Annotated in this window: 41 protein-coding genes, 1 pseudogene and 1 riboswitch; of the genes and pseudogenes, 29 read left to right on the top strand and 13 right to left on the bottom strand. The window is 49.6% G+C overall.

Annotated features, from left to right (window positions below; translation table 11 throughout):
* The 4 genes from AC6R0S_RS05340 to AC6R0S_RS05325 form a co-directional block, all read left to right on the top strand.
* Nucleotides 1-186 (top strand): IclR family transcriptional regulator domain-containing protein (locus tag AC6R0S_RS05340; protein ID WP_500637392.1); only part of this gene is annotated, 186 nt, incomplete at its 5' end.
* 5 nt (nt 187-191) lie between these two features.
* Entirely contained in the window at nt 192-1,025 is an 834-nt protein-coding gene (locus AC6R0S_RS05335) for an arginase (RefSeq protein WP_500637391.1), read from the top strand.
* Nucleotides 1,026-1,499: 474 nt separating this feature from the next.
* Nucleotides 1,500-3,377: a PhoX family protein gene (locus tag AC6R0S_RS05330; RefSeq protein WP_500637390.1), complete on the top strand. Its 1,878-nt coding sequence runs from the start codon at nt 1,500-1,502 to the stop codon at nt 3,375-3,377.
* A 394-nt stretch (nt 3,378-3,771) separates the two neighbouring features.
* A complete protein-coding gene (locus tag AC6R0S_RS05325) occupies nt 3,772-3,924 on the top strand; it encodes a hypothetical protein (protein ID WP_334553060.1) in 153 nt (50 codons plus the stop codon).
* 109 nt (nt 3,925-4,033) lie between these two features.
* Here the strand turns inward: AC6R0S_RS05325 and AC6R0S_RS05320 are convergent, their stop codons facing one another.
* The gene (locus AC6R0S_RS05320; RefSeq protein ID WP_500627323.1) at nt 4,034-4,921 is read right to left on the bottom strand and encodes a LysR family transcriptional regulator; all 888 of its coding nucleotides are present in this window, start codon (nt 4,919-4,921) and stop codon (nt 4,034-4,036) included.
* Nucleotides 4,922-5,077: 156 nt separating this feature from the next.
* A riboswitch (TPP riboswitch) is annotated at nt 5,078-5,235 on the top strand.
* Nucleotides 5,236-5,326: 91 nt separating this feature from the next.
* Here AC6R0S_RS05320 and thiD point away from each other — a divergent pair.
* A complete protein-coding gene (thiD, locus tag AC6R0S_RS05315; protein WP_500637389.1) occupies nt 5,327-6,163 on the top strand; it encodes a bifunctional hydroxymethylpyrimidine kinase/phosphomethylpyrimidine kinase in 837 nt (278 codons plus the stop codon).
* A gap of 31 nt (nt 6,164-6,194) precedes the next feature.
* Here thiD and AC6R0S_RS05310 read toward each other — a convergent pair whose 3' ends face one another.
* Entirely contained in the window at nt 6,195-7,145 is a 951-nt protein-coding gene (locus tag AC6R0S_RS05310; RefSeq protein ID WP_500630987.1) for a PstS family phosphate ABC transporter substrate-binding protein, read from the bottom strand.
* A gap of 169 nt (nt 7,146-7,314) precedes the next feature.
* Between AC6R0S_RS05310 and AC6R0S_RS05305 the strand changes: the two genes are divergently transcribed.
* The 3 genes from AC6R0S_RS05305 (at nt 7,315) to AC6R0S_RS05295 (ending at nt 11,425) form a co-directional block, all read left to right on the top strand.
* On the top strand, nt 7,315-9,372 hold the full coding sequence (locus tag AC6R0S_RS05305; protein WP_500637388.1) for a putative bifunctional diguanylate cyclase/phosphodiesterase: 2,058 nt from the start codon (nt 7,315-7,317) through the stop codon (nt 9,370-9,372).
* 140 nt (nt 9,373-9,512) lie between these two features.
* Nucleotides 9,513-10,355 carry a phosphatase PAP2 family protein gene (locus AC6R0S_RS05300; protein ID WP_500633146.1) on the top strand — a complete coding sequence of 281 codons (843 nt, stop codon included), beginning with the start codon at nt 9,513-9,515 and terminating at the stop codon, nt 10,353-10,355.
* A 107-nt stretch (nt 10,356-10,462) separates the two neighbouring features.
* A complete protein-coding gene (locus AC6R0S_RS05295) occupies nt 10,463-11,425 on the top strand; it encodes a GGDEF domain-containing protein (RefSeq protein ID WP_500637387.1) in 963 nt (320 codons plus the stop codon).
* A 64-nt stretch (nt 11,426-11,489) separates the two neighbouring features.
* Here AC6R0S_RS05295 and AC6R0S_RS05290 read toward each other — a convergent pair whose 3' ends face one another.
* Nucleotides 11,490-13,349, bottom strand: a complete 1,860-nt coding sequence (locus AC6R0S_RS05290) for an ABC transporter ATP-binding protein (protein WP_500633144.1) — start codon at nt 13,347-13,349, stop codon at nt 11,490-11,492.
* A gap of 278 nt (nt 13,350-13,627) precedes the next feature.
* Here AC6R0S_RS05290 and AC6R0S_RS05285 point away from each other — a divergent pair, with 278 nt between their 5' ends.
* Nucleotides 13,628-14,617 (top strand): arginine deiminase-related protein, encoded by a 990-nt coding sequence (locus tag AC6R0S_RS05285; RefSeq protein ID WP_500637386.1) that lies wholly within the window; start codon nt 13,628-13,630, stop codon nt 14,615-14,617.
* A gap of 105 nt (nt 14,618-14,722) precedes the next feature.
* On the top strand, nt 14,723-15,040 hold the full coding sequence (locus AC6R0S_RS05280; protein ID WP_487902487.1) for an ArsR/SmtB family transcription factor: 318 nt from the start codon (nt 14,723-14,725) through the stop codon (nt 15,038-15,040).
* Between the two features lie 35 nt (nt 15,041-15,075).
* On the opposite strand, the gene kdgR is transcribed toward AC6R0S_RS05280, so the two are convergent.
* A complete protein-coding gene (gene kdgR, locus AC6R0S_RS05275) occupies nt 15,076-15,861 on the bottom strand; it encodes a DNA-binding transcriptional regulator KdgR (RefSeq protein ID WP_500627912.1) in 786 nt (261 codons plus the stop codon).
* Nucleotides 15,862-16,116: 255 nt separating this feature from the next.
* Here kdgR and kduD point away from each other — a divergent pair, with 255 nt between their 5' ends.
* The 10 genes and pseudogenes from kduD to AC6R0S_RS05225 all read left to right on the top strand — a co-directional run bounded on the left by kduD (nt 16,117) and on the right by AC6R0S_RS05225 (nt 28,292).
* Entirely contained in the window at nt 16,117-16,878 is a 762-nt protein-coding gene (gene kduD / locus AC6R0S_RS05270) for a 2-dehydro-3-deoxy-D-gluconate 5-dehydrogenase KduD (protein ID WP_500627913.1), read from the top strand.
* A gap of 52 nt (nt 16,879-16,930) precedes the next feature.
* Entirely contained in the window at nt 16,931-17,491 is a 561-nt protein-coding gene (locus tag AC6R0S_RS05265; RefSeq protein ID WP_500637385.1) for a YgjV family protein, read from the top strand.
* A complete protein-coding gene (locus AC6R0S_RS05260) occupies nt 17,461-17,781 on the top strand; it encodes a cupin domain-containing protein (RefSeq protein ID WP_487902490.1) in 321 nt (106 codons plus the stop codon). Before AC6R0S_RS05265 ends, AC6R0S_RS05260 begins: the two co-directional genes overlap by 31 nt.
* A 40-nt stretch (nt 17,782-17,821) precedes the next feature.
* On the top strand, nt 17,822-18,457 hold the full coding sequence (locus AC6R0S_RS05255) for an RpiB/LacA/LacB family sugar-phosphate isomerase (protein ID WP_334553081.1): 636 nt from the start codon (nt 17,822-17,824) through the stop codon (nt 18,455-18,457).
* A gap of 253 nt (nt 18,458-18,710) precedes the next feature.
* A pseudogene (locus tag AC6R0S_RS05250) lies at nt 18,711-20,928 on the top strand (right-handed parallel beta-helix repeat-containing protein).
* 244 nt (nt 20,929-21,172) lie between these two features.
* Nucleotides 21,173-22,939: a sodium:solute symporter family transporter gene (locus AC6R0S_RS05245; protein ID WP_500627916.1), complete on the top strand. Its 1,767-nt coding sequence runs from the start codon at nt 21,173-21,175 to the stop codon at nt 22,937-22,939.
* Between the two features lie 71 nt (nt 22,940-23,010).
* A complete protein-coding gene (locus AC6R0S_RS05240; RefSeq protein WP_500630995.1) occupies nt 23,011-24,177 on the top strand; it encodes an oligogalacturonate lyase family protein in 1,167 nt (388 codons plus the stop codon).
* Between the two features lie 121 nt (nt 24,178-24,298).
* Nucleotides 24,299-25,732, top strand: coding sequence for a glucuronate isomerase (gene uxaC, locus AC6R0S_RS05235; RefSeq protein WP_500633142.1), 1,434 nt, complete (start codon nt 24,299-24,301; stop codon nt 25,730-25,732).
* On the top strand, nt 25,729-27,723 hold the full coding sequence (locus tag AC6R0S_RS05230) for a heparinase II/III domain-containing protein (RefSeq protein ID WP_500633141.1): 1,995 nt from the start codon (nt 25,729-25,731) through the stop codon (nt 27,721-27,723). Before uxaC ends, AC6R0S_RS05230 begins: the two co-directional genes overlap by 4 nt.
* Before the next feature lie 179 nt (nt 27,724-27,902).
* The gene (locus AC6R0S_RS05225) at nt 27,903-28,292 is read left to right on the top strand and encodes an MAPEG family protein (RefSeq protein ID WP_500630998.1); all 390 of its coding nucleotides are present in this window, start codon (nt 27,903-27,905) and stop codon (nt 28,290-28,292) included.
* Nucleotides 28,293-28,328: 36 nt separating this feature from the next.
* Here AC6R0S_RS05225 and AC6R0S_RS05220 read toward each other — a convergent pair whose 3' ends face one another.
* From AC6R0S_RS05220 to AC6R0S_RS05205, 4 genes are all read right to left on the bottom strand, one after another.
* Nucleotides 28,329-29,351, bottom strand: coding sequence for an acyltransferase (locus AC6R0S_RS05220; RefSeq protein ID WP_500637384.1), 1,023 nt, complete (start codon nt 29,349-29,351; stop codon nt 28,329-28,331).
* A 314-nt stretch (nt 29,352-29,665) separates the two neighbouring features.
* Nucleotides 29,666-30,718, bottom strand: a complete 1,053-nt coding sequence (locus AC6R0S_RS05215) for an alcohol dehydrogenase family protein (RefSeq protein WP_500637383.1) — start codon at nt 30,716-30,718, stop codon at nt 29,666-29,668.
* Nucleotides 30,715-31,236 (bottom strand): TetR/AcrR family transcriptional regulator, encoded by a 522-nt coding sequence (locus AC6R0S_RS05210; protein WP_500637382.1) that lies wholly within the window; start codon nt 31,234-31,236, stop codon nt 30,715-30,717. The genes AC6R0S_RS05215 and AC6R0S_RS05210 overlap by 4 nt, the downstream gene beginning before the upstream one ends.
* 282 nt (nt 31,237-31,518) lie before the next feature.
* Nucleotides 31,519-32,922 carry an HD-GYP domain-containing protein gene (locus AC6R0S_RS05205; protein ID WP_500637393.1) on the bottom strand — a complete coding sequence of 468 codons (1,404 nt, stop codon included), beginning with the start codon at nt 32,920-32,922 and terminating at the stop codon, nt 31,519-31,521.
* Between the two features lie 197 nt (nt 32,923-33,119).
* Here AC6R0S_RS05205 and AC6R0S_RS05200 point away from each other — a divergent pair, with 197 nt between their 5' ends.
* From AC6R0S_RS05200 to AC6R0S_RS05190, 3 genes are all read left to right on the top strand, one after another.
* Entirely contained in the window at nt 33,120-33,716 is a 597-nt protein-coding gene (locus AC6R0S_RS05200; protein WP_500637381.1) for a TetR/AcrR family transcriptional regulator, read from the top strand.
* 96 nt (nt 33,717-33,812) lie between these two features.
* Nucleotides 33,813-34,661, top strand: coding sequence for an alpha/beta fold hydrolase (locus AC6R0S_RS05195; protein WP_500637380.1), 849 nt, complete (start codon nt 33,813-33,815; stop codon nt 34,659-34,661).
* 149 nt (nt 34,662-34,810) lie between these two features.
* Complete coding sequence (locus tag AC6R0S_RS05190; protein ID WP_500637379.1) at nt 34,811-36,199, top strand: SLC13 family permease; 1,389 nt, start codon at nt 34,811-34,813, stop codon at nt 36,197-36,199.
* A 14-nt stretch (nt 36,200-36,213) separates the two neighbouring features.
* On the opposite strand, the gene AC6R0S_RS05185 is transcribed toward AC6R0S_RS05190, so the two are convergent.
* Nucleotides 36,214-36,585, bottom strand: coding sequence for a hypothetical protein (locus AC6R0S_RS05185; protein WP_500637378.1), 372 nt, complete (start codon nt 36,583-36,585; stop codon nt 36,214-36,216).
* Between the two features lie 131 nt (nt 36,586-36,716).
* Between AC6R0S_RS05185 and AC6R0S_RS05180 the strand changes: the two genes are divergently transcribed.
* Genes AC6R0S_RS05180 through AC6R0S_RS05170 form a run of 3 tightly spaced genes read left to right on the top strand, consistent with a single transcriptional unit; the run spans nt 36,717 to nt 38,441 of the window.
* Nucleotides 36,717-37,085, top strand: coding sequence for an MmcQ/YjbR family DNA-binding protein (locus tag AC6R0S_RS05180; RefSeq protein WP_500627295.1), 369 nt, complete (start codon nt 36,717-36,719; stop codon nt 37,083-37,085).
* 60 nt (nt 37,086-37,145) lie between these two features.
* Nucleotides 37,146-38,096, top strand: coding sequence for an endonuclease/exonuclease/phosphatase family protein (locus AC6R0S_RS05175; RefSeq protein ID WP_500637377.1), 951 nt, complete (start codon nt 37,146-37,148; stop codon nt 38,094-38,096).
* Between the two features lie 27 nt (nt 38,097-38,123).
* Nucleotides 38,124-38,441: a DUF4144 family protein gene (locus tag AC6R0S_RS05170; RefSeq protein ID WP_500637376.1), complete on the top strand. Its 318-nt coding sequence runs from the start codon at nt 38,124-38,126 to the stop codon at nt 38,439-38,441.
* 68 nt (nt 38,442-38,509) lie between these two features.
* Here AC6R0S_RS05170 and speB read toward each other — a convergent pair whose 3' ends face one another.
* The gene (gene speB, locus AC6R0S_RS05165; RefSeq protein ID WP_487902982.1) at nt 38,510-39,436 is read right to left on the bottom strand and encodes an agmatinase; all 927 of its coding nucleotides are present in this window, start codon (nt 39,434-39,436) and stop codon (nt 38,510-38,512) included.
* Complete coding sequence (gene speA, locus AC6R0S_RS05160; RefSeq protein WP_500627291.1) at nt 39,437-41,359, bottom strand: biosynthetic arginine decarboxylase; 1,923 nt, start codon at nt 41,357-41,359, stop codon at nt 39,437-39,439.
* 258 nt (nt 41,360-41,617) lie between these two features.
* Here speA and AC6R0S_RS05155 point away from each other — a divergent pair, with 258 nt between their 5' ends.
* Both AC6R0S_RS05155 and AC6R0S_RS05150 read left to right on the top strand, forming a co-directional pair.
* Nucleotides 41,618-42,313, top strand: a complete 696-nt coding sequence (locus AC6R0S_RS05155; protein WP_500630936.1) for a pirin family protein — start codon at nt 41,618-41,620, stop codon at nt 42,311-42,313.
* 107 nt (nt 42,314-42,420) lie between these two features.
* Entirely contained in the window at nt 42,421-42,672 is a 252-nt protein-coding gene (locus tag AC6R0S_RS05150) for a DUF3081 domain-containing protein (protein ID WP_487902985.1), read from the top strand.
* 73 nt (nt 42,673-42,745) lie between these two features.
* On the opposite strand, the gene AC6R0S_RS05145 is transcribed toward AC6R0S_RS05150, so the two are convergent.
* Nucleotides 42,746-43,105 (bottom strand): MaoP family protein, encoded by a 360-nt coding sequence (locus AC6R0S_RS05145; RefSeq protein ID WP_334553142.1) that lies wholly within the window; start codon nt 43,103-43,105, stop codon nt 42,746-42,748.
* Between the two features lie 207 nt (nt 43,106-43,312).
* Here AC6R0S_RS05145 and AC6R0S_RS05140 point away from each other — a divergent pair, with 207 nt between their 5' ends.
* Complete coding sequence (locus AC6R0S_RS05140; RefSeq protein ID WP_500637375.1) at nt 43,313-44,206, top strand: LysR family transcriptional regulator; 894 nt, start codon at nt 43,313-43,315, stop codon at nt 44,204-44,206.
* Between the two features lie 131 nt (nt 44,207-44,337).
* Here the strand turns inward: AC6R0S_RS05140 and AC6R0S_RS05135 are convergent, their stop codons facing one another.
* The gene (locus AC6R0S_RS05135) at nt 44,338-44,919 is read right to left on the bottom strand and encodes an FMN-dependent NADH-azoreductase (protein WP_334553146.1); all 582 of its coding nucleotides are present in this window, start codon (nt 44,917-44,919) and stop codon (nt 44,338-44,340) included.
* Nucleotides 44,920-44,992 lie beyond the last annotated feature (73 nt).

The raw sequence follows: 44,992 nt of genomic DNA, 5'->3' as shown, positions 1-44,992 counted from the left end.
GGGTATGCGGTCAGTACCTCTGAAATTGATCCCGGTGTGTCTGGTATTAGCGCGCCGGTGTTAAAGGGCAGCAAACTTGTTGGCGCTGTGTCGGTGATGGCACCGGCTCATCGCGTTGAGATGAACGAGCAAAAAATTGTACTTCATGTATTGCAGGCAGCGAGAGCTCTGCCTCCTGAAAGGTAAAGGATATGTTTAGGCTATTTCAACGGCGCAAGCTACACAGTATTACTGGGCTCTGTTGCGACAAACTCACCTTGCTCAGTGTCAGTGAACAGATCAAACCGATGAGCCAAGTGGAGTTTGATATGGCCAACCAGAGCTTGGAAGAGCTCTACGATTGGCTGGCAGATAAAGTCTCGACCAATATTGGCTATGGCGGTCATTTCAATCTCCAACAAGGGGCCAAACATCGCTTGCTTGATAACGTTGCCGCGTTGATGGAATCGGCCAGTTTACCTGTGCTCTTTGCCAATGACGGTGAAAGCTTACTGCATGCGCTGCCGATGGTGGCGAGTCAAGGCAGAGAGCTGGGGTTTATCCATATCAGCCGCAGCTTGGATATCAAACCGACTCTAGAGCCTGAGAAAGGCTCGCTGTTTCATTTTGTCTTGCAGCGCAGTCAGCAAAGCCGCTTGTTCTGCCTTGGTGTGGACTCGGACAATCAAGATCCGAAGCTGCTTGATTATGCAGAAGATCTTGGCTGTGATTGGTTGTCCGTCAACGAGTGCCACTTTCGCTCTCGTTTTACTGTGAAGCAGCAGTTGAGCCACTACTTGTCACATTGTGATGACGTGGTGATCAATATTGATCTCGCCAGCTTACAGCCCGTGACGCGGTTGGAATCCGATACGTTGATCGAAGTGCAGATGGTCAATCGAGTGTTACGCCAAGTTCTGCTTTCAGGCAAGGTGCGCTTAGTGCAATTTGTCGGTTACAAAGACAAGCACATTTATTCGAAAGAGACATTGGGCGTGGTGAATGGCTTGGCGTCACTGTTTCCCAGTCATCATAGAGCAGCGTAATGCTCAAGTGGGTGAAAAACGGGGGCCTATAAAACTACTAAAGCTGGCGGTTAAGCCAGCTTTGTTGGGGTTGCACAGTTATTGAGGTTTGCTGTTCGTGTTTTTGTTCGAATCTTTCCAGTATTGAATACGAACACGATGCAATTGTGCTTTTCTCATTTTCTTCATGATAATCCCTCACGTCAAATACCATGCTCTTCATTGAGCAGATGTGAATCTAGTTCCTCATGAACAATTTCAATTTAGCGGCGAAATGCGCGAAACACCAGTGTTTTGATCACAAATTTTTCGCGAAATTGGCGTAATTTCTAATTTACATGTGACTGAGATCGCCATTTATTGATCTTGTCATGCAATCGAAGTAAAAACATCATCTTTACTTTGTATTTGTTAAACAAAACCTTAACTGATGTGTAACCTTGCTCGCCTACCATTTGCTCGCTTATATAATGATAACTCAGCAAGGAGTCAGCAATGTGGGATCGTGATGAACAGGATTCACAATTTAGCCAGATGATCGAAGCGCGACTATCTCGTCGTCGTTTCTTAGCCGGAACCGCTGCCGTCAGTGCAGGGGCGTTTCTTTCCCTCAACCCGATAGCGAAAGCGATAGCGGCATCGAGTGATAGTCGTTTACTCAACTTCGAAGCAGTGCCAGCCTCGACAAAAGATGCGATCATCGTACCCAAAGGTTATAAAGCCACGCCGCTTCTCTCTTGGGGTGATCCTATTTTTGCTGATGCGCCAGAGTTTGATCAAAGCGGTAAGCAAGATTCAGCCGCGCAAGCGCGTCAGTTTGGTGACAACACCGACGGGATGAGCCTATTCCCTATCAGTGACGATCGCGCTGTCATTGCGGTGAACAACGAATACACCAACTACGAATACTTGTTCGAACATGGCGGTAAAGCGATGACGGCGGACGACGTATTAAAAGCGCAAGCGGCACACGGTGTGACGGTGTTCGAAATCGTCAAATCCGGCGGAGAGTGGAAAGTGGATAAAGCGGGGGAACGCAACCGCCGTATTACCGCTAACACAGAAATGCGCCTGACAGGCCCAGCGGCGGGTCATGAGTTGATGAAAACCGAATTGGATCCTTCAGGCTTAGCGCCACTCGGCACTTTTAACAACTGCGCCAACGGTCAAACGCCTTGGGGCACATACTTAACCTGTGAAGAGAACTTCCACGGCTATTTTGGCACCAGTACGACGGCAGAGTTGAGCGACGATCATAAGCGTTACGGAATCAAAGCAGCGAAGAGCAGCTACCAGTGGCATGATACCGATGAGCGTTTCGATGTCGCTAAGCATCCGAATGAACCACACCGTTTTGGTTGGGTTGTGGAGATCGATCCAAACGATCCGACGTCGACGCCGCTTAAGCGCACTGCACTCGGGCGATTTAAGCACGAGAATGCGGCACTGTTGATCAACGATGATGGTCATGTCGTGGTGTACCTAGGTGATGATGAGCGCGGGGAGCACATTTACAAATTTGTCTCTCGCGATCGCTACCAACCGGGCAATGATGCTGCCAATCGCAACTTGCTTGAAGAGGGCACCTTGTATGTCGCCAAGTTCGAGATGGACGACAACGAGTTGAAAGGCAAGGGGCAGTGGATTGAACTGACTTATGGCAAAAATGGCCTGACTAAAGAGAACGGTTTTAACGATCAAGCCGAGGTGATGATTTTTGCACGTCGCGCTGCGACTCAAGTTGGCGCGACCACGATGGATCGCCCAGAGTGGGTGGCGGTGCACCCAGACAACCAACACGTCTTCTGTACCCTCACCAACAACAAAAACCGCGGCGTAAAAGAGGGCCAACCTGTCGGTGGTCCGAACCCTCGCGCTGAGAACCACTACGGACAAATTGTTCGCTGGGTACCGACCTCGGGCGATCACACCCAAGCAGAGTTTGATTGGGATTTGTACCTGATTGCTGGCAACCCAACGGTGCACAAAGATTCGCTCTACGCGGGCAGTGACAACATCAACGCCGACAACATGTTTAATAGCCCGGATGGTATCGGCTTTGATAAAGCCGGTCGTTTGTGGATTCAAACGGACGGAAACTACTCAAATCAGGGCGATTTTGCAGGTCAAGGGAACAACCAAATGTTGTGCGGCGATCCTAATACTGGTGAAGTGCGACGTTTCTTGACGGGGCCAATTGCTTGTGAAATCACGGGGCTGACCTTCTCCGCCGACTACAAAACCATGTTTGTGGGTGTTCAGCATCCGGGCGAGAAAGGTGCGCCATCTCACTACCCTGGTGGTGGTGACAGCAAGCCTCGCTCCACCATCGTTGCCATTACCCGTGAAGATGGCGGCGTTATTGGCGCTTAAGCTGTCTCACTGTTTGCATCAACAATCATTCGTATCAAGATGGGCGCCACGAGCGCCCATTTTTTATTGCCGATTTCCACATTGGCATATTTATGCGATCGCTCGCATAAAAAACGTCAAGGTTTCGTGTGTTCACCACAAAGAGTGTTGCGCTTCACAATCGCAATCCCTATATTGAAAGAGTACTCAGCATAACCTTAAGGTGTTCTAATCCGAATAAACTCCAGATAACAATACGACATTGAGCGATTGACCCGGCGAATCTAACCCATTTCTATTGGCGCAGACGCCCCAACGTAAAAAGAATAAAGTCTATCTGAGCGCCTTCTGATGAGAGAAGTGGCACCTTTAGGTTATTAAGTACGGTGATGATAACTGAGGAGGAGGTTAGGCTATGGTATCACTACTTTGGGTAGCATTAGGTTGTGTGGTCTTCTTATGTTGTTGGAGTGCTCAGCATGGTCTCCCTATGCTGGGGCTTAAACTGGATGAGTCCGATCTACTGATTATTTCTGAACTCGCTGGCGAAGACGTCTTAGAGGCATGACCTCAAATAACGACGATAATGAGCGTTGAAGCAGCAGCAAAAATGGAGCCTTGGGCTCCATTTTGCGTTTCAAGCCTATCGAAAATTTTGGCTATGGCAGTGCGTTGGGTTATAGCGAGATCACGTCCGTCAACTTATCCACCACCGTATGAAAACGGGCTGGCCACGCTCTTTGTTTTTTGCTCACCAAATACAGGGTCTCGACGACGGCTTTCTTTGGCTGATGCACAGCAAGTTGATCGCGCAAAGTGAAAGAGCTGAATGCGCTGTGTGGCAGCACCGTAAAACCGAGCCCTTTGGCAACTGGCAGAAGAATTTGGCTGAGTTGGTTGATGTAGCCCGAGGTGCGCAGGGCGCGAATATCAATCCCCGCCAGCGCTTTGTCGCCACACTGCGAAAAGTAGAGCGAGAGATAGTGCTCCGCGTCGGGGTGGCGAATTAAACCGATCTCAAGGAGAAGTTCAGGGGTAATAGGCTCGTCGACGTTTGCCGGCACAATCAAACACATGGTTTCTTGACCTATCTCTTGCGCTTCGATTCTCGGGTCGAGCGGGATGTGAGTGACAAGGCCCAAATCGGCGCGCCCCTCAGCCAAATCGTCGATGATCTTACGGTTGGGGGCGACTTCCAGCTTGACGACCAGTTGTGCAAATTCACACTGTAAATCGAGCAGATGCGGGTAGATAAGCTGCGCCAACGCGCCAGAGCAAGAGACCGACACCTCACCGCGATGCGCGTCGTCCTGAGATAACGAAGCAATCAGGTCTGTTTCTTGTTTGGCGCGCTGCTTTGCGTACTGATAGACCTGTCTGCCTTGTTCCGTTACTTCAAAGCTCTTGTTGTGACGCGCAATCAGTGGGTAGCCGCAAGCCTGTTCGAGCTTTTTGATGTGCTGGCTGACACCGGGCTGAGTCATGAACAGCTTTTCTGCGGTATGAGTAAAGTGGCCGGTCTCGACCAAGGTTTGAAACGTTTTGAGCCAGAGTGGATTGAGCATAACCGTCAAATCAATAACGAAAATTTATAAAATTAAGAGTAAACGATAATGTTCTGTGTGCCAAACGTCGCGTTCGTATCGCCCACTCCTCGATTCACTCGGGTTATTTAAGTGATCTGAATAGGTTGCATCTGCGCTATCACAGGGTTAAGGTTGGCGACATAGTCGGGGAGCGTTCCTTCTGCTCGAATCATAACGATAGCTTGATTAACGAGCCTGTCGTAGAAGCATAGAAGGAAGGCTGAGATCGCATCGCGAGACCCGTTGAACCTGATTCAGTTAGCACTGACGTAGGGAACTATTCATAACGCGGTGTCGTGGGGTCGCCACAATCTCGCCCGTTATGTGTTGTGCTTGGCCAACGCGCTCTGCACACAGTTCCTGACGCGTGCGTGAGGAACACCGATGAACCAAACCGCATTTTATGACCCTCAAACTCCGATTGTCCTAACCATCGCTGGCTCCGACAGTGGCGGCGGCGCGGGCATCCAAGCCGACATCAAAGCGATCAGTGCAACAGGCAGTTACGCCTGCTCCGTTATTACGGCCATTACCGCGCAAAATACCTGTGGTGTTCACGCCATTCATCCTATCCCTATCGACCATGTTCAAGCGCAGCTCGATGCGGTATTGAGCGATCTCAATGTCGTGGCGGTGAAGGTTGGCATGCTGGCTGACGCTGAAATCATCCGTGTCGTGGCACAAAGTTTGGCGGCGTATCAGCCCAAGTTTCTCGTGGTGGACCCGGTGATGGTGGCCACCAGTGGTGACAGCTTACTGCACGCCAGTGCGGTGGGGGCGCTCAAGAAAGAACTGCTACCGCTTGCCGATATGATCACACCAAACTTACCCGAGGCGGCGGCGCTGACTGGGCGAGCAACGCCGACATCGGAAGAGGAGATGGGAGCGATGATTGACGCCCTGCGCGCCTTGGGCGCCAAAACAGTGCTTCTTAAAGGGGGGCATCTAGAGGGCGAAAGCAGTAACGATCTGCTGATTGAAAGGAGTGGCAGTGAATTGATTCGCGCTAAGCGAGTCGCCACTCATAATACTCATGGTACGGGCTGTACGTTGTCATCGGCCATTGCGTCCTATCTTGCCCAAGGGTATCGGCTGCACAAAGCGGTCCATTTGGCTAAGCAATACATCTCACAAGCCATTGCGCATGCCGATGAACTCTCTATTGGTCAAGGACATGGGCCTGTGCACCACTTTTTCTCTGGTCACCAAAATGTACGTTAATCGCGATGGCGTGCAGTCGCATTACAAGGCTCTATTTGGGCATCGAGACCGAGCCAGAGCGGCTAGAGTTGAGAATAAAACGCGCCGCGTCATAGCGATCATTAGAGAGAGGAATATAGCCAGAGTGGGAGACAACTTTGTTGATGTTGTCTCTGTCGATATAACTATCGACAAAGCGTTTCAGTGATGGCCGCTTCTCTAGCGCCTGTTTGTTCACGTAAATAAACAGAGGGCGGGAAAGTGCGGCATATCGTCCCATAATCACGTTCTCGACACTGGGTTTGACCGCGTTGAAGCCAGTGGGAGCGATGGCGATCGCTTTCAACTTGTCTTGATTTTGCAAATAGTAGGCAAAGCCGATAAACGCCATGGCGTTGGGATCGGCGGCCACTTCGGCGACTAAGGCTTCATCGTCTTCATTTGCGGTGTAGTCTTGTCGACTCGCTTTGCCATCCAGCACCACCTCAACAAAATAGTCATAAGTGCCTGAGTCTGATCCAGGGCCGTGCAGGACGATGGGGCGATCAGGGAAGTGCGGATTGACTTGCTGCCAGTGAGTTATCGTGCGTTCAGCGGTGCTTTCCCAGAGTGTTTTCAGTTCATCAAGAGAGAGCGCATCGATCCACTGATTTTCTTTGTTCACCACCACGGTTATTGCATCGAGTGCGACAGGGAGCTCAATATAGTCGATGTGGTTGATTTCACACAGCGCTCGCTCTTTCTCTTTAATCGGGCGAGAGGCGTTAGAAATATCCGTGCGGCCTCGGCAAAACTTACGAAATCCGCCACCTGTGCCAGTGATGCCCACCACCACTTGGGTGTTGTGCCGCTCGGCACGCATAAAGTGATCGGCGACGGCTTGGGTAATCGGGTAAACGGTACTCGACCCTTCAATTTTGATCAGATCTTTCCCGTGTGCCGTGGTACTCATCAGCGCTAGGCATACAGAAGCAAGAACAGTCGAACGCAATCGAAAAGTCATGGTTGAGCACAAAGGAAGAATCAACATACCGCGACTATACGAGCTAGCACTTTTGAGCTCAATATCTTCACGTGAACTGTCACTAAAGATTCATCAATCACTCATCAATAATAACTACGCTGAATATTTTCATGGGGATGTAACATTTCTTCACTAGGCTGACTCGCCTATGTTTTTATTCCTGCCCGCAAAATACGTGGGTAAACGTTCGTGTGATGCTATGAAGCGCAAATTCATTTTTACTTCCATTCTCGCCTTGTTGGTGATCACGTTTACGTCGGCGCTGGTGACCCAAGCGACCCACCTGTTAGTGAAAAAGTCCCCGCTTGCGGAAGCGGCCGCTGAAATTAAAGTCAACGGTACGCTGGCCTACCTTTGGTTTGATGAGATCATGTCGGGCGATACCGCTCAGTCGATTCAGGAAGTGTGGTACTACTTAGAAATCGCCGATTGGCATGTGGTCGCGCTGCTTGAAGGCGGCGAGAGTATCATGGGCAATTATGAGCCAGTCACGGACAACGAATTACGTGAGCGTCTGGTTGAGCTTCGCAAAACGCTGGCGCAATTTCGCCTTCATGTGGAATCCACCTACCAAAAAATTCAGGCGCAGCGAGCGGATGCGTTTTTAAGCGCCGGACGCGACGAGCAATTTTTGGAGTTTGCCAGCCAAGCGGATGAGATCCAGCGCGTGATCAAAGCCAGTTATGAGTCTGGGATTTCCAATTACACGCAAACCAGCATCACCCTGATTATTGCGGTGATTGTGATTGCTGCCTACTCAATACGATTGCAGCACCGCTATGAGAAAAACCGCGATCAATTGCTCCACTCTCTCACGCAAGCCAAAGCCGCAATAGAGGAGAAAAATGAGCAACTGCACAACCGAGCTTACTTCGACCCTTTAACTGGGTTGCCAAACCGAGCGCTGTTTTTAGACCGACTAGGCCAATCTATCCTCAACGCGGACCGCTCGAAAAAGCCGTTTGCTTTACTGTTCATCGATTTAGACCATTTTAAAGACGTCAACGATCTCTATGGGCATGAGATGGGCGACCGCTTGCTTGAGCAAGTCGCAAAGCGGATTGAGAGCAGCATTCGCATCACCGACTTGTCTGCGCGCTTCAGCGGTGATGAGTTTGTGGTGGTGCTGAGTCACTTAAACAGCGTCAATAGCGCAATCAGTGTTGCCAACCGTATCGCCTCCAAGTTGATAGATACCTTGCAGCAGCCGTTTCACATAGAGGGTGTGGCGGTGAATGTGTCCGCCAGTATTGGCATTTCGCTCTATCCCGAAGACAGTGCGACGCAAGACAGCTTGCTACGCTACGCGGACAACGCCATGTATCACGCCAAAGCGATGGGCAAAAACAATTTTCAGTTTTACTCCAAAGAGCTCAACCGCATTGCGATGTCGCAAAAAGAGACCGAGAGCGATCTCAATAAAGCGATTGAGCGTGATGAATTCGAGCTGCACTTTCTGCCCAAATGGCAGTTGAACGATGAGAAAGTGGTCGGCGTTGAAGCCTTAGTGCGTTGGAACCATCCCACCAAAGGGCGGTTGTACCCCAATGATTTTATTCCCGTGGCCGAATCCACCGGTTTGATTCGCTTGCTTGATTTGTTGGTGATGCGCAAAGCGCTGCAAGCCAAGAGAAAGTGGTTAGATGACGGCGTCGAAACTGGGGTGGTGGGAGTGAATATTTCCGCGAAGAGCTTAAAGCATCCGGGCTTTTTTGACAGTTTGAAAAAGGTCATTGTCCAGTCCGGCGTTCCGACACGCTACTTAGAGGTGGAAATCACCGAGACCGTGATGATTGAGAATACCGAACTCGCGCAGGTGATTTTCAAAGAGTTGCAGCAACTGGGTGTGCACGTGGCATTGGACGATTTCGGTACCGGCTTTTCATCACTCTCTTACTTGAAAGATTTCGAGTTTCAAACGCTCAAAATCGATCGCAGTTTTGTTATCGATTATGCCAATAACGCCACCTCGTCGGTATTGCTGAAAAACATTATCTCGCTTGGCAACGAACTTGGTGTCTCTGTGGTTGCAGAGGGCGTTGAAACCGCTGCTCATCAGCGGGATCTACTCAAAATGGGCTGCGCGATCGGCCAAGGTTTCTATCTCACTAAACCGGTTAATGCAGAGGCGCTAGCCAAATTGCTTGCTCCAGAAGCGTACCTCAGAGAGCGTGGAAACGTGGTGCCCATGACCCGATGGTCTTAGTTATATTCTTGTCCTAATCAGCCGTTGAACACCGATAATTTGGCATGATGCGAACTTGCAGCGAATTGACACGCGGTTGATAAAATCATTAACGCCACACGCCTAAGATCATCTCTCGAGAGTTGAGGTGAGAGGCGAGTGTGAAACATAGAGTCAGTGAGAAGCAAAAAGGGTTAGGGCTGTTGATGGTGCTGTCGGGTGCCATTGCGCTGATGAGCCTGATGTTTAGCTCAGTGGATCTGCTGAGTGACGTCTCAGACCCCATCGGGCAAGGGATGACATGGTTGACTTACTCCGCGGGATCGCAAGGCTTTCTCGTTACTCTCGCTTTGCTGGTGGCTCTGGCTCTTTGGGTCATTCGTTCGGCTTCTTCTCGTTATTCTTTTTCTCATCGTTCTCTTTTGACCACGGATTACTCAAGCGTTCCACCTCGTCCAAGCGTTTCACCTCGTCGTCAGCTTGGTGTGTTGCTGATAGGAAAAGCGGCGCAACTGGCGCTGGTGCTGGTGTTTGCCTTTTTTGCCAAAAGTGGCTTGAAGCTCGCGACAGAAAGCCCGCGTCCTTACACGGAACTGTTAAGTCATCAGCTGTTGATTCCCCAGCCCGCGCACTTTTATAAGCTCGATGCCGAGCAAAAAGATCAGGTGATTGATGCCCTGGATACTCGGGTGAGTGATTGGCGTACGCGCCATTGGCATGGCGAGAAAGATTACTCTTTTCCTTCCGGCCATACGTTGTTTGTCGCGGTATGCGTGGCCTTTTTTGGCGGCCTGTTTGCTGAGCGTAAGCACTATGGCCTGGCTGCCGGTGTGTTGATTTGGGCGCTAGCGGTCGCGTACAGCCGACTGTGGCTTGGTATGCATCGACCCATTGACCTTGTTGGATCTGTGGCGGTGGCAGCGTTGATTTACATGCTGGTGCCGCGGTTAACTGTGCCACTTAGATGGCAAGAGAAGCTCACCTTGGGCCATGTCAAGCGCTAGTATTTTGCTTGGGGGAACCACGGGTTTGTCGCGGAGCAAGCAAGGCGAACTTTCGGTGCTATTCTTTAAGGTACCTTACTCATTTATCAATAAGACACGAGACAGAGATGAAAGCGCCTGATTTACCACCCGATGAGCAGCAACGCATCCAAAGCCTTCACCAGCTTCAGATTCTCGACACGGAACCGGAGGAGCGTTTTGACCGCGTGGCTCGCCTTGCGAAGCGGTTGTTTGACGTGCCAATGGCCTTGGTCAGCTTGGTGGATGTGAACCGTCAATGGTTCAAATCTTGTTTTGGCTTGGAGGCGAAAGAAACCGGGCGTGATGTCTCTTTTTGTGGTCATGCGATTTTGGGCGATGCCCCGTTCGTGATTGAAGATGCCACGCAAGATGAGCGATTCGCTGATAATCCTTTGGTCTCCGGTGCGCCCCATATTCGCTTTTATGCTGGCGTGCCCTTGGTGTATCACGATGGCACCAAGCTCGGTACTCTGTGCATTATCGACACCAAACCGAGACACTTCTTACCGGATGAGATCAACGACTTGCTGGATTTGGCCAAAATTGCCGAGCAGGAGCTGTCGAACAGTTTAACCGCGACTCTAGACCCTCTAACGCTGATCTCAAACCGGCGCGGATTTTTCGCCTTGGGCGCAAAGTCGGTCGATTACTGCCGCGCGGCGCAGTTACCCCTCTCCTTGGCCTATTTTGATCTCGATAACTTTAAGCACATCAACGATACCCACGGTCACAGTGCCGGGGATGCGCTACTCAAAGCGTTTGCTGCGACGATGCGAGACTCCTTTCGTGAGTCCGATGTGTTTGCTCGTATTGGCGGTGATGAGTTTGTTGTGTTGATGTCTGGCGCGTCAGAGCCGGTTGCGGCTGTGGTGATAGAGCGGTTTAAGCAGGCAATAGAGGCGTACAATCAACGCAGCGGTCATGCCTATGCAATAGAGTTTAGCGTGGGCATTACCTCTGCCAGCTCCAACGCTAAACTGTCGATACAAGAGCTTGTCGAACTGGCCGACAAGCGCATGTATCAAGATAAGCAATCCAAATCCCGTTAAAGACAAATCTCGTAAAAGATAAGGTCCGCTAGGGAATAACTCGCAAAGAGAATCAATGAGCGAGTTATTTCGATGAGGCCTCATCAAGCGTCTCATTATCGCCAATAAAACCGCCGGTTTGATGTGCCCACAACTGCGAGTAGATCCCTCCGGCACTGATCAGCTCTTGGTGGGTGCCTTGCTCGACGACTTGACCTTGGTCGAGGACGATAAGGCGATCCATCGCAGCGATGGTCGAGAGTCGGTGCGCAATAGCGATGACGGTTTTTCCTTCCATCAGCTCATTCAAACTCTCTTGAATCGCCGCTTCGACTTCCGAATCGAGTGCTGAGGTGGCTTCATCTAAAATCAGTAATGGCGCGTCTTTTAACAGTACGCGAGAAATAGCGATACGCTGACGTTGCCCGCCAGACAGCTTCACCCCTCGCTCACCGACTTGCGCGTCGTAACCCGTATTGCCAAAAGGGTCACTCAGGGTTTCAATAAACTCATGCGCGTGCGCCTGTTGAGTGGCACGTAACAGCGCTTCCTCGCTGGCCTCAGGGTTGCCGTAAACGATGTTGTCACGAATAGAGCGATGCAGCAGGGAGGTGTCTTGCGTCACCATACCGATGTTACTGCGCAGCGAGTCTTGGGTTACCGCATTGATCGCTTGGCCATCAATGGTGATTTGCCCGCTTTCGACATCATGAAAACGCAGCAGAAGGTTCACTAGGGTGGATTTTCCTGCGCCAGAGCGGCCCACCAGACCCACTTTTTCACCCGGTTTTATGGTCAGATTAAGGTGAGAGATCACTCCTTTAGTTTTATCACCATAGTGAAAGCTCACGTTATCAAACTTGATTTCGCCATCAGTGACATTGAGCGCTTTGGCGTTGGGCGCATCTTGGATATCCACCGGTTTTGAGAGGGTTTTCATCCCATCCACCACGGTGCCCATGTTTTCAAACAGCGCGCCCACTTCCCACATGATCCACATCGACATACCGTTAATGCGCAGCGCGAGGGCAATGGCGATGGCGATGGCCCCGACGCTGACGGCATCGTTCATCCACAGTACGATTGAGAGCGTACTAATAGTAAAGACCAACACATAGTTGGTGATTTCTACCGCAACATTGAATCCTGTGACTAAGCGCATTTGGTGATAGACGGTATCCAAAAAGCCGCGCATCCCAGTTTCGGCGTAGTCGGTTTCCCGCTGACTGTGGGAGAACAATTTGACGGTGGCGATATTGGTGTAACTGTCGACGATGCGTCCTGTCATGGTGGAACGCGCATCGGCTTGGTGTGACGCGATATCTTTCAGCTTTGGCACAAAATAGAGCTGAATCCCCACGTAGCAGCATAACCAAATCAGCATCGGGATCATCAAGCGCCAGTCTGCCTGAGCGAGGAGCACGACGATGGAGGTAAAATAGACCGCGACATAAACAAACACGTTCATGGTTTTCATCACGGTTTCGCGCACCGCAAGGGACGTTTGCATGACTTTGGTTGCCACTCGGCCGGCAAAGTCATCTTGATAGAAGGTCAGGCTTTGTTTGAGTAAATAGCGATGAGCTAGCCAGCGGATAGCCATAGGGTAGTTACCCAGCAGTGACTGGTGGATGACCAAAGAGTGCGCCAAGATCAGCAATGGCATGATGATAAGAAGCAGCGCCGCGTAAAACAGTAACTGCGTTTGGTTCTCTTGCCAGAATGTCGCAGGGTCGCTATGCGTCAACCAGTCGACGAGATTGCCCATTGCACCAAACAGCGACACCTCTACCACCGCGACGATCATTGACAGAATTGACATGAGCAGCAGTGGCTTTTCAAAACCTCGGGTGTAGTGGCGGCAAAAGGCCCAAATGCCCATTGGCGGCTGGTCTGGCTCTTGACGTGGAAAAGGGTGTGTCCACTGCTCAAACTTGTTAAACATGCGTGTTTCCTAAAGGCAAAAATGGCTCAATATGAAAGGATACGCAATGGTAACGCGTTAGTAATCAGAATGTAACCAGTGCGATATTCTTATTTGTGCATATTATTCATGCTGAAACTCTGAGTGGCGCTGGTGGCAGTAATATTTGCTGCATTGAAAATTATAATCAGCAAATATTACTGATTTATATTCATTTCGCTGCGTGATTTCAGTGATTTTTTGTTTAACATTATGTCTACAATTGGCTTCATCAAGTGAAAAAATGCGAGTTGGTCATCATGTTGGAACAGCAATCTGTAGTGAATTCCTTAGCGAATAACGACATGTTACGGGCACAGAACGCGAACTGCGTTGTGATGGTGCCACCGAAAGAGTTTGCTTTTAACGCGCAAACCGCAAAAGACAATGAATTTCAGCATGTCATCCGGGCTGAAACGAGCGCGATTCGCCGCAAGGCGATGGCGGAGTTTAACACTATGGTGGCGAAGCTTCGTGCTGCGGGCGTTCAGGTGATTGAGTTTGACTACCCCACCTCGGAGATTGAGACGCCAGATGCGGTCTTTCCCAATAACTGGTTCAGCACCACAGCTGAGGGCACTCTCTATACCTTCCCAATGGCTTGCCAAAATCGCCAACAGGAAGTAAGACCCAAAGCGCTGGTCGAGGCGCTGCAAGCCGCGGGAAGAAGCGTGACTCAACAAGATAGCTTAGTGAGCTACCTTGAGCATGGCGCGCACCTTGAAAGTACGGGTGTCATGGTGATGGATCACATCAATCGCACCATTTATGCGGCGTTGTCGCAGCGCTGCGATCGTGAAGTGTTGGAGGATTACGCGGAGCGTATTGGTTACCCTAAAGTGGTGTCATTTCAAACCGCGTTGCCGTCAGGCAACCCTATTTATCACACCAATGTGATGATGGCGATTGGTGAGGGCTTTTGCGTCATCTGTGATGAAGTGATCCCTGAGTTCGAGCGCCGTTTTGTTTTGAAATCCTTGGCAAAAGACAAACAGGTGATTTCAATCAGCTTGGAACAGATGAACCAGTTTTGTGGCAACCTTCTTCAGCTTGAAACCATCAATGGTGACAAGGTGATTGCCATGTCGCAATCGGCCTATCAGGCGTTTGAGCCCGCGCAATTGGCGCAACTCTCTAGCCACGGTAAGGTGCTGGCGTTTGATGTTTCGACCATCGAAGCCATCGGTGGCGGCAGCGTACGCTGCATGCTGGGTGAGGTCTTCTTACCGATCCGCAGTCGAGCACTGTAGTGCTAGTCGCGATTTCAGTCATAAGGCAGCGTTCGCTGCCTTTTTTGCGATTGCAAATACGCAATAGTTCCACAATAATGGAAATGTTTTTCTGTGGAGTGAATTATGGAACTGGAATCGGTTGCCAAAGCGCTAAAAGAATTGGGCCATCCAACTCGATTGGCGATATACAAAACCATCGTTAAGGCGGGTTATCAAGGGGTGGCGGTGGGCGCAATTCAGGAGCGGTTGTCTGTTCCGGGCTCTACTTTGTCTCATCACATCTCTAGCTTGGTATCGGCGGGATTGCTCAGCCAACGCCGAGAAGGGCGCACTTTGTACTGCGTTGCGGAGTATGAATGTTTGGATCAGGTGATCCGCTTTTTGCGTGCCGAGTGTTGCAGTGACGAACGCTGCGATCAAAAACGCCCACAGGATGTGTAAATCGAGTGGGCGTTGTTCGTTATCTGTAGCGGGAACTATTTCACAGGGTAGCCGTTAAAACCCAACTTCTCAGAAATATTGCGGCCGGCATTGTGTAGCAGCTCAATGTAGTAAGACATGCGCTTTTCATCAAAACGAATGGTCGGGAACGAAATCGAAACGCCAGCGATGACCGTGCCGAAACGGTCGTAGATTGGCGCAGCAATACAGCGCAGACCTGGCTCTTGCTCTTCGTTATCTTGACCAAAATGCAGTTCACGCACTTTTTTAAGCTCAGATAAGAGCTGATCAACATTTTCGTGCGTGCGTTCTGTGTGTTTAACAAATTCCACATCCGCTAGAAGATCGCGTACGAAGCTCTCATCACGCTCCGCCAGCAATACCTTACCAATCGCAGTACTGTAGAGAGGGTTACGACGACCGACGCGTGATTGCATGCGTAGGTTGTAGTTGGAGTCGATTTTGTGAATATAGATGATGCCGTCTTCGTCAAGGGCACCTAAGTGCAGCGCTTCATTGGTTTGCTGCGAGATGTACTTCATCTCTTTATCGGCCAGTTCAATCAGATCGACGTATTCGAGTGATTTCGCGCCGAGCTCAAACATCTTCAGGGTGAGGGAGTATTTATCTGCTTCACCTTCTTGTGCCACATAGCCTAACGTTTTCATGGTTTGCAGGAATCGGTACGTTGTCGCTTTCGACATCATCAGACGCTGTGACAGCTCTGAAACACCAATTTCCTTTTGCTCGCCCAATGCTTGAAGAATGTTAAATACCTTGAGAACCGAGGATACGGCTTCAGGTTGGGTGTTCTTTTCCATCTCTTTACCCTAGTTATATTTGTCTAGGGGTGATTATACCTATGAGACGATGAGTCGCCAGATTATTTCAAAAAACGTTTTTAAAATTTTGAAACCGCGCAGCTATTTGTCATACAAAAAGACGATCTAGGTCATGCTTTTTGAAAGTCTGTTTTAAAAATAATTGAAATGCAGTTTTAAAAATTGCTATATTAGCGTCACAGGATGGCGAGCCATCGTAATGAACGTTAATTTGACAGCTTTTGAGGAATAAACATGATTCTTAATTCATTTAACCTAGAAGGTAAGGTTGCTATCGTAACGGGTTGTGACACTGGCCTTGGTCAAGGTATGGCACTAGGTCTTGCAGCAGCAGGCTGTAAAGTTGTTGGTGTTAACTACGTTGAACCAACTGAAACCATCGAAAAAATGAATGCAGCAGGTTACACGTTCCTAGATGTTCGCGCTAACCTACTAAAACAAGACGATATCCCAAGCATCATCGACAGCGCTGTGACTGAATTCGGTAAAGTGGATATCTTAGTAAACAACGCAGGTATCATCCGTCGTGAAGATGCGATCGACTTCTCAGAGCAAAACTGGGATGACGTGATGAACATCAACTCGAAAACGGTTTACTTCATGTCTCAAGCAGTCGCGCGTCAGTTTATTGCTCAAGGCACTGGCGGTAAGATCATCAACATCGCTTCTATGCTTTCTTTCCAAGGCGGCATCCGTGTACCTTCTTACACTGCATCTAAGAGTGCGGTTATGGGTATCACTCGCGCAATGGCAAACGAATGGGCTCGTCACAACATCAACGTGAACGCAATCGCACCGGGTTACATGGCGACAAACAACACTGCGGCACTACGTGCGGATGAAGATCGCAACGCCGCTATCCTAGAGCGTATCCCTGCTGACCGTTGGGGCACGCCAGAGGATGTTGCTGGCCCATGTGTATTCCTAGCGTCTGACGCTGCTTCTTACATCAACGGTTACACTGTTGCTGTAGACGGTGGTTGGTTAGCTCGCTAATTAGCAATCTAGCGCCTAACCTTGGTTAGGCGCTGAAAAATGAGTAGATCGCGTGGAACAAAACACGATTGCACAAATTCTTGGATTCTTAAGCTTTTTCTTAGGGGTATGTACCTTTTATCAGAAAGACGATAAGAAGCTGAAGATTTTGATGTTGGTTTTTCATTTAAACCATCTACTGCATTTTTTCTTGCTTGGCTCTTTAGTATCGGTGGTCAGTTCAGTGCTTTCAGCGCTTCGAACGGCCACCGCTATTTACGTTTCATCGAAAAGAGTCGCAGCAATCTTCATCGCCATAAGTATGGCCAGTGGTTTCTATATTATGGAATCGCCACAGGACATCTGGCCAATTTTGGGCACTGTCATCGGGACATTCTCGGTGTTTGTCCTCAAGGGCGTGGCGATGAGAATCGGTTTTTTGGTCGGGGCGTTATGCTGGCTGGCCAATAATTTCATCATAGGATCGATGGGTGGAACGCTGCTGGAAATGACGCTGATCAGCGTTAACTTAATGACCACAGCAAAATTGCTCAGAGAGCAAAAGAAAGTGAAGCTTGTCGATAACGAAGAGAAAGAAGACCCATGTTCGTATACAACAAAGACATCCAACTAGAAGACCTAGGTGACGGTATCTCACGTAAAGTGCTTGCGCACAGTGACAACATGATGGCCGTTGAAGTGCACTTTGAAAAAGGTGCTGTTGGTTCAATGCACAACCACCCACATGAGCAGTTGACTTACGTACTGTCTGGTAAGTTCGAATTCACTATTGGCGATGAGAAGAAAATCGTTGAAGCGGGCGACACCATGTACAAAGAGCCAAACATCGAGCACGGTTGTGTGTGTCTAGAAGCGGGTGTGTTGATTGATAACTTCACGCCAATGCGCAAAGATTTCGTATAAGTTTTAAAATTAGTTACGCGGTTCGCCGCAGGAGAATCCAATGAAAATTGCACTAACTATGGAAAACAGCCAAGCACCTAAAAACGCTATGGTTGCTGCTGAGCTAAACACGGTTGCTGGTGGTCTAGGTCACGAAGTATTCAACGTAGGTATGACTGACGAAAACGATCATCACCTAACGTATATCCACCTAGGTATCCAAGCGAGCATCCTACTGAACTCTAAAGCAGTGGATTTCATCGTAACGGGTTGTGGTACTGGTCAAGGCGCACTAATGGCAAGCAACCTACACCCAGGTGTTGTTTGTGGTTACTGCCTAGAGCCATCTGACGCGTTCCTATTCAACCAAATCAACAACGGCAACGCGATTTCTCTAGCGTTCGCAAAAGGCTTTGGTTGGGCTGGTGAACTGAACGTTCGTTACATCTTCGAAAAAGCGTTCACAGGCGCTCGTGGCGAAGGTTACCCAATCGAGCGTGCTGCACCTCAGCAAGCAAACGCGGCTATCCTAAACAACGTGAAAGCAGCAGTATGTAAAGACGTGGTTGAGTCTCTACGTGCGATTGACCAAGATCTTGTTAAGCAAGCAGTGGGCAGCGCGCAGTTCCAAGAGTGTTTCTTCTCTAACTGCCAAGTGCCAGAAATCGCAGAATACGTGAAGTCTCTAATCGACTAATCACAGATTGCTAAGGGAAGAGGAGAGCCTTTGAGCTCTACCATTCCCAGCGAATCTAGCTAAATAAGCACCCAGATGAATGGGTGCTTTTTTTATGTCTTTTGGCCACTGATAAGTAGTGTTTGTATAAAAATGAAACGCCGTTTCTAAGATCGCATTTTATTGGTTTTTTGCTTCTCACCCCTCTCTAGAACGAGTAAAGTGTGCGCCAGAAGCCCCAAATCAAAACAATGTTTCAATATTGGTGAATAAAATGAGAAAACAGACTCTTGCCCTGTGCGTTGCCATGGCGTTGGCACCACAAGCGATTGCGAGTGAACTGACTGCTGACCAACTGGTTTGGAAAGCGGCGACCTTTGGTCAGTCGACAGACTTGAACTTTGGTTCGACTATCCTGCCTGAGAAGGTCGGCGTCAACCAAGTAACAGTTAACGGCGAGTTGGTTCAACCGGGCCCAGTCGCTGACCAATTTACGGTGGAAAGCCGTGAGGGCAAACTGGCGAACTCGCATGAAGGGATCACTTTCTACTACACGGAAATTCCAACCGATTACAATTTCACCCTGACTGCTGACATCGAACTTGAACAATTAGGCCCAGAGACGGGCGCAACACCTAACCGCCAGGAAGGCGCAGGCATCATGGTTCGTGACATTGTAGGCGCAGAGCGTCTGATGCCACAACCAGAGGGCCACGAAGAGTTCCCTTCGGCGTCAAACATGGTGATGAACCTCATGAGCTCACACACGCGCACCAACGATGGTATGACCAACATCAACGCGTCTTTCCGTGAAGGTGTTTACCAACCTTGGGGCACTGCAGGTAACCGCCTGAGCCGCGTGGATTACGTGGAAGGCGTGCCTTACGTGAGCAAAGATGCGTACCGCATGAGCCTGACTCGTACCAACGAAGGCTTCAAAGTGGGCTACCAAAACGGTCATATCTCAGAAGAGTATGACGTGAAAGGTGCCAATGCGAACATTCTTGAAATGCAAAATGGCGAGAGCCAATTTGTCGGTTTCTTTGCTTCACGTAATGCGAAGATTCACGTTAGCAACGTTGAGCTCGCACTTTCTCCTGCGCAAAACATTGATGCGCCAGCCTACCAAGCCAAGCAAGTGGCGACGCGTTTAGAAGTGGCGTCTTCACCACGTACAGTCAGCGACGTTTACCCAGTGCAAGCGCGTGCGAACTACACTGGCCAATTTGAGCTAGCGCAAGCGGGCAAAGTGATTACGTCTGCGAAAGTCGAAGCGGGTCAGCTGTTCAACCACACGGTAAAACTGGCTGCGGCGAACACTGAATTCACGTTGACGTACACGCCCATCGCTAGAAGCAATGACTGAAACCTTCACAGTCGCTAAGCAAGCGCTCACTAACGCAGAGCAGATTGTTGTTGCGCCAAACGGCAAAGCGAACGGCGAGGGCACTCAAGCGTCACCATTGGATCTGGCAAGCGCAGTTGAGCTGCTTCCAGCAGGTGGCACCATTACGCTGCTACCGGGTGACTACCAAGAGATCACTCTGCCAATCACGGTCAGCGGTACCGCTGAGAAAATGAAGTACCTCACTGCGCCAGAAGGCAAAGTTCGCTTTGTGGGTGATTTTAACCATGACGCGAGCCACTGGCACGTAGAAGGCATTGAAGTGGCGGGTGCGCGTTTGATTGTTCACGGCAGCCACAACACGTTTGAGAAAGTCGTGACGCACAGCGCGCCAGACATCGGTTTCCAAATCACCTCACCAGAGAACATTGGTCGCGCGCTATGGGCGAGCTACAACACAGTGATCGACAGTGAAAGTTACAACAACATGGATTCATCACAAATCAACGCGGACGGCTTTGCTGCGAAAATGCGTATCGGTGATGGCAACTCCTTCATCCGTTGTCTCTCTCACCACAACATCGATGACGGTTGGGATCTGTTCAACAAGGTTGAAGATGGCCCGAATGGTGCCGTGACCATTGTCGATTCTATCGCGTTCAACAATGGTCGTACCCTTGATGTGCCAAACAAAGGCGGCACCATCGGTAACGGCTTCAAGTTGGGTGGTGAAGGTATCCCTGTTCCACACGTCGTGAAGAACAGCTTGTCGTTCAACAACAACATGGACGGCTTTACGGACAACTTTAACCCAGGTGCGATCACGCTGAGCAACAACCTAGCGATTGATAACAAGCGCTTCAACTACTTGTTCCGCAAGAGCCCATACTCAGACAGCATCAAGCAAGGCGAGTTTACTGGCAACATATCTTACCGTTTCCAAACTGAAAGCCGCTATGACGATGTGGTTAACAGTGACTTCTCTGCTGACAACCTGTTCATCCAAGATGGCGTAACGAAAAACGCAGCGGGTGAAGCGGTCGATATGGCCGCACTGGCTGAGATGCGTCGCCTAAGCGTGGTGGATACTCAGCAAGCGATACCAGGCATGGCTGAAGCGCTTGAGCTGAAAAAACTCATGCAATAAGCCACATTTTTGACTGAATAAGGGGCATCGCCGCCCCTTTTGTCTTACCTTTGACATCAAGTGATGACGTTTTAACCGTTATTGATAAATAAAAAACTTAATTAGCGTCGGATAGCTAGTGATCTAGATCATGTTTGACGCGATTATTTTGTTTATGAACCGATGTTTCGATTTTGGTCACGGAACTAAACGTAATACAAAACTACAATACACTTAAATTAAAACAGTGTTTCGAGGTTCTGCTATGGAATTTGATTATCTTGTCATCGTGGGCTATTTCGGCCTAATGGTGGCGATCAGTTTGCTATTCAAAAAGATGGCGAGCAACAGCACCAGTGACTACTTCCGCGGGGGCGGTAAAATGTTGTGGTGGATGGTAGGTGCAACGGCGTTTATGACGCAGTTCTCTGCTTGGACGTTCACAGGCGCAGCCGGTAAAGCCTTCAATGATGGTTTTGCGGTACTGGGCGTATTCTTCGGTAACATCATGGCGTACGTCGTGGCTTACCTCTACTTTGCTAAGCGTTTCCGCCAAATGCGTGTCGACACCCCAACGGAAGGTATTCGTCGTCGTTTTGGTAACACCAACGAGCAGTTCTTCACTTGGGTTATCATCCCTCTTAGTGTGATCAACGGCGGTGTATGGCTAAACGGTCTGAGCGTATTCGCTTCAGCGGTATTTGACGCTGACATCATCACCACTATCTGGGCAACCGGTATTGCGGTTCTGATCATCTCTCTATTGAGTGGTGCTTGGGGCGTAGTGGCATCGGACTTCATTCAAACCTTGGTTATCGCGATCATTTCGATTGCGTGTGCAATCGTGGCGCTGGTTTACATCGGTGGCCCAGGTGAGATCATTACTGAGTTCCCATCAGGCTTCTTCATTGGTCCTGACATGAACTACCCACTGATGACGATCTGTGTGTTCCTGTTCTTTGTGGTGAAACAGCTGCAAAGTATCAACAACATGCAAGACTCTTACCGTTTCCTAAACGCAAAAGACTCAAACAACGCAACCAAAGCGGCGTTAATGGCAGGCGCAATGATGCTTGCAGGTGCGGTGATTTGGTTCATCCCACCTTGGGTAACTGCGATTGTGTTCCCAGATGCAGCGGCTCAGTACCCAGCACTTGGCGCGAAAGCCAGCGATGCGGTTTACCTAGTCTTTGCTCGTGAAATCATGCCTGTGGGTACTGTTGGTCTGCTGATGGCGGGTCTATTTGCTGCGACCATGTCTTCAATGGACTCAGCACTAAACCGTAACTCAGGTATCTTTGTCCGCAGCTTCTACGCAACGATCGTTCGTAAAGGTAAAGCGTCTGACAAAGAACTATTACGCGCGGGTCAGCTAGTGTGTGTCGCGAACGGCCTAATGGTTATCATGATGGCGCAGTTCTTCACATCTCTAAAAGAACTCAGCCTATTTGACCTAATGATGCAAGTGTCTACCTTGCTACAAGGTCCAATTCTTGTTCCTCTATTCTTCGGTATGATTATCCGTAGAACGCCAAAATGGGCACCGTGGGCAACCGTAGTATTCGGTGGTTTGGTCTCTTGGTCTGTGATCAACGTGTTCACACCACAAGTGGTTGGCGGCTGGTTCGGCATGACGGATCTAACAGGGCGTGAAATCTCTGAGATGCGTACGATGATCACTATCGCAGCGCACCTATTCCTAACCGCGGGCTTCTTCTGGGCAACCACCTTGTTCTACAAAGAAGAGACAGACACGCAGTTGGCGGAAACTGAGAAGTTCTTCAACGATGTGGAAACTGAAGTGGTCGCGTCTGAAGGTCAAGACATCGTTGACCGCATGCAGCGCAACAAGCTAGGTACATTGGTTATCTACATGGCGGGTGGCTTGAGCTTGATGGTATTGATTCCAAACCCACTGTGGGGACGCTTCGTGTTCGCCTGTTGTGCGGCCGCTATATTCGCCGTGGGTTATGCACTGAAGAAGAGTGCTCAGGTTGGTGATGAAAAAAAGCTCACTGAGCAAACCAACTAATCACGTTTAAATCATGATTGGCCACCTCCTCGGAGGTGGCTATACCAATTAAGAATTTAGGAGAATTTAAAATGGCCAAAGGTAATGTGATTCAACTGGGCTTTGAAACCTTCGTTGATAGCGATACCCAAGTGAAGGTAACGCGTCTGACACCGACTGATGTGATTTGTCACCGTAACTACTTCTACCAGAAATGCTTCACCAAGGATGGCTCAAAGCTCCTATTTGCTGGCGATTTTGACGGCAACCGCAACTACTACCTATTGGACTTAAAAACTCAGCAAGCGACTCAGCTGACAGAAGGTGCGGGCGATAATACATTCGGCGGTTTCATCTCTGACGACGACCGCTCTTTCTTCTACGTGAAAAACGAACTCAACCTGATGAAGGTTGACCTCGAAACACTAAACGAAACTGTCGTTTACACCGTTGATGAAGAGTGGAAAGGCTACGGCACTTGGGTAGCAAACTCAGAGTGCACTAAGTTGGTGGGCATTGAGATCCTTAAAGCGGATTGGCAACCACTGACTTCTTGGGAAAAATTCGCTGAGTTTTACCACACCAACCCAACTTGTCGCTTAATCAAAGTGGACATCGAAACGGGTGAGTTGGACGTAGTTCACCAAGATAACGCATGGCTAGGCCACCCAATCTACCGTCCATTTGACGACTCAACCGTTGGCTTCTGTCACGAAGGTCCACACGATCTGGTTGACGCACGTATGTGGCTAGTGAACGAAGATGGCTCAAACGTTCGTAAGATCAAAGAGCATGAAGAAGGCGAATCTTGCACGCACGAATTCTGGATTCCAGATGGCAGCGCAATGGCTTACGTGTCTTACTTCAAAGGTCAAACGGATCGCGTGATCTACAAAGCGAACCCAGAAACGCTTGAGAATGAAGAAGTGATGGTGATGCCACCATGTTCTCACCTAATGAGTAACTTCGACGGTTCTTTGATGGTGGGTGACGGCTGTGATGCGCCGGTGGATGTGGCAGACGCAGAAAGCTACAACATCGAGAACGACCCGTTCCTATACATCATGAACACCAAGAATAAGAGCTTTGCGAAACTGGCTAAGCACAGTACCTCTTGGGACGTGCTAGACGGTGATCGTCAGATCACTCACCCACACCCATCGTTCACACCAAACGACGATGGCGTACTGTTCACCAGTGACTTTGAAGGTGTGCCTGCAATCTACATCGCAGACCTACCAGAAGAGTACAAGAACTGATTCTGACTGACGAATCCAAGGCCAGCCGCCGATCGGTTGGCCTTTTCGTTGCTTTCACCCCACTCGCACACGCGGCTGGGGGGATGCCATAACTTAAGGCTCAATACTTAAGGCTGGTTCAATGAACAATCACTATATTCACGACAATTTTCTCCTCAACTCGACACTCGCTCAGCACCTCTATCACAACTACGCCGCGCCCATGCCCATTATTGATTATCATAATCACTTGGAAGCGCAGGACATCTTAGACAACACCCCCATTCAAAACTTGGCCGAAGCTTGGCTGCACAGCGATCACTATGTGTGGCGTGGGATGCGCAGCAACGGCGTGGATGAGCACTTTATTACCGGTGCGGCGAGTGATGCTGAGAAATTTGCCAAGTGGTGCGAGTCTGTGCCGTACTTGCTCGGTAACCCGCTCTACCAATGGTCGCATCTTGAGTTAAAGCGCTTTTTTGAGTGTGATTTGCTGATAAACCCTGACAACGAGCAAGCGATTTGGCAACATTGCCAACAGCGACTGGCGACTCAGCCGTTGACCACCCGCGAGGTGCTCACCTCGCTCAAGGTTAAAACGCTCTGTACTACCGACTCTCCGCTGAGCGATTTAAGCGCGCACGCCGCGCTCAAGCAATCTGATTTTTCCGTACAAGTGCTGCCGACGTTTCGCGCCGATGAGCTGCTGGCGTTCGATACCCCTGCTGCGCTGCAGACGGTGACGGGGAAATTGGCGGCGCTGACGGGTAATCTAATCGAACACTGGGATGACTACCTTGCTGCCATTGACGCGCGCATAGAGACTTTCCACGCGCTCGGCTGCCGCTTGTCTGATCTCGGCTTAACGCAGGTGGTGTATACACCATGCACGCCAGAAGAGGCCAAAGCAGCCTTCTCGACGCTGCTCAGTGGACAAGCACTGAGCGAGTCTGAACAAGTGGCGCTGCGCACTCGTCTGTTTATTGAGCTTGGCCGACGTTATCACCACTATGGCTGGAGCATGCAACTGCACATCGGCGTGTTGGTCAACGTCAATCAAAGGCGCAAACAGGCGCTGGGTGGTGGCACCGGGTTTAGCGTCATCAACGATTTGTCGATTGCTCAGCCATTGGCGCAGTTGCTCAGTGCGCTGGATGAAAGTGCCGAGCTGCCCAATACCGTGCTCTACAATCTCAACCCTAACCACAACGCGGTGCTGAGCTGCATGGCTGGCGCTTTCCAAGACAGCGATCGCGCCGCAGGTAAAATCCAGTTCGGTGCGGCGTGGTGGTTCAACGATCACAAAGATGGCATGGTGGCGCAACTGACGACGCTGAAAAACCTCGGCGCATTAGGGCGATTTGTCGGCATGTTGACCGACTCACGCAATGTGCTCTCTTTCAGCCGCCACGAATATTTCCGCCGCGTATTGTGCGATCTGTTGGCGAAGTGGGTCAGCGAGGGTGAGCTTCCTTACGATGAGTCACTGCTCAAAACTACGATTGAAAACATTTGCTATTACAACGCCAAGCGCTATTTCGGCTTCTCAACGACTCAGCTGGAGACGTCTTCATGATTCAATTTTCTCACTCTGACATGGGCCTCATCCGCGAGCGCGCCACCCCTAAGGTGATTGAGGCGCTCAAATCCAATAATCAGATTGTGCTCGAGAACGATATCCTCGTGCCGTGCGATGGCCGCGCAACGTGGAACCTCTACTACTACTGCCCAGAGCACGGTGTGCGTTTGACGTGGGATCGCGACAAGCCGCTCTCACACTGCTGCCCAGTGGACGGCAAAGAGTTTACCGGCGAACCCTATGATGGCGCATGGTGGCGCTGGATGAACGGTCTGAACGCCAAAGCGTGTTACGACCTTGGCTTGCTGTGGCAGATCACCAAAGAGCCGCTCTACCTTGAGAAAGTCACGGCGATTTTGCTTGAATACGCCAAGTACTACCCAGATTACGAAATTCACGGCGGTATTCCGTACAACGGGCCAGGCAAAGCCAACGCGCAAACCCTGTGTGAGGCCAACTGCCATATTGATATGGCGCGAGGTTATGATTTCATCCGTGAAGCGCTCAGCGCAGAGCAACAAGCGGTAATTGAGACGCGCCTGTTGCGTGAAGGGGCCGAGTTCCTGATGGAATACCGCACTCCGCAGTTGCACAACCATGAGATGAAAATCAACGCCACCGTGGGTGTGATTGGTCTGATTCTCGATGATTCGCGTTACCTCGATTTCGCGCTCAATACCGATTACGGCCTGCACTATCAGCTCAATCATGGCTGTTTGGGTGAGGGAATGTGGTTTGAAGGCTCGATTCACTACCACTACTACGCGCTGCAAGCGTTAATGAATTTTGAGAAGATCGCGTGCAACACGCCCTATTCGGTCGCCTCAAACCCGAATTACCTCAAGTTGCTGACTTTCCCGCTCAGTTTGGTGATGAACACCGGCGCCTTCCCGCGTCTTAATGACTGTATCGCAGGGCAAGAGCAGCTTACCCATGCGCACATTTTTGAGTTTGCTTACCGACAAACCCCATGTGAGCCGTTTGCACGCATGCTCAGCAGCATCTACCAAAACATAGAGCGCGATAACATTGATGCGCTGCTTTATGGCGTAGACACCTTACCGGAGGCGACGCCGCTTGCCTGCCACACGGTACACGCCAAAGAGGCTGGGATCAGCTTGGTGTACGATGACAAACAAGACAACGCCTTGCTACTTAAACACGCGCCCTATGGCGGTGAGCACGATCACTATGACCGCCTTGGCATGGTCTTAACCCGCGCAGGCAAAGAGATTCTGCCAGATCTTGGCACCACAGGTTACGGCGCTGAGCTGCACTACGGCTACTACAAAAACAGCGCGACGCACAACACCTTAGTCGTGAACCAGAAAAACCAGTCTCCTATCAACCCGACCTTGCTGGCCTATCAGCAGAGCGATGCACTGACGGTGATTGATACGCAAGTCGATTGGTCTAAGCCGCCAGCGCAAGTCGATAGCCACACGCTGGAGCATTGGGACAGCAAAGCGTACCAAGATGTGCGTTTTCGTCGTACCTTACTCTGGCTAGGCGATGCAGCGATCGAGCTTAACCGCATCGAGAACCCGCACCAACAGCACCTAGACTTGACCTATCACGTGCGCGGAAAACACCAGTTGGCTCAACGTGGTGAGGCCATCGACAATCCACTTGAAGGCCCATTAGCCCGCATGACAGACACCCAGTGGTTGGCAGAACAGAGCGGCTTAACGCTACGTTATGAGATTGAAGATCAGCCGACATTCAGTCAATTCATCGCCAGCGACACGCCGCTAGGCTTGCTCACGGGCTACGCCCCAGATAACCCAGCCACCAGTGATTTGGCCTACAGTGTGCTCAGAAGCCAAGCGACATTGTGTCAGGTTACGGTACTGCACGATTTGTCTTTAGACGGGCGCTACCAAGGGCTTAATGTTGAGTGGCAAGCGGAGCAAGTGGTCGTGCGTTACCAACGTGATGGGCATTGGCATGAGCTGCGTTATGACTGGACTCAGTGTCAGGTGGTATAAGCAAGCATCGCACACGCATGTCATCGTCATGTGCACTTAACGTGCATACTAACGTGACAGCCACCCTAGATCGGTGATGTGAAAAAGGCAGCGTTCATTGGGCGCTGCCTTTTGTTTCGGCTGGCATAATCCATCGTTCCCCATTATGTTAGAGATGACATCAATCAAGGAGACACACTATGGTAACGGCGCTATACGCGGTGATATTAGCCGGATTATTGATTTCGCTTGCGTGGCAAGTGATCAAACAACGACGCGCAGAGCTCATAAAATACGCTGACGGCGGCGTCGAAGCGCTGGTTTTAGCTCGCAGCGCACACAGCAATGCGGTTGACTATATTCCGATCACTCTGATTTTAATGGCCTTGGCGGAATACAACGGTGTGCATGTCGGCTTTATTCATTTGGCGGGGATTGCGTTTGTGATTGGGCGAGTGCTGCACGCGAAAGCGATTTTATCCGATACGCTAAAGCACCGTATCACTGGAATGAAATTGACCTTCTTCGTCATGGCCGCGCTGATGGTGTTAAACCTCATCGCGCTGCCGTACTCGAAACTGCTCGGATAGATAATAAGAGCGCCGCGTATCAGCGGCGCTTGAGTATCAACGGAACAACCAAGTATTGAGTTTGGTGCCATCCACGGCTTTCACCAGTAGAAACGTCAAAGTGAGTGTACCCACAAAGATACTGGCATCTCGCATCAACCCCTCTAATTCCAACGCCCCGGCGATGTTGAACATCACTATCATCATCGGTAAATGCGCGACGTAAACCGGCAACACGTAGCGGGCGAGCCCCGTCAGCCAATGACCTTGGCCGAGCGAAGGCTTGGTCAATAACCAGAGAAAACAGCCCGTTCCCCACAGCGCCGTGCCAAACAGAAAATCATTGGTGTTGAAAGGCTGGTCATAAAACGACAATCCGTACGCTTCAGCGAAATGAACCAACATCCCCAGCGCCGCCATCGTCAGTGCCTGTGCACTGCTCACGCGCCATTGTTGACGGCGAATCACGATGCCCAATGCGAACAGGAGCGTTGAGAAAAATGGTCCGTTACGGGTGAAAAACGGCGACCACAGATCCGTTACCCCTTGATAGCTGCCTGCCAAAACGCCGTGGACATACAGTAGCAACGCTAACGGAATCAACCACTGGGATTGGGAAAGGTGCGCCAACCCTGACGCAATCGCCGCCGCTAACACCAACGCCGGGATAAACCACAAGTGCACCAGTCCGCCTTCAAGCAAGGTATTAAGCGGTGTAGAGAGTAAAAACTGCCAGTAGCCCATGCGATCGGCCAAGTACCCTTGTTTCATCACCACATTGAGGTTAAACGGCATCACAAGACAAATCACACTCCACACAACAAAAATGCGCAGTAGCGGTGCGCTGTAGGCTTTGAGCGTCGCGATGGGGTTGGCGTCCAGTTTAGGGGCAATCAAATACCCCGAAATCAAAAAGAACAGCGGCACAGCAAAGCGTGTCGCCTGATTGAAAATGTACCCAAACCATGGGGTGCCATCCGATAGCCAGTAGGAGAGAAATGGCTGCCCATGCATAGCAACAATCGCGATGATCGCCACCACACGGCCAAGTTCGATACTCTGGATTTTTTCTTTCTGCATAATAATTATCATTGTTAACAACCGGCCCCTAGATATATCAGCTCACCGCGCAGGCAAGGCGGGGTGAAATCAAGGAGTCGGGCAGGAAGGATGGGCTGTGTGTTGTTTTTGTGGGGGAGTTCAAATGTTTGGTTGGTGTGGCAGTAGCGTGACTCATTTTTGCCCCAAAGTGAGTTTGCGAGAAGTCCATTTAAACGCCGTGAATCAATTTTCCATTAGAAAATCTAATGTTAAGAAGCTCGTTCACTATTTAGAAAAGTGTTATCAGTAATAACCCTTCATAAGCAAATTACGAAGGGCAAACAACCAAAACTTTAAGTTTGCACAGTGAGTACAATTTTTCCAACATGCTGTTTTTCTTTAAATTCCATCTGTGCTTGAACAATTTCCTCTAGCGGGAAGGTCTTAGCTATTAATGGCTTGATATTACCTTGTTCTATGTAATGGACTAGGTTAGTAAAAACACTCGGCTCGAGTACCGTACAACCATAGAAGCTTAAATCCTTAAGGTACAGTGTGCGTACATCTAGCTCTACCAAAGGCCCACCTATTGCGCCAGATACAGCGTAGCGACCTTTGGGGCGCAGAACCTCTAAAAACTGATACCATTGGTTGCCAGCGACTAGGTCGATAACCACGTCTACACTATTTTTTCCTAATGTGTCAGCGAGGTCTTCGTCTCTGTTGACCACCATATCAGCGCCAAGCTCTCTAACTAATTCGCGCTTATTCGAGCTGGTGATCGCAATTACTATCGCGCCACGAGCTTTAGCAAGCTGAATTGCTGCTGAGCCTACCCCTCCAGATGCGCCTGAGATCAATACATGATCGCCTTCTTTGACTTTGGAACGGGTCAACATGTTTTCCGCGGTAGAATAAGAACACGGAAATGATGCGAGTTCTATATCATTTAAGTCTGAATTTATTTTATAGGCGTGCTTTGAAGAAACGACAGCATACTCAGCAAAACCACCATCACATTCAGAGCCAAAATACCACGGAGACTTCTTATTCTCACCGTTTACATCGACAATACATGGTTCAACTAGAACACGTTCTCCGATACGACTTAAATCAACGGAGCGGCCAACTGCAACAATTTGACCGCAAACATCTGCTCCTTGGATTCTAGGAAAGCTCAGTGCGTTACCACTCCAGCTAGCATCTTCACTGTTTTGGTCACCTTTTGAGTACCAGCCAATACGAGTATTGATATCTGTGTTATTGACTCCTGCCGCTGATACACGAATTAATACTTCAAAGTCTTTAGGTGTTGGGACTGGAATATCGTCACGATACTCCAGCATATTAGAACCACCGTGACCATTAAGTAATATAGCTCTCATTGTTTTCGGTATTTTAGTCATACTTTGTTCTCTGATAGTAATGCCAAGATTGTGTGTTGTGCTGATTGAATCGCGTCATTTCCTATAATCGGCCACGCGCTCGATACTCCTTCATGAAGTAGATACAAGGGAATAGCTAAGTCTTCGCGTAAGCTCTGTACGCCTAAGAAGATCTTAACTTCCTGTTTGTGATTTGTGACCGTATTAGAGATAAGTTCATTCTCAGGGAATGCTGCAAGAGCATTCAGAGACATACAACCATTTGGCGCGTTCTCAGCCATCCAAATCCCAAGCATGGTGAATATATGTTGTATAGAACCTAACCCTGCTTCTGGAGAGTGCTCTGACAAAAATTTTAGGTAACGTTGGTGGCGATGTTGCAAAGCTCCGACAATCATCTCTTCCTTAGATGGGTAGTGTTTGTACAAGGTTCTTAGGCTTACACCACAGGCGACTTTTAGTTGAGTTACACTCGGCTCTGCAAACCCATATTTGCTAAACGCTTGCTCTAAACTTGCAGCGATCTGGTCTTTTAACATAATGAAACCTATCAAGGTAGAACGTTTGTTTTACTTGTCATGGTAGAGGGATCGTTCTACCAATGTCAAGAAGGAGTTTTCAGGAGTGGAAATATTGGGGAAAGTATCAATACTGAAATGTATTTATGAATGGGCTTAACGAGGTACGTTTTGTTATCCGTATTTTTCTAATTTAGTAAGCTCTGTAGCTCACAAATGTCCAAAACCAAGCTATCAAACTGAAGCACACAGACGGCACAGCCACAGTGAGCGAAGGGATGAAGATACTCTTTTCCCATCAATCTAAAGCGTTGGCGAAGAGGGGAGTTCACTCATCCCGATGTCTTTTATGTATTTCTCTGGGAGTTTTTTTAATGCGGCTTTGAGCGCATTAAAGCACAATGGATCGATGGCTGTGCCGACGTTTTCTTCCATGATTTCTAATGTTTTTGGAATCGGAATGGCGCCTCGATAAGGGCGTTCAGCGGTAATGGCGTCAAAAATATCAGCCGTGGTAATAATCCGTGTCATCATCGATATTTCTTCGGCAACCAACTTGTCGGGATAGCCTGTTCCATCTAACTTCTCGTGATGGGCCGCCGCCATTTTGGCAAAGTGTCTGAGCGGCGATATCTTTTCAAGGATCTCTCTTGTCAGCACCGTGTGGTTTTGCACTTGTGCCCATTCGTCGTGATCCAATTTTCCTGGTTTATCCAAGATGGTGTTGCTGACCCCAAGTTTGCCGAGATCATGCAAGAGTGCGGCGCGTTTCAGCCATAGTCGATCCTCTTGGTCAATATTGAGTTCTTCGGCAATGAGGGTGCTAAAAACAGCCACTCTGGCGCTGTGTCCGGAGGTAAAAGGACTCTTGGCGTCGATGATCTTGCCAAACGCGGTCACGATTCGGTCGAAATAATCATCGTCTAAGGGAATCATCGCTTTTGCGGGTGACATTGAGAGGACAAAAGAGACGATAGATGGAGCGTTGAGCGCCTCAATAAAATCCGCGCTCTCTTCCAACTGCTTGACGATGGTCACTAAGTTGGGATCTAGCCAGTTTCCGGAGCGACGTTCCAGTTCAGAAAAGGCAATGCTCAAATCATGTTCACGTTGGAACACATCCATCACTTGAGCGAGAAGTGCAATTCTTGAAAAGAGTGGGATGTGATCATGTTGCAGCCCTTCAGGACGACCTGACCCGTCCCAGTGTTCATCCAAATGTTTGATACCCTGCGCCACGTTTTCACTGAACAAGAGTTCACGCGCGACTTCAGCACCTTTTGTGCAACGTGTTTGGATCAGCTCTTGCGCGTAATCAGTACCATTTTTTAAGATGTCAATGGTGGTCGAAATACGCTTGCGCCAATGCTCTCCCGAGCCTGCATTTTTAAGTACAAAGTTAATCGCGCTCGTCAGGCTAGTGCCGACCGTTTTATAACGTTGTTTAAACGTCAGATCATCGGTGGCGTAAAGTTCGCAAATACGCGCGGCATTACTGCTACAACCCGCATCCTTGAGTAACAACGTAAAATACAGGTCATGCAGCTCTGATGAGGAAAGGTTCATTCGCTCACCAATATGCATGCCTATCCAGCAGCAACGCATGCTGTGTTCAGGGGGCTGGCCCTCTGTCATATCGAGTGCGACGGTCAGTGAAGAAATCAGTTCCGCCAAAGGCATATTGAGGTTTGAACCCTGTAACAACATCATGCTCTACTTATTCACATGTAAACAAAAATTGTAGTGCAATCATTCGTTATCGCCTAATGACAAACGATAAAAGCTTGGCGAACGATCCAGGAGCGACCGTTCCTCCTCGTTTTCGATGTTCCGCTAAGACTTCACACTTGGCAAAAAAGTACGAACGTGCTAAAAAGGCGTTCAGTCCACACAGTGAGTCACCGATGAGTAAAGGCAAAATAACCCGCGAGAATATTCTGAGCAAGGCATTTGAACTGGCCAGTGAAAATGGGTTGGAGAGCCTGACGATCGGAGAGTTGGCGAAGCAGTGTGGTATGTCTAAGAGTGGGTTGTTTGCCCATTTTAACTCGAAAGACAACTTGCAAATTGCGGTTCTGGAGTACGCCAACCTCGTGTTTACCGAGCGAGTAATCGCGCCAGCGAGGGCGCAAGGTGATGACAACATCGAGCGCAAACTGCGCAGCCTGCTCGACAATTGGTTGGGGTGGAACCACTCGTTTCAAGGCAGTTGTATGTTCCTTGATGCGTGGAAAGAGGCGTGCCCACAACCGACGCCGACGCAGCAAGTATTGAAGAAAACCATCGCCACTTGGATTGAGTATTTGCGCATTCAGGTAGCGAAAGGGATCGAGAGTGGCGAGTTCGACAGCCAGCTCGATCCAAAACAAGCCACGTTCGAGTTGTATGGGCTTTATTTGAGTGCCCATCTGTTTTACTCCATCCACGGCGAGCAGGCGAGTTATGCGCTGTTCTGGTCTGGGGTAGAAGCGCTGTTGCAGCGCTGGAGAGTGAGCGCTTAACCAACAGAATAAACAACACGCGTCATCGATTGACGCGGTTTTTTTAACTTAAAATAGTACGGTCGTTCGTTTTTACGAACAGATAAGGATACGACCATGAGTGATAAGATCTATTTCAATACATCAACGAAATTCAGCTTAAAGAAAAGCATGGTGAACTGGGGCACAAGGCTTCATCACACCTTAGCGCCTAAGCATGCAGAAAAAACGGCGCGCAAACTCTTGCTGACGCCGGTGCGCACCAAACCGAAAAACGCCGCACCACAAGGGTTGATTGAAGGCGAAGTGCAAAGTGGGGAGGGGGTGTTGAAAACCTATCGCTTGGGGTCGGGGCCGGTGTGGGTGTTGACCCACGGTTGGTCGGGCAGCGCAAGTCAGTTCTACCCTTTGATGGCGCATATTGCCAAGCGAGGTTACACCGCTCTGGCGTATGATCACCCGGCTCATGGTCAAAGCGAAGGCGTCTATGGCCATATTCCTGCCTTTGTTCAAGGGCTAGAAGCGGTGCTCGACAGTGTCGATGATGTGGCGGGTCTGGTTGGGCACAGTATGGGAACTGCGTCTGCGATTGAGTGCCATCACCAAAAACTGGTGGATAAGCCGATGTTGCTGATTGCGCCGGTGTTGGACTACCTCGACAATCTGTTCGGCAGCATTTCTCGCTCCGGTTATTCGATGCGTTTGTTTGATGCGGTGGTATCGAAAGTGGAAGAGCAATATCGCTATCCGATCCAATCCATCGATCCCTACAACAAACTCAAATTGCGCCAAGCGCCGACCATTATCGTTCATGATCAGCAAGATAAATTCACTCACTTTTCAGTGTCAGAAAAAGCGGCCAGTGAGATGGCGAACGTCAGCTTGGTGGCGACACAGGGCCAGGGGCATGGTCGCGTGATGAAGTGCCCACAAGTGATGGAAAGTTTCGATAAATTAACGGCTTAGTGAAGCGTTTGTCCGCCTGTTACTGATAGTTAAGTCATTAATATCCATGGTATTGATGGGGTTAACAAATTCGCAAAGGAAATTATTTCCGCCTGCAACATTGTGGGATCATCTAGGGGCCAGTTCGGCCCTTAGAAGGAAATATAATAATGCATAAAAATGATAGTGTCCCTTTGCCCACCAATACCCGAGAGTGGTTATTTAACCGTAACAGCGCCATCGTCTTAGCGGATATAGCGCTGTTTTTGCTGCTCTATTTTACCCTCCCGTTTGATACACCCGTTGTACTGGGTATCAGCATGCTGTTGTTTATCGCCATTTTATGGCTCACCGAGGCGTTGCACGTGACGGTGACGGCCATTCTTGTCCCTGTGATGGCGGTGTTTTTTGATGTGTTTGACACCCAAACCGCGCTCAACAACTTTGCCAATTCCATTATCTTCCTGTTCCTTGGCGGTTTCGCCCTAGCGGCGGCGATGCACAGGCAAGGCTTGGATAAGGTGATTGCCGATAAAGTCTTGATCCTGGCCAAAGGCAAAATGAATGTGGCAGTGTTTATGCTGTTTGGGGTGACCGCTGGGTTGTCGATGTGGATCAGCAACACCGCAACAACGGCGATGATGCTGCCGTTGGTGCTCGGCGTACTGAGTAAAGTTGATGCAGATAAAGAGCACCCAACCTATGTGTTTGTGCTCTTGGGTATCGCCTACAGCGCCAGTATTGGCGGTATTGCCACCATCGTCGGTAGCCCACCGAATGCCATCGCCGCAGCGGAAGTGGGGCTAACTTTTACCGATTGGATGCGCTTTGGTGTACCGACGACGTTGGTGCTTTTGCCTGTCGCGATGGCTGTGCTGTATCTGATGCTCAAACCCAACTTGCAAGGCAAATTTGAGCTTAACTATCAGCCAGTGCAGTGGGATAAAGGCAAAATCGTCACGTTAGGTATTTTTGCTGCCACGGTTTGTCTGTGGATTTTCAGTAAGCCGATTAATGCCATGCTGGGCGGTTTTGCTAAGTTCGATACGCTGGTGGCGCTCGGTGCAATTGTCGCGGTGAACTTTGCGCGCGTCGTGCACTGGAAGGACATCGAAAAAACCGCAGATTGGGGCGTGTTACTGCTGTTTGGCGGCGGGATCTGCCTGAGTAATGTACTCAAAGCGACGGGTACCAGCGTCTTTTTGGCCAATGTCCTCAGCGAGGCGATTGCTCACCTTGGCATAGTGTTCATTGTGGCGGTGATTGCGATTTTTGTCGTGTTTCTTACCGAGTTTGCCAGCAACACGGCGAGCGCAGCCTTGTTGATTCCGGTTTTTGCCACCGTCGCCGAAGCGTTTGGCTTATCGCCAGTAATTCTGTCTGTGCTGATTGCGGTTGCTGCCTCTTGCGCCTTTATGTTGCCGGTCGCCACGCCGCCCAATGCCATCGTGTTTGGTTCAGGTCACGTGGAACAAAGTGAGATGATGAAAGTCGGTATTGTGCTTAATCTTGCTTGTATCTTAGTGCTGACGGGCATTGCCCTCACGTTTTGGGCATAACGCAATTGAGGCGCCTAGAGCGCCTCTTCTTCTTGCACGGTATTCACCTTGGCTTGGGTAGAATGGCAGGATGTGGATTGTGGTTTCGATGACGATAGTGCGCCAGATAATTGCATGGCGGTGTGCGCATCGATGCGACTCGCGTCAAACAGCAAGTAACTGCGCTGGGCGCTACCATCTTGATGCGGCACAATGCTCAATGTACCTTTAAATCCAAGGCGAGAAAGATGCTGGCACAGCGCCTCGGGTGCGATGTCATAAACGGGGTGCAGATATGGCATTAAAGTGTCGGCCACCCAAGCGTGTGTTTGGTAATGTGCCATTGCATTTTCTAGGTGGTCTGAATCGGTAAATTCGATGATCTCTAGTACGTGTTCCAATCGCATCGAGGTGCTAATTCCATTTTAATCATAGAGTTAATAATGGTGATACTACATCAATCCCCTCTGTTGTCACCTGTAATGGATCAATTTATCTTGTGCTCTATGCACGCGACCTAAATCAAAAAGGAATGGCGATGAATCACGAACAATTCAACCAGTTCTGCCGCGCCTTACCGGCAACCACACATGTGGTGCAATGGGGCAACAGCGAGGTGTGGAAAGTGGGTGGCAAGGTGTTTGCCATCGGTACGCGCACGCCAAGTGGTACGCCTGCTTACACGTTTAAGACATCAGAGAGAAACTTTGTCTTCCTCAGTGAAAGTGACGGTTATATTCCGGCGCCGTACTTTGCCAGCCGCGGCATGAAATGGATTCAGCAAATCGATGCCTCGCCCGAGCGCGATGAAGCGCTCCATTACTATTTGCATGCCTCCTACCAACTGGTGAGCAAAGGACTGAGTCAGCGTGTGCGTAAAGAGCTGGGTATCGAGCTCGAGAAGTAACGCAGGGTCGCGCAAAAATTTGGTACACTCATCCTATGATTTCATTGTTAGAGACGTCGTTTGCACACCCATCAGACACTGACGTTTGCCACCGCAAACCTGTTCAATTTTGTCGCGCCGCCCAACGCGTTTTATGATTTTGAGAATATCTATGAGACGCCAGCGTGGGCGGAAAAATGTCGCTGGACGAAGGAGAAATTAACGCTTCTTGATGCGGATATCGTCGGGCTGCAAGAGGTGTTCTCGATTGAGGCCGCGAGACAGATGATGGCGGATCTCAGGTATGGCTATTTTGCGGTCGTCGACACGCCGCATATTGAGCAGGAATACATCTACTCCCAGCCCGTTGTGGCGCTGGCGTCTCGCTACCCAATCACACGTTGTCAGGCGGTGACGCCGCCTAGCGCTTTAATGGAGTGCTATGACGTTCCCTTTCCAGATTTTAGTCGTCAGCCGATTGCGGCCGTGGTCTCGGTGCCCAATATAGGCGAAGTTTCCGTTTATGTGTGTCACCTAAAATCTCAACGCGCGACAGAGAGCGCAAGTGGTGAGAGTGAGCATCCACTTCTCGGGCGCTGGTTGTCTCATCAACAACGTGGCTGGGAAGCCGTGATGCTTCGAATTGCGATGGAAAACGCCTACCGGTCACATCCAGTGCCGACTGTGCTGATGGGTGATATGAATCAAAGTTTGGACAGCGTACTGACCGGGCAACTCACGCTCAATGCCAGCAGCGACAGTGCGACACTCACACTTGAAGACAGCTGGAGCCTCTACCAAGCCAATGACAAAGCAAAAGACCGAGCGGCCACACATTATCATTTCGCAACGGGCAATGTGTTGGACTACCTGCTTCTATCGCAAGAGTTTCAAGCTCACTCGCCATACTCACTTGCGGATGTTGTGGGCTATCAGGTGTTGGATCAACATCTGATTAATCCGTCCTTCGCGCAAGATAGCCAAGCGAGCGATCACGCGTTTGTCTCGGTGACGGTCTCGTTTGTTTTATAGTTTGACAACACAATAGGAAACTCAACCATGATTGAATGGCCATGCATGTTCAAGTTAGACGGCGATTACGAGCTACTCTATATACCCTCTCAAGATATATTGGAAAGTGAACTCACGTCGCTGATCTGGAGTGAAGACGATTGGCTGATTGATAGCCGTGGTCGGTGTTTTCTCATCTCAACAGACGAGCAAGGCTATCACTACCAGCCTCACAGCGAGCTTATTACGCTCGAACAAGTGACCCAATGGGTACAAGAACATGAGTTTGCCAAGGTGGAAATGTGCTTGACGAAAATCCACTTTACTTCAATACAGCAAGCCATCGAATCGCTGAGCGTGGCGTAAGTCACCTCAAATGACAACGCAGAAAACAAAACAGGGAGCCGTGGGCTCCCTGTTGGTCAGTGATGTTGTTATTCTTCGATGCGATTGGCTGCCCAAGCGTACATCAACTCTAGTGCGATGGTGGCGCCCGCAAGTGAGGTGAGGTCTGCGTGGTCGTAGGGAGGAGACACTTCTACGACGTCCATACCGACGATGTTCATACCGGCAAAACCGCGGATGATTTTCAGCACTTTATCAGAGTTCAGACCGCCACATACCGGGGTGCCTGTACCGGGTGCAAAAGCTGGGTCTAAACAGTCGATGTCAAAAGTCACGTACACCGGTTTGTCGCCGACGATGTCTCGCACTTGTGCAACAATCTCACTCGCGCTCAGTTCATTGGCTTCCATCGCATTGATGACGTTAAAGCCATGATCTTGCTTTTTGTATTCCGTACGAATGCCAATTTGTACTGAGTGTTTAGGCGAAATCAACCCTTCTTTTGGCGCATGATAGAACATAGTGCCATGATCGTATGAGCTGCCGTTCGCGTAGGTGTCGGTGTGCGCGTCAAAGTGGACGAGCGCCATTTCACCGTGATGCTTCGCGTAGGCGCGCAAGATGGGTAAGGTGACAAAATGGTCTCCGCCCAATGCCAACATGGTTTTACCATCACGCAAGATTTCACTGGTCGCCGCTTCAAGGCGGTAAGTGAAGTCTTCAGCGTCGCCGCAGTCAAACACCAAATCACCCGCGTCAATCACGTTAGCACGTTTGAACACGTTGAAATCCCATGGGAACTTTTTGCTTTCCCAAGCCAAGTTGACCGAGGCACGACGAATGGCGTCAGGGCCCATACGCGCGCCAGGTCGTCCTGACGTCGCCATATCTAAAGGTACGCCGAGGATAACCAAATCGGCATCACTGCCGATAGGGTCGCGCATATAAGGGCGACGACAAAAGGTCATCGCGTTGGAGTAGAGCGAATAATCGATTTTGCTAAACAAATCGTTCACTTAGAAATCCTCTAAATAGGTATAGCCACTTAAGCCTTGCTCAAGTTCTTGCAATACGCTTTGCTGTTCTTGTTCACTGACGCGTTGCGTGACCAGTTCACGGTAGTGCTCACGGATGTTATCGACATCAATATGCACGTAGCGCATCATATCTTCTACAGTGTCGCCCTCATCGATACGCTCGATGATAGGTTCGCCACTGTCATCTACGGTCACGACCGCACTGTGCGTGTCACCGAATAAGTTGTGCATGTCCCCCAAGATCTCTTGGTAGGCACCGACCAAGAAAAAGCCCATAAAGTACGGCTTATCTTTGCTCCATGCTGGGACAGGGAGAGTCGTCTCAATGCCTTGACCATCGACGTACTGATCGACAGTACCGTCTGAGTCACAGGTGATGTCGAGCATTACCGCGCGTCGGTCTTCGACATTCTCAAGCCCTGACAATGGCAGGACAGGGAACACCTGATCAATGCCCCAAGCGTCAGGTAGCGATTGAAACAGCGAAAAGTTGATGAAGAACTTATCCGCCAAACGCTCACTCAGTTCGTCCAAAATAGGGCGATGGAAGCGGTTTTTGGTGCTCATCAATCGGCTGAGCTCGTAGTAAATACGCAATGACATCTGCTCTGCCCAAGCGCGCTGGTGCAGGTTCAACACCCCCGCAGCAAATAGCGAATGCACTTCGGCAAGGTCGCTTTGCGTATCGTTGTAAATCTCAATTAATGCACGCGCATCACTGCCATCTTGCAAGCTTTCCCAGTTGCGCCACATGTTTTGTAGCAGCAGAGGGTCATCAAGTTCTGGCTCATTGACCACTTCCGGCTGGTAGGCTTCTGTGCCGATCACGTTGGTGATCAGTACCGCGTGATGGGCGGTAAGTGAGCGACCCGATTCGGAAATGATCGTCGGCATAGGCTGTTCGTACTGCGTGCACACATCCCCAACCGTGTTGACGATGTTGCGCGCATATTCAATCAAGCCATAGTTCATCGAGCTGGTGGATTGGCTACGTGTGCCGTCGTAGTCCACCGCGAGTCCGCCACCAATATCGAAATATTGAATGTTGGCACCCATGCCGCGCAGTTCACAGTAGAAGCGCGCCGATTCATTGACACCATTACGAATATCGCGGATGTTCGCCATCTGCGAGCCCAAGTGGAAATGCACCAGTTGCAAAGAGTCCAATTGGTTCTCTTTCGTTAGCCTATCAATCACGCTAAGCACTTGTGATGCCGCTAGACCAAACTTCGATTTGTCACCGCCGCTTGATTGCCATTTCCCCGCACCTTGAGAGGCCAGGCGAATACGAATGCCCATGCGCGGTTTAACGCCAAGACTTTTCGCTTCTTTAAGCACTAAGTCCAGCTCGGACATTTTCTCAAGCACGATGAAGACTTTGTGGCCCAGTTTTTCACCGATAAGCGCGAGGCGAATGTACTCTCTGTCTTTATAGCCGTTGCAGACGATCACTGAACTCGCTTTTTGCGCCAATGCCAGTACCGCCAAAAGTTCAGGCTTACTGCCCGCTTCTAGGCCAAGTTGTTTGGTCTCTAGTTGCGCTTGGCTGGCAAGGATCTCATCGACCACTTCTTTTTGTTGGTTCACTTTGATCGGGTAAACCAGCAAGTAGTTATTCGGGTATTGGTACTCATCAATCGCTTGGTTGAATGCGTCACAGATGCCGTGCACACGTTGATGCAGGATCTGAGGGAAGCGGACCAGTACCGGCAAATTAAGCTGTTTTTGTTCGAGTTGAGCGACAATTTTGCTCAGTGGCACTTGGTGATCTTGACCAAGCGCAGGTGACACATACACCTCACCTTGGTTATCGATACCGTAAAAGCCTTGGCTCCAGTGTTGAACATTGTAGTCAGCGCGAACGCGGTCGAGTTTGGAAGAATTTTCCACATCAAGTCTCACAAAGATAAAGAATAAAACATGACTTCAGTGTAGTTAGAAATCATACGAGTCGCGGGCTTAATTTGATGACCGGGTTATCGCGACGAGCGCATTAACGGACAAACGCCCCCTGGTGTCCAACAAAAACAATTTGTCGATAGGACAAGGATTACTTTACGCCTGCTTCATCAAAAATTTCGAACTATTAAGCCAAATTTATCCGCTGTTTGTGAGCGCAAGCATCTCTTAATCTAGGAGAAAAGAAAGAGGAGTAATGTCATGATCACAGTGAGACACGCACACGATCGCGGCCGCGCCAATTTTGGTTGGCTCGACAGCAAACACACGTTTTCATTTGGCCACTATTACGATCCGCAGCAGATGGGTTTTTCCGCGCTGCGCGTCATCAATGACGATGAAGTGGCACCCGGCGCGGGGTTTGATACCCACGGTCACCGAGATATGGAAATCATCAGCTACGTTCTTGAGGGCACCATCGAACATAAAGACAGTGAAGGCAATATTAAGTCACTGCCTGCGGGTGAGTTCCAATTGATGTCGGCGGGAAAAGGCATCTATCACAGTGAATACAATGCGTCGAAAACCGATGCATTGCGCTTCTTGCAAATTTGGATTGAGCCGCACACTTTCGGTCAAACGCCTGGTTATCAGCAAAAAGACTTTGGTCAAGCGCCTGGGTTAACGACCATCGCGACGCCCACAGGCGAGGCGGGTACCTTACATATTAAACAAGATGCCCAACTACATCAGCTGATTTTATTACCGGGGGAATCGCTGGAGTACGCGCTTGGCGCTGATCGTAAGGTGTATGTGCACCAAATCGACGGCACGTTAGAGGTTGACGGGAATCCCCTACAAGGGGGAGATGGTGCAAAGGTAGAGTCCACCTCTCGAATCACGCTCATCAACCGCGGCGCTGACAACGTCAAAGCGTTGCTGTTTGATCTTCCCTAGCGCCTCAAGAGTAAATAGAGAAAGCGTGATGTCACTGGCGTTCTCCAGTGGCTAAATTGTACACACAGAGCCATACTTGAAATGAGAACATAACAGGAGGGTCAGCGATGAAAAACGAACTGGATCCGACCAAAGTATTGCAGGCTTACGAGATGGTAATGGCGCGCGGTACGCCGACCGAGTTTGGCAAGATGTATGAAGGGGTCGAAGCGTTTTCCGACTATGATGGCTACAACGTCTTTCTACGCGGTAACGGCGTTGAACTCAAAATCGGTTTCCACAACACCTATCATTTGGAGTATGACCAAGAGCATCTAAGAGACAGCTTCTTGAAAAAGGTCGCCTCTTTGGCCAAATAGCCGAGCCGCAGAAAAGTTAAAACCCAGATTGTTGCCAATCTGGGTTTTGTTATTCTGTGCTTGCGGGTCGAGATTAATCTTCTTCCACCAAGCTCACATCATCGGCGTAATCTTCCACATTGCCATCTGGTTTTGAACGACCATTTAGGGTGTGAAAGCGTTTACGACCACGAGCGAGTTGAACGTATTTTAACCACACACGTTCCAGCTTGGTTTTCGCTTTTCCAGGGTTTTCGATAACTTTTACGAAATGCTTTTCTTCTGCGTTTTCAGGTGAGAGATCGCCGTTCTCTAAGCCCAACATGGTGTCACCATAGAGGGTTAGGATTTCTTCTTCAGCGAGCGTAAAATCACCAGACTTAGCAAAGCCGCGTGGAAACTTAGTGTTGTCGTAAAAACGTTTTTTGCCGTGACGAAATTCAGTGTCAGACATTGTGGTAGCCTCTGTAACCTACAATTGATAAATGACCTAAGCGGTACAGATCGAAAATTAGGCGCAAAGTTAGCAAAAGGAAAACAAAACTTTTTTATTGTCACTATTAAACATTTTTATGGTTTTAAGGTAACATTTTGCCCATTCAATGGTTTGCTTAATGGCAAGATTTGGTAGGCTTGAACGCTTGCACTTTGAGGAATATTAATGGACGTTAAAGTCTTCAGAACCTTTTTAGAATTGGCCAATGTACGCCACTTTGGTCGTGCGGCGGAAAACCTGTACATCACTCAAGCTGCGGTTAGCGCACGTATTAAGCAATTGGAAAGCTATTTTGATACGCAACTCTTCATCCGTGATCGCAACAACATCAAACTGACTTCCGCCGGTGAGCGCTTGATTGGCTACGCGGAAGTGATGGTCAGCACCTTGCAGCAGGCGAAATTAGAACTCTCCCTAGAAAATGGCAAAGCACTGCAACTGACCCTAGGCGGGACGCCAAACGTGTGGGATGCGTATCTGCAAAATGGCTTAAGCCTCATCACGGATGCCTTCAGTGGTTATGGCTTTATGGCTGAAATCATGGGCAGAGAAGCACTCAATCGCAGTTTGCAAGAACGTACCTTGGATATGGCGTTCGCCTTTGACCAAATCAAAGCCGATGAGCTCAATTGTAAAAAAGTCGCGGATGTGGTGTTGGTCTTGGTTTCGACCTCAGAGGGCACCGTGGATCAAGTGCTGGAAGACAAGTACGTGTATGTCGATTGGGGCACTAAGTTTGCCTCTGAACATGCTGAGCGTCACCCTAAAATCCCAGCGCCTTATCTACGTACTTCAACGGCGCGCATCGCTTTAGACTTCATCCTTGAAAAGGGAGGAAGTGCTTACTTACCGACCTCTCTTGTCGAGCCCTTCTTAGCCAGCGGGCAATTGGTCAAAGTGGATGACGTGGCAGAGTGGTATCGTCCGATCTACTTGAGTTATCGTAAGGCGAGCACGTCGATTGATGCCATCAGTCAGGTAGAGAAGTTGGTGAAAACCATCGATCCTGTCACGGCGTTCAGCTTTCAGCAGATGGCGGATTGGCCGGTAGACGAGTAGGCCTGAGTGGTTGAAACGGAATAGTTGGAAACGGGCTGGTAAAAACTAGCTCGATAGAAAAGAAAAACCTCGACGATCCGATTAAGTGAAGCGTCGAGGTTTTTTTGTGTCTAGCAATCGAGAAAGTCGGGTTATACGAGCTCAGCCAATTGAGTAAGTGCTTGCTCACGAGCTTCTGCAGCCGGCTCATCACCCATGTTGAGTGCTTCTGCGTAAACAAACTCAACGTCGGTAAGGCCGATAAAGCCAAGAATCGTGGTGAGGTAACTTTCAATCGAGTTACGAGGTGAATCTTTGTGTAGACCACCGCGTGTTGTGACCACCACGACTTTTTTGTTTTCAAGTAGGCCAACAGGACCGTTTTCCGTGTAGCTGAACGTGACGCCCGCACGAGCAATCAAGTCGAAGTAGTTCTTCAGTTGAGTCGGGATCAAGAAGTTGTACATCGGTGCGCCAATCACGATCTGATCGGCCGCTTTGATTTCATCGATCAACTGGTTCGAAAGTGCGAGCACTGCTTTGAGCTCGTCAGATAAATCTTCTGCTGGGCTACGAAGCGCAGTAGCGACGTTAAGGTCAAGAACAGGGATTGGGTTGGCGGCCAAATCACGCTCGATGATGCCTGATTTTCCCTCTAGCACCTTGTCAATGATTTGGTTTGACTGAGAGTGCTCACCCAAGATGCTGGATTTTAGAACGAGTGTCTGTGCCATAATTTTATCCTTTCAATGAAGTTCTTAAACTCTAAACACGAATCGCAGAACGGTTAAGTGTGTCTAGCTCGGC

Source organism: Vibrio sp. R15-SG3-ISO1B (assembly GCF_059833835.1).
Note: the sequence above shows the minus strand (reverse complement) of the source record. Positions and strands in the feature narration are given on the sequence as shown.

Bases quoted from the DNA above. Each gene is read 5' to 3' on its own strand.
- AC6R0S_RS05220 (WP_500637384.1), bottom strand. From the start codon at position 29,351: ATGCAGAAAGAAAAAATCCAGAGTATCGAACTTGGCCGTGTGGTGGCG.
- AC6R0S_RS05180 (WP_500627295.1), top strand. From the start codon at position 36,717: ATGAATCACGAACAATTCAACCAGTTCTGCCGCGCCTTACCGGCAACC.
- AC6R0S_RS05210 (WP_500637382.1), bottom strand. From the start codon at position 31,236: ATGTTAAAAGACCAGATCGCTGCAAGTTTAGAGCAAGCGTTTAGCAAA.
- AC6R0S_RS05215 (WP_500637383.1), bottom strand. From the start codon at position 30,718: ATGACTAAAATACCGAAAACAATGAGAGCTATATTACTTAATGGTCAC.
- AC6R0S_RS05255 (WP_334553081.1), top strand. From the start codon at position 17,822: ATGAAAATTGCACTAACTATGGAAAACAGCCAAGCACCTAAAAACGCT.
- AC6R0S_RS05195 (WP_500637380.1), top strand. From the start codon at position 33,813: ATGAGTGATAAGATCTATTTCAATACATCAACGAAATTCAGCTTAAAG.
- AC6R0S_RS05205 (WP_500637393.1), bottom strand. From the start codon at position 32,922: ATGTTGTTACAGGGTTCAAACCTCAATATGCCTTTGGCGGAACTGATT.
- AC6R0S_RS05260 (WP_487902490.1), top strand. From the start codon at position 17,461: ATGTTCGTATACAACAAAGACATCCAACTAGAAGACCTAGGTGACGGT.
- thiD (WP_500637389.1), top strand. From the start codon at position 5,327: ATGAACCAAACCGCATTTTATGACCCTCAAACTCCGATTGTCCTAACC.
- kduD (WP_500627913.1), top strand. From the start codon at position 16,117: ATGATTCTTAATTCATTTAACCTAGAAGGTAAGGTTGCTATCGTAACG.
- AC6R0S_RS05325 (WP_334553060.1), top strand. From the start codon at position 3,772: ATGGTATCACTACTTTGGGTAGCATTAGGTTGTGTGGTCTTCTTATGT.
- AC6R0S_RS05245 (WP_500627916.1), top strand. From the start codon at position 21,173: ATGGAATTTGATTATCTTGTCATCGTGGGCTATTTCGGCCTAATGGTG.
- AC6R0S_RS05285 (WP_500637386.1), top strand. From the start codon at position 13,628: ATGTTGGAACAGCAATCTGTAGTGAATTCCTTAGCGAATAACGACATG.
- AC6R0S_RS05290 (WP_500633144.1), bottom strand. From the start codon at position 13,349: ATGTTTAACAAGTTTGAGCAGTGGACACACCCTTTTCCACGTCAAGAG.
- AC6R0S_RS05155 (WP_500630936.1), top strand. From the start codon at position 41,618: ATGATCACAGTGAGACACGCACACGATCGCGGCCGCGCCAATTTTGGT.
- AC6R0S_RS05320 (WP_500627323.1), bottom strand. From the start codon at position 4,921: ATGCTCAATCCACTCTGGCTCAAAACGTTTCAAACCTTGGTCGAGACC.
- AC6R0S_RS05330 (WP_500637390.1), top strand. From the start codon at position 1,500: ATGTGGGATCGTGATGAACAGGATTCACAATTTAGCCAGATGATCGAA.
- AC6R0S_RS05185 (WP_500637378.1), bottom strand. From the start codon at position 36,585: ATGCGATTGGAACACGTACTAGAGATCATCGAATTTACCGATTCAGAC.
- uxaC (WP_500633142.1), top strand. From the start codon at position 24,299: ATGAACAATCACTATATTCACGACAATTTTCTCCTCAACTCGACACTC.
- AC6R0S_RS05135 (WP_334553146.1), bottom strand. From the start codon at position 44,919: ATGGCACAGACACTCGTTCTAAAATCCAGCATCTTGGGTGAGCACTCT.
- AC6R0S_RS05140 (WP_500637375.1), top strand. From the start codon at position 43,313: ATGGACGTTAAAGTCTTCAGAACCTTTTTAGAATTGGCCAATGTACGC.
- AC6R0S_RS05170 (WP_500637376.1), top strand. From the start codon at position 38,124: ATGATTGAATGGCCATGCATGTTCAAGTTAGACGGCGATTACGAGCTA.
- AC6R0S_RS05280 (WP_487902487.1), top strand. From the start codon at position 14,723: ATGGAACTGGAATCGGTTGCCAAAGCGCTAAAAGAATTGGGCCATCCA.
- AC6R0S_RS05145 (WP_334553142.1), bottom strand. From the start codon at position 43,105: ATGTCTGACACTGAATTTCGTCACGGCAAAAAACGTTTTTACGACAAC.
- AC6R0S_RS05190 (WP_500637379.1), top strand. From the start codon at position 34,811: ATGCATAAAAATGATAGTGTCCCTTTGCCCACCAATACCCGAGAGTGG.
- kdgR (WP_500627912.1), bottom strand. From the start codon at position 15,861: ATGGAAAAGAACACCCAACCTGAAGCCGTATCCTCGGTTCTCAAGGTA.
- AC6R0S_RS05200 (WP_500637381.1), top strand. From the start codon at position 33,120: ATGAGTAAAGGCAAAATAACCCGCGAGAATATTCTGAGCAAGGCATTT.
- AC6R0S_RS05225 (WP_500630998.1), top strand. From the start codon at position 27,903: ATGGTAACGGCGCTATACGCGGTGATATTAGCCGGATTATTGATTTCG.
- AC6R0S_RS05150 (WP_487902985.1), top strand. From the start codon at position 42,421: ATGAAAAACGAACTGGATCCGACCAAAGTATTGCAGGCTTACGAGATG.
- AC6R0S_RS05335 (WP_500637391.1), top strand. From the start codon at position 192: ATGTTTAGGCTATTTCAACGGCGCAAGCTACACAGTATTACTGGGCTC.
- AC6R0S_RS05310 (WP_500630987.1), bottom strand. From the start codon at position 7,145: ATGACTTTTCGATTGCGTTCGACTGTTCTTGCTTCTGTATGCCTAGCG.
- AC6R0S_RS05240 (WP_500630995.1), top strand. From the start codon at position 23,011: ATGGCCAAAGGTAATGTGATTCAACTGGGCTTTGAAACCTTCGTTGAT.
- AC6R0S_RS05305 (WP_500637388.1), top strand. From the start codon at position 7,315: ATGTTTTTATTCCTGCCCGCAAAATACGTGGGTAAACGTTCGTGTGAT.
- AC6R0S_RS05230 (WP_500633141.1), top strand. From the start codon at position 25,729: ATGATTCAATTTTCTCACTCTGACATGGGCCTCATCCGCGAGCGCGCC.
- AC6R0S_RS05295 (WP_500637387.1), top strand. From the start codon at position 10,463: ATGAAAGCGCCTGATTTACCACCCGATGAGCAGCAACGCATCCAAAGC.